The organism is Maricaulis sp. (assembly GCF_017643475.1).
Classification (GTDB): domain Bacteria; phylum Pseudomonadota; class Alphaproteobacteria; order Caulobacterales; family Maricaulaceae; genus Maricaulis.
Genome location: NZ_JAEPNI010000002.1, coordinates 1 through 57671, shown reverse-complemented (window position 1 = coordinate 57671; position 57671 = coordinate 1). Strand labels below are relative to the sequence as shown.

The 57671-nt window shown below is 59.7% G+C and carries 49 protein-coding genes and 4 tRNA genes (1 of these 53 running past the window's edge); 35 read left to right on the top strand and 18 right to left on the bottom strand.

Translation table 11 applies throughout. The features are described 5' to 3' along the window. Positions 1 to 1467, top strand: the 3' portion of a protein-coding gene (locus JJ889_RS07440; RefSeq protein WP_291893306.1) for a carboxylesterase family protein. Its footprint begins 216 nt before the window's first position; the window shows 1467 of its 1683 coding nt (coding positions 217–1683); its start codon lies off the left edge, out of view; it ends in the stop codon at positions 1465 to 1467. On the opposite strand, the gene JJ889_RS07435 is transcribed toward JJ889_RS07440, so the two are convergent. The 3 genes from JJ889_RS07435 to JJ889_RS07425 form a co-directional block, all read right to left on the bottom strand. Beyond that, positions 1440 to 2480 (bottom strand): M14 family metallopeptidase, encoded by a 1041-nt coding sequence (locus JJ889_RS07435; RefSeq protein ID WP_291893304.1) that lies wholly within the window; start codon positions 2478 to 2480, stop codon positions 1440 to 1442. The genes JJ889_RS07440 and JJ889_RS07435 overlap by 28 nt on opposite strands. Then, positions 2468 to 2722, bottom strand: coding sequence for a hypothetical protein (locus JJ889_RS07430; protein ID WP_291893302.1), 255 nt, complete (start codon positions 2720 to 2722; stop codon positions 2468 to 2470). Before JJ889_RS07430 ends, JJ889_RS07435 begins: the two co-directional genes overlap by 13 nt. 63 nt (positions 2723 to 2785) lie before the next feature. Next, positions 2786 to 3895 carry a glutamate-cysteine ligase family protein gene (locus JJ889_RS07425; protein ID WP_291893301.1) on the bottom strand — a complete coding sequence of 370 codons (1110 nt, stop codon included), beginning with the start codon at positions 3893 to 3895 and terminating at the stop codon, positions 2786 to 2788. Between the two features lie 140 nt (positions 3896 to 4035). On the opposite strand from JJ889_RS07425, the gene JJ889_RS07420 reads away from it, so the two are divergent. From JJ889_RS07420 to JJ889_RS07375, 10 genes are all read left to right on the top strand, one after another. Next, complete coding sequence (locus tag JJ889_RS07420; RefSeq protein ID WP_291893299.1) at positions 4036 to 5907, top strand: cation:proton antiporter; 1872 nt, start codon at positions 4036 to 4038, stop codon at positions 5905 to 5907. Positions 5908 to 5990: 83 nt separating this feature from the next. Further along, positions 5991 to 7586, top strand: coding sequence for a L,D-transpeptidase family protein (locus tag JJ889_RS07415; RefSeq protein WP_291893297.1), 1596 nt, complete (start codon positions 5991 to 5993; stop codon positions 7584 to 7586). A gap of 250 nt (positions 7587 to 7836) precedes the next feature. After that, the gene (locus JJ889_RS07410) at positions 7837 to 8913 is read left to right on the top strand and encodes an OmpA family protein (protein WP_291893295.1); all 1077 of its coding nucleotides are present in this window, start codon (positions 7837 to 7839) and stop codon (positions 8911 to 8913) included. Between the two features lie 204 nt (positions 8914 to 9117). Further along, positions 9118 to 10404 carry a cystathionine gamma-synthase family protein gene (locus tag JJ889_RS07405; RefSeq protein WP_291893293.1) on the top strand — a complete coding sequence of 429 codons (1287 nt, stop codon included), beginning with the start codon at positions 9118 to 9120 and terminating at the stop codon, positions 10402 to 10404. Between the two features lie 74 nt (positions 10405 to 10478). Further along, positions 10479 to 11747: a hydrolase gene (locus JJ889_RS07400; protein ID WP_291893291.1), complete on the top strand. Its 1269-nt coding sequence runs from the start codon at positions 10479 to 10481 to the stop codon at positions 11745 to 11747. 13 nt (positions 11748 to 11760) lie between these two features. Then, positions 11761 to 12777, top strand: coding sequence for an arginine N-succinyltransferase (locus tag JJ889_RS07395; RefSeq protein ID WP_291893289.1), 1017 nt, complete (start codon positions 11761 to 11763; stop codon positions 12775 to 12777). A gap of 4 nt (positions 12778 to 12781) precedes the next feature. Further along, positions 12782 to 14227 carry a succinylglutamate-semialdehyde dehydrogenase gene (gene astD, locus JJ889_RS07390; RefSeq protein WP_291893286.1) on the top strand — a complete coding sequence of 482 codons (1446 nt, stop codon included), beginning with the start codon at positions 12782 to 12784 and terminating at the stop codon, positions 14225 to 14227. Between the two features lie 2 nt (positions 14228 to 14229). Then, positions 14230 to 15573, top strand: coding sequence for an N-succinylarginine dihydrolase (gene astB, locus JJ889_RS07385; RefSeq protein WP_291893284.1), 1344 nt, complete (start codon positions 14230 to 14232; stop codon positions 15571 to 15573). A 78-nt stretch (positions 15574 to 15651) separates the two neighbouring features. After that, entirely contained in the window at positions 15652 to 16077 is a 426-nt protein-coding gene (locus tag JJ889_RS07380; protein WP_291893282.1) for a response regulator, read from the top strand. Positions 16078 to 16168: 91 nt separating this feature from the next. Further along, a complete protein-coding gene (locus JJ889_RS07375; protein ID WP_291893280.1) occupies positions 16169 to 16714 on the top strand; it encodes a hypothetical protein in 546 nt (181 codons plus the stop codon). A 19-nt stretch (positions 16715 to 16733) separates the two neighbouring features. Here JJ889_RS07375 and phhA read toward each other — a convergent pair whose 3' ends face one another. Together phhA and JJ889_RS07365 are read right to left on the bottom strand one after the other, a co-directional pair. Further along, positions 16734 to 17615, bottom strand: coding sequence for a phenylalanine 4-monooxygenase (gene phhA / locus JJ889_RS07370; RefSeq protein WP_291893278.1), 882 nt, complete (start codon positions 17613 to 17615; stop codon positions 16734 to 16736). A 95-nt stretch (positions 17616 to 17710) separates the two neighbouring features. Continuing rightward, positions 17711 to 19825 carry an AsmA family protein gene (locus JJ889_RS07365; RefSeq protein ID WP_291893277.1) on the bottom strand — a complete coding sequence of 705 codons (2115 nt, stop codon included), beginning with the start codon at positions 19823 to 19825 and terminating at the stop codon, positions 17711 to 17713. A 125-nt stretch (positions 19826 to 19950) separates the two neighbouring features. On the opposite strand from JJ889_RS07365, the gene JJ889_RS07360 reads away from it, so the two are divergent. Both JJ889_RS07360 and JJ889_RS07355 read left to right on the top strand, forming a co-directional pair. Continuing rightward, positions 19951 to 20748: a M48 family metallopeptidase gene (locus tag JJ889_RS07360; protein ID WP_291893276.1), complete on the top strand. Its 798-nt coding sequence runs from the start codon at positions 19951 to 19953 to the stop codon at positions 20746 to 20748. Positions 20749 to 20869: 121 nt separating this feature from the next. After that, a tRNA-His gene (locus tag JJ889_RS07355) sits at positions 20870 to 20946 on the top strand. Between the two features lie 145 nt (positions 20947 to 21091). Here JJ889_RS07355 and JJ889_RS07350 read toward each other — a convergent pair. After that, a complete protein-coding gene (locus tag JJ889_RS07350) occupies positions 21092 to 22648 on the bottom strand; it encodes a hypothetical protein (protein WP_291893275.1) in 1557 nt (518 codons plus the stop codon). Between the two features lie 383 nt (positions 22649 to 23031). Next, the gene (locus JJ889_RS07345) at positions 23032 to 24078 is read right to left on the bottom strand and encodes a S66 peptidase family protein (RefSeq protein ID WP_291893274.1); all 1047 of its coding nucleotides are present in this window, start codon (positions 24076 to 24078) and stop codon (positions 23032 to 23034) included. A gap of 215 nt (positions 24079 to 24293) precedes the next feature. Here JJ889_RS07345 and JJ889_RS07340 point away from each other — a divergent pair, with 215 nt between their 5' ends. Continuing rightward, positions 24294 to 26270, top strand: coding sequence for a TonB-dependent receptor (locus JJ889_RS07340; protein ID WP_291893273.1), 1977 nt, complete (start codon positions 24294 to 24296; stop codon positions 26268 to 26270). An 11-nt stretch (positions 26271 to 26281) separates the two neighbouring features. Here the strand turns inward: JJ889_RS07340 and JJ889_RS07335 are convergent, their stop codons facing one another. Both JJ889_RS07335 and JJ889_RS07330 read right to left on the bottom strand, forming a co-directional pair. Then, the gene (locus tag JJ889_RS07335) at positions 26282 to 26923 is read right to left on the bottom strand and encodes a response regulator transcription factor (RefSeq protein ID WP_291893272.1); all 642 of its coding nucleotides are present in this window, start codon (positions 26921 to 26923) and stop codon (positions 26282 to 26284) included. Next, positions 26920 to 28815 carry an ATP-binding protein gene (locus tag JJ889_RS07330; RefSeq protein WP_291893270.1) on the bottom strand — a complete coding sequence of 632 codons (1896 nt, stop codon included), beginning with the start codon at positions 28813 to 28815 and terminating at the stop codon, positions 26920 to 26922. Before JJ889_RS07330 ends, JJ889_RS07335 begins: the two co-directional genes overlap by 4 nt. A gap of 165 nt (positions 28816 to 28980) precedes the next feature. On the opposite strand from JJ889_RS07330, the gene JJ889_RS07325 reads away from it, so the two are divergent. Together JJ889_RS07325 and JJ889_RS07320 are read left to right on the top strand one after the other, a co-directional pair. Further along, positions 28981 to 29352 (top strand): hypothetical protein, encoded by a 372-nt coding sequence (locus tag JJ889_RS07325; protein WP_291893267.1) that lies wholly within the window; start codon positions 28981 to 28983, stop codon positions 29350 to 29352. Position 29353: 1 nt separating this feature from the next. Further along, positions 29354 to 29707 carry a hypothetical protein gene (locus JJ889_RS07320; RefSeq protein ID WP_291893264.1) on the top strand — a complete coding sequence of 118 codons (354 nt, stop codon included), beginning with the start codon at positions 29354 to 29356 and terminating at the stop codon, positions 29705 to 29707. Between the two features lie 73 nt (positions 29708 to 29780). Here the strand turns inward: JJ889_RS07320 and JJ889_RS07315 are convergent, their stop codons facing one another. The 3 genes from JJ889_RS07315 to prs are packed head-to-tail and all read right to left on the bottom strand — an operon-like array spanning position 29781 to position 32874. After that, entirely contained in the window at positions 29781 to 30518 is a 738-nt protein-coding gene (locus tag JJ889_RS07315) for an NUDIX domain-containing protein (protein WP_291893262.1), read from the bottom strand. 8 nt (positions 30519 to 30526) lie between these two features. Then, positions 30527 to 32020, bottom strand: coding sequence for a nicotinate phosphoribosyltransferase (locus tag JJ889_RS07310; protein ID WP_366940082.1), 1494 nt, complete (start codon positions 32018 to 32020; stop codon positions 30527 to 30529). An 8-nt stretch (positions 32021 to 32028) separates the two neighbouring features. Then, complete coding sequence (gene prs / locus JJ889_RS07305; RefSeq protein ID WP_291893256.1) at positions 32029 to 32874, bottom strand: ribose-phosphate diphosphokinase; 846 nt, start codon at positions 32872 to 32874, stop codon at positions 32029 to 32031. A gap of 289 nt (positions 32875 to 33163) precedes the next feature. Between prs and JJ889_RS07300 the strand changes: the two genes are divergently transcribed. The 7 genes from JJ889_RS07300 (at position 33164) to JJ889_RS07270 (ending at position 42977) form a co-directional block, all read left to right on the top strand. Continuing rightward, positions 33164 to 34279 (top strand): serine hydrolase, encoded by a 1116-nt coding sequence (locus tag JJ889_RS07300; RefSeq protein ID WP_291893253.1) that lies wholly within the window; start codon positions 33164 to 33166, stop codon positions 34277 to 34279. Between the two features lie 210 nt (positions 34280 to 34489). Next, positions 34490 to 35689: a site-specific integrase gene (locus JJ889_RS07295; RefSeq protein WP_291893250.1), complete on the top strand. Its 1200-nt coding sequence runs from the start codon at positions 34490 to 34492 to the stop codon at positions 35687 to 35689. Beyond that, on the top strand, positions 35686 to 36366 hold the full coding sequence (locus tag JJ889_RS07290) for a hypothetical protein (RefSeq protein WP_291893248.1): 681 nt from the start codon (positions 35686 to 35688) through the stop codon (positions 36364 to 36366). Before JJ889_RS07295 ends, JJ889_RS07290 begins: the two co-directional genes overlap by 4 nt. A gap of 120 nt (positions 36367 to 36486) precedes the next feature. Beyond that, positions 36487 to 36714, top strand: coding sequence for a helix-turn-helix domain-containing protein (locus JJ889_RS07285; RefSeq protein ID WP_291893245.1), 228 nt, complete (start codon positions 36487 to 36489; stop codon positions 36712 to 36714). Between the two features lie 177 nt (positions 36715 to 36891). After that, positions 36892 to 37248 (top strand): DUF736 family protein, encoded by a 357-nt coding sequence (locus JJ889_RS07280; protein WP_291893242.1) that lies wholly within the window; start codon positions 36892 to 36894, stop codon positions 37246 to 37248. A 63-nt stretch (positions 37249 to 37311) separates the two neighbouring features. Then, on the top strand, positions 37312 to 38454 hold the full coding sequence (locus JJ889_RS07275) for a hypothetical protein (protein ID WP_291893241.1): 1143 nt from the start codon (positions 37312 to 37314) through the stop codon (positions 38452 to 38454). Between the two features lie 149 nt (positions 38455 to 38603). After that, the gene (locus JJ889_RS07270; protein WP_291893238.1) at positions 38604 to 42977 is read left to right on the top strand and encodes a hypothetical protein; all 4374 of its coding nucleotides are present in this window, start codon (positions 38604 to 38606) and stop codon (positions 42975 to 42977) included. Positions 42978 to 43305: 328 nt separating this feature from the next. Here the strand turns inward: JJ889_RS07270 and JJ889_RS07265 are convergent. Next, positions 43306 to 43381 (bottom strand) — tRNA-Thr (locus tag JJ889_RS07265). Between the two features lie 115 nt (positions 43382 to 43496). Beyond that, positions 43497 to 43931, bottom strand: coding sequence for a DUF1761 domain-containing protein (locus tag JJ889_RS07260; protein WP_291893235.1), 435 nt, complete (start codon positions 43929 to 43931; stop codon positions 43497 to 43499). A gap of 118 nt (positions 43932 to 44049) precedes the next feature. Here JJ889_RS07260 and metG point away from each other — a divergent pair, with 118 nt between their 5' ends. Then, positions 44050 to 45759, top strand: coding sequence for a methionine--tRNA ligase (metG, locus tag JJ889_RS07255; protein WP_366940081.1), 1710 nt, complete (start codon positions 44050 to 44052; stop codon positions 45757 to 45759). A gap of 75 nt (positions 45760 to 45834) precedes the next feature. Next, entirely contained in the window at positions 45835 to 46257 is a 423-nt protein-coding gene (locus JJ889_RS07250) for a hypothetical protein (RefSeq protein WP_291893229.1), read from the top strand. Positions 46258 to 46305: 48 nt separating this feature from the next. Here JJ889_RS07250 and JJ889_RS07245 read toward each other — a convergent pair whose 3' ends face one another. Further along, complete coding sequence (locus JJ889_RS07245; RefSeq protein ID WP_291893225.1) at positions 46306 to 47274, bottom strand: beta/gamma crystallin-related protein; 969 nt, start codon at positions 47272 to 47274, stop codon at positions 46306 to 46308. Between the two features lie 159 nt (positions 47275 to 47433). Here JJ889_RS07245 and JJ889_RS07240 point away from each other — a divergent pair, with 159 nt between their 5' ends. Next, positions 47434 to 48357 (top strand): peptidylprolyl isomerase, encoded by a 924-nt coding sequence (locus JJ889_RS07240; RefSeq protein ID WP_291893220.1) that lies wholly within the window; start codon positions 47434 to 47436, stop codon positions 48355 to 48357. Here the strand turns inward: JJ889_RS07240 and JJ889_RS07235 are convergent. Both JJ889_RS07235 and JJ889_RS07230 read right to left on the bottom strand, forming a co-directional pair. Then, positions 48354 to 49079, bottom strand: coding sequence for an ABC transporter permease (locus tag JJ889_RS07235; protein ID WP_291893216.1), 726 nt, complete (start codon positions 49077 to 49079; stop codon positions 48354 to 48356). The genes JJ889_RS07240 and JJ889_RS07235 overlap by 4 nt on opposite strands. After that, on the bottom strand, positions 49076 to 50020 hold the full coding sequence (locus JJ889_RS07230) for an ATP-binding cassette domain-containing protein (protein ID WP_291893214.1): 945 nt from the start codon (positions 50018 to 50020) through the stop codon (positions 49076 to 49078). Before JJ889_RS07230 ends, JJ889_RS07235 begins: the two co-directional genes overlap by 4 nt. Positions 50021 to 50178: 158 nt before the next feature. Between JJ889_RS07230 and JJ889_RS07225 the strand changes: the two genes are divergently transcribed. From JJ889_RS07225 to JJ889_RS07205, 5 genes are all read left to right on the top strand, one after another. Beyond that, complete coding sequence (locus tag JJ889_RS07225; protein WP_291893212.1) at positions 50179 to 51606, top strand: amidohydrolase; 1428 nt, start codon at positions 50179 to 50181, stop codon at positions 51604 to 51606. Then, on the top strand, positions 51596 to 51991 hold the full coding sequence (locus tag JJ889_RS07220; RefSeq protein ID WP_291893211.1) for a RidA family protein: 396 nt from the start codon (positions 51596 to 51598) through the stop codon (positions 51989 to 51991). Before JJ889_RS07225 ends, JJ889_RS07220 begins: the two co-directional genes overlap by 11 nt. 2 nt (positions 51992 to 51993) lie before the next feature. Then, entirely contained in the window at positions 51994 to 52605 is a 612-nt protein-coding gene (locus tag JJ889_RS07215; protein WP_291893208.1) for a glutathione S-transferase family protein, read from the top strand. A gap of 20 nt (positions 52606 to 52625) precedes the next feature. Next, positions 52626 to 53771 (top strand): DUF819 family protein, encoded by a 1146-nt coding sequence (locus tag JJ889_RS07210; protein ID WP_291893205.1) that lies wholly within the window; start codon positions 52626 to 52628, stop codon positions 53769 to 53771. Between the two features lie 182 nt (positions 53772 to 53953). Then, entirely contained in the window at positions 53954 to 54970 is a 1017-nt protein-coding gene (locus JJ889_RS07205; RefSeq protein WP_291893202.1) for a DUF2807 domain-containing protein, read from the top strand. Here JJ889_RS07205 and JJ889_RS07200 read toward each other — a convergent pair. After that, positions 54967 to 55785 (bottom strand): RNA methyltransferase, encoded by an 819-nt coding sequence (locus tag JJ889_RS07200; RefSeq protein ID WP_291893197.1) that lies wholly within the window; start codon positions 55783 to 55785, stop codon positions 54967 to 54969. The two genes, JJ889_RS07205 and JJ889_RS07200, sit on opposite strands and share 4 nt — an antisense overlap. Positions 55786 to 55913: 128 nt before the next feature. Between JJ889_RS07200 and JJ889_RS07195 the strand changes: the two genes are divergently transcribed. The 4 genes from JJ889_RS07195 to JJ889_RS07185 all read left to right on the top strand — a co-directional run. Beyond that, positions 55914 to 55999: transfer RNA gene (locus tag JJ889_RS07195), tRNA-Tyr, on the top strand. A 119-nt stretch (positions 56000 to 56118) separates the two neighbouring features. After that, positions 56119 to 56286, top strand: coding sequence for a GIY-YIG nuclease family protein (locus JJ889_RS15905; protein ID WP_366940080.1), 168 nt, complete (start codon positions 56119 to 56121; stop codon positions 56284 to 56286). A gap of 806 nt (positions 56287 to 57092) precedes the next feature. After that, a tRNA-Gly gene (locus JJ889_RS07190) sits at positions 57093 to 57166 on the top strand. A gap of 166 nt (positions 57167 to 57332) precedes the next feature. Then, the coding region (locus JJ889_RS07185; protein WP_291893194.1) for a GTP-binding protein at positions 57333 to 57671 on the top strand (339 nt) is incomplete at its 3' end.

Here is a 57671-nt window from a genome sequence, read left to right as displayed (position 1 = left end):
CGTGCGCCGCGGCCGGCTGCCGGGTTTGACGGGCCGTTCGAGGCTCTGAGCCATGGCGTGCGCTGTCCCCAGCTGACCAATGGTCTGGATGAGGCAGAAGGTCTGGAGTCGGGCCTGATCGTGGGTAGCGAAGATTGCCTGACCCTGGACATCTATGCGCCGCCCAATGCCGAAAACCTGCCGGTCATGGTGTGGATCCATGGCGGCGGCAATGTGTGGGGGCGTTCGGGCGCCTATAACGGCTCCCAGTTGGCGCTCGACCAGGATGTGGTGGTGATCGCGATCCAGTATCGCCTTGGCCCGCTGGGCTGGATGGCGCATCCGACCTTGCGTGCTGACGCCGAGACAGAAGCCGATGCAGCGGCCAGCTTCGCCCTGCTCGACATGATCGCGGCGCTGGAATGGGTGCAGGCGAATGCCGCGGCGTTTGGCGGTGACACCGACCGTGTGACGATATTCGGCGAAAGTGCCGGCGGGCATAATGTCGCCGGCCTGATGGCAAGCCCGCGGGCGCGTGGTCTCTTCCACGCAGGCATTATCCAGAGCGGTATTGTCTGGTCTCGTCCGCTGGACGTGGCGGAACACGGTTCGGACTGGGAGCAGCATGGCGCGGTTCCGACCATCGCGGGACTGGTAGGGAGCGAGGCCAGCGCTGCGGATATCCGCGCGATCGGTCTGGAAGCGCTGTTTGCGGCCTATGAGGATGAAGGCATCACCGACATGCCGCGCATGATCGAGGATGGTGTCGTACTGGGCGAGGGCGGCATTCTGGCCGCGGCCTCGACGCCGGGCGGTTTCAATGACCTGCCGGTGATTACCGGCACCAATCTGGAGGAAATGAAGCTCTACAAGGCGCTGGACCCGGACCTGGTGCGCCGTTTCGGCATGCTTTTATGGCCGCGCGATGCGGGCGCCTATGAGGCCGTAGCGGAATATCCCAGCCGTTTCTGGCGAGCGCTGGCCGTGGACGAACTGGCCAATCGCCTGCGGGCCAGCGGACATGAGAATGTCTGGGCCTATCGTTTTGACTGGAATGATGGTGGTTCCTTCCTGGTCACGGATAGCGGGCAATTGTTCGGTGCGGCGCACTCGATGGAGATCCCCTTCGTCTTCAACCATTTTGAATTCTATGGCGCGCTGGACGGCCTGTTGTTCACCGATGGCAATGCCGAGGGCCGCGAGGCCATTGCGGCGGCCATGGGCGCGCACTGGGGCCGGTTTGCCCATGAGGGTGTTCCGGGCAGTGACTGGGATCGCTGGCAGGCGGGTGGGGCGCTGATGCGTTTCGACACGCCGTTGGAAGGTGGCCAGCAGATGATGGTGGGCGAGGAGAGCCTTGCCGGAATTCTCGAGGGCTTGGCGCAGGACGATCGTCTGGATGATCGCCAGCGCTGCGTGGTGGCCGAGGAACTGACGGGCTGGAACCCGAGCGATGCGGATCAGATTTCGGCGGCCATAACCTGCTGATTGTCCAGATCAACCGCTTCCATGAGATAGCCGAAACAATCGTCATGGATGATGGTTGTGTCGAGCGTGATCATGGACGGTGTTGCGTCGCGAACCAGGATCAGACCGTCCGCCTGACGTTCGAAAAAGTGTTCGGTAATATCCTGGCGCGCTGCATTGAACACGCGCAGCGGCATGCCGGACTGTGACACCCGCGCCCAGTGCGTACCGGCCTGTCTGGGCGAGAAATTCCACTCATCCATTCCGGAGGGAAAGAGAAGCGGGGCGTCCGAGGATGGCGTGAAGCCGATGCGCCACCCCGGTTCGATCTCCATCCGGCCCACCGTATGATAGACGGTCAGATCACGGTCCCGCCCCGTTTGTCGAAAGGCACTGAGGTGCAGGGTGTCGTGCACAAGATCAAAGGCGCGCTCGACACCGGCCGGTTCGCCCGGTCGACCTGCCTCAACAGTAACGGCGGGGCACAGGCGTGAGAGCGCCATGGAGATGACACTCGCCGGATTGCGGAAATAGACCACGGTCGGGCTGAACATCGAGGCCAGGTGCAGGAAGTCGGGTGCCAGACTGTTGATACAGCCATAGAGCGGATTGCGTCCTGTATTGTTGTGGATGTCGATGGCGGCAAACAGATTGCGACCCGCAAGCTTGTCCAGCACCCGGTTCGCCAGTGCATGTTCGGCGCTGTCGCCGCCATTCCAGATTCGGTTGTAGTCCGGCTGGCCCGCAATATGGCGCAGACCGGCCTCGGCGGCCCGTACATTGCCAATGAAGACGAGCACGGTGCGGGGCAGGGGATGGCTGCGCATCCAGCGCGCCAGGCGTTGCAACACGCTAAACCCAGTTGTCTCATTGCCGTGCAGGAGAACAGATAAGAACACGGTTTCTTCCGACCGCCCCTTCAGCTCGACCAGGCAGGGATTGGGAAACAGCTTGCGGATCTCACGCGCATTGATACGCAAGAGTTCAGCGGGCAGGTCGTGACGCTCATCGAGCGTGAGATCTAGTGTGTCCATCGATGAACCGGTTGGCCTTTTTCCTGGCGGTCCAGATAGCCTTGAACCATCATCTGATGATCATTGCCATGGCAGTTGGCGTGGGCACGCTGCCAGGCTGCGCCAGTCTGGCCATTGCGGGCTCGGGCCCGGATGATGCCCATATAGTGGCTCGCATCCAGCGCGCTGATCCCGGCATCGATCAGTGCCTGTTCAGCAAGGTCGGCCAGCGCGTTGCAGATCAGGCTCTGGATATCGTGCACCTGCCCGTCCAGCCAGACGACCGAAGCGCCGAGACCACGCTTGGCGCAGGCATAGAGATTCCGTCAGGCCAGCTCGAAAGGCAGGCGTTCCTCCAGTCCGTCTTCCTGTGCCAGGTGCAAGGTCAGACCGATGGCAAAGGCGGTGTTTGCGACGACATCGACAACCGTTGGACCCGCCGCCATGACCCGGTTTTCGATACGCAGGTGTGGAGCCTCGCCTGGCGAGGCGTGAAAAATTGGCCGGTTCCAGCGCCAGATCGTGCCGTGCTGGAGCTTGAGATGGACCAGCTCCTCGCGCTCGCTTTGCGAAACCATCGGCAGGAAGGGGATGTAGGTGTCCAGATTCTCGATGAACAATTCCATCAGGGATGACCTGAGATAACGCTCGCCAAACGTCACCCGGCTGGCATGTCGACCATCCACGCCGCGCGGTCCTGGCAGGTTCACCGCGGATTCAAACGCAGGGATGCGCGTCTCCTCCCACAGACGGCGGCCGTAGAGGAATGGCGAGTTCGCGGATACGGCCACGATCGCTGCGGAGGCGACCTGCATTGCGTTGTAGTTACGGACCGCGTTCTCCTCTGAGGTCATCAGGTGAACCTGCAGCGATGTACAGGCGGCCTCGGTCATCAGGTGGTCCTGTATGAGCGAGAGCTGGTCACGCCCTTCGATATCGACGCAAAGCGGTTTGCCGCCGCGCAGCTGGAAAAGACGTTCATTGAGCAGGCGGTAGCGCTCCGACGGGGTGATGGTGTCGAGTGAGAGATGGCCTTCGCGAAGGGTGGGCGGGATGCCGATCATCATCGGGCGCAGTCCGATCTCCTGCGCGGTCGTCCTGGCCTGTTTCCAATGCGTGTTGAGCTCATCCTCAAAGTCGCTGAAACAGCGACAGGAGAGGGCGCGCGGTTCGGAGTTGAACTCGAAATTGAACGCGGCCAGCTCTGGCACCATGGCCGGATCATTCAGCCGTTCGAGGAATTCCAGATTTCGTTCGGCGGGAAAGCAATCGACGTCAATCAGCCAGGCCTCAAGCTCCAGGCCGCTGAAGGCGGGTGAGGCGGGGTTGAAGGCGCCTTCCCGGAACCATTGCATCACGAGGCTCGTTTCAGAGCGCAGCCGGTGCTGGAAAGTATCCTCACACAAGACTTCCTGGCTGGAAATTTCACGTCCCATAATAGTCTCTCTTTATTTAAGGGTATTTCAGCTTCGCCGGGCAACACGATGCGACCAATTGGCCCGGGCGCTTTCTGGCTGTGGCGCTGGCAGGGCGAATGGGGCTACACGGGTTTGCATAAGGACAGGTCCGCAAATCGATGAATGAATTCCTGCTACAGGCCGCCATCTATCTGGGCGCCGGCGCGGTCGCCGTGCCGCTGGCACACCGGCTGGGGCTGGGCTCTGTGCTGGGCTATTTGGTTGCGGGCATTCTCATTGCTCCGCTGCTGGAACAGGTCGGGTCGGATCATGAGACCGTGCAGCATTTCGCCGAGTTTGGCGTTGTAATGATGCTGTTCCTGATCGGGCTGGAATTGCAGCCGGGTCTGCTCTGGTCGATGCGTTCGCGCCTGTTCGGTCTGGGCGGGGCACAGGTTCTGGTGACAGCCAGCGTAATCGCCGGCGGTCTCTACCTGTTTGGGCAACCGGTCGCCACCGCGTCGGCACTGGGCCTGATCCTGGCGCTCTCCTCGACAGCAATTGTCCTGCAGACGCTTGGCGAGAAGAAGTGGCTTCGCAGTGAGGGCGGGCAGTCGGCCTTTGGCGTGCTCCTGTTCCAGGACATCGCGGTTATCCCGATCCTGGCGCTCCTGCCTTTCCTGGCCATTGGCGGTGCCGGGGAAAGCGCGTCAGGCAGTGGTCATGCAACCGCCAGCCTGATTGCGGACTATCCCGCCTGGGCACAGGCCGTACTGACATTGTCTGCGGTGGCCGTGGTCATTCTGGTTGGTCGTTATCTGACGCGTCCGGCCTTTCGGATCATCGCCCGAACCGGCCTGCGAGAACTTTTTCTGGGCTCCGCGCTCTTGCTCGTCATCCTCATCGCCATGTTGATGAGCTATGTAGGCCTGTCACCCGCGCTCGGGACTTTCCTGGCCGGCGTGGTCCTGGCTGACAGTGAATACCGGCACGAGCTGGAAAGTGACCTTGCCTCGTTCAAGGGGCTGCTGCTCGGCGTGTTCTTCATCACGGTTGGAGCCGGGATTGATTTTGATTTGCTGGCAGCCCAGCCCGTGCAGATTGTTTCAGGCGCGGTGGCGCTCATACTGCTCAAGGGCATAGTCTTGTGGCTGCTGGGGACCGGTTTCGGGCTGCGCAAGCGGGAGCGCTGGCTGTTTTCCATGTCGCTGGCCCAGGCTGGCGAGTTCGCCTTTGTCCTGCTGACTTTCGCCGTCAGCTCCCACGTCCTGCCAGCAGAGATCGCTGCCTTCACCTCACTGGTTGTTGCGTTGTCCATGCTGGCGACCCCGGCTCTGCTCTTGTCCTATGAACACCTTGTCGCGCCCCGGGTGCGTCTGGGTGAGGGGACGGATCGCTCACATGACAAAATCGAGGAGACGGGGAGTGTGATTATCGCCGGCATGGGCCGGTTTGGGCAGATCGTGCAGCGCATGCTGGTGATGACCGGCCATCGGCCCGTCGTCCTTGATTCTTCCGCCGAGCACATCGATTCGCTACGCAAGTTCGGAATTGATGTCTATTACGGTGACGCGGTGCGTCCGGACATGCTGGTTGCAGCCGGTATCGCCAATGCAAAACTCTTCATCGTCGCGATTGACGGCCGTGATCGCGCGGTTGAACTGGTTGACTTTGTGCGCCGTCGTTATCCGCAGGTTCGCATCCTGGCACGCGCGGCAGATCGCGATCATGTCTGTCGCCTGTGTGCAGCCGGGGCGGATACCGCCTTTCGCGAGATGTTCGGCTCCTCAGTGGCAATGGCCAAATCCGCGCTGATTGAGCTCGGGCACAGTGAAGATGATGCCGATCGCAAGGCGAGGGCGTTTGACGAGCATGACACCGCGGGGCTGCGCCACCTGATGGAAGTCTGGGATGCAGAGCTAGACGTATTTTCCAACCCGACTTACATCGCCCGCGCCAAGAGCCGCGCTGACGAGTTTGCCGAGTTGATGGCGCAGGATGAGGAAGAGCGGGAACGTTCGGATAATCAAGAACCTGCGCCGAAAGAATAAACTATCTCAACTTGTGAGTGAAAACCGCTTCACCTGACTGGCCGGAGTGGTTAATCTCCCGGTAACTTGTACGGAGTCGTGTGGTGAAGCATTTGCTGGGGATAGCGCTTTCCATCGCTCTGGGTGCGGGCGCTTTTGCGCAGGACCCAGAGGAGGATCCTGATTCCATTGGTGTGCTTCAATCCGACGGTGTCGTCGAAGAAGCCGAGCCCGAAGTGCCGCTTCTGCCTCAGCCCGCGCTTGAGCTGTGGGATGCGGCCGATCTTGATTCGATCGTCACAACGCTGTTCGAGGCCCCCAGTCACGGCCTGCCCTCGCTGGACCACCTCGCTTTTCGTATCGCCAATCCGCAGGAAGCGCTGGAGAGCCGACAGGCGTTGGCGCAGCACGCATTCCTGCAATATGGCGGTTGGTTGCGTTTCGGGCTGATCGACCAAGAAACACATGCTGTTCGTGACCTTTCCAACGAGGAGCGCAACACGATTATTGCCGCTCTGAGTGAGGCCCTGGCCAACGGAGATGTCGCCGCGGCCCTGGATGGGTTTGCGCCGCGGGTCCGGGATTATGAAATCCTGCGTCGGGAAATGTTGCGCATGATGGCGCTGCAGCCGATCTGGCCGGAAATCGAGTTCGAGGGCGGGGCACTGGAGCCCGGGGCGACGGGGCCGCGTGTCGAGCAATTGCGCGCGCGCCTGGCAGCGGAAGGCCTTTATCGGTCCGACTGGGAGGATGGTGCCCCCTACGGGCCACGACTGGAGACCGCTGTTCGGCGTTTCCAGGGACGGGTCAATCTGGCGCCGAGCGGCCGAATGGATCGCAATACGCTGCGCCAACTCAATATCAGTCCTCTTGATCGCCTGTCGCAACTGCGCGCCAATCTGGAACAGCGGCGTTGGCGCGAGCGCGATCTGGGACGCAAGCATATCTGGGTGAATATCGCCGACTATCGTCTGGAGGCGTGGGAAGACGGCGAACTCGTGCGTACGCATGAGGTAATGGTTGGGCGCACGGCCAGTTCAACGCCGGAATTCTCCGACGAAATGGAATACCTGGTCTTCAATCCCTGGTGGGGCGTGCCAACCGGGTCTGCTCGCTCGCGCTTCCGTTCGATTCGTCGCAATCCGAATGTCGTCGACTATTACGGGTTTCGCATTTTCGATTCCGCGGGCAGCGCGATACAACCTTGGGAAATAGACTGGTCGCAATGGGGGCGATCCTGGCCCTATCGTCTGTCGCAAGCCCCTGGTCCGACCAATCCCATGGGAGAGGTCAAGTTCATCTTCCCCAATCGCCACAATGTCTACATCCATGACACGACCGAGCGGGACCAGTTTGTGCGGACCCGTCGGGATTTCTCCGCCGGGTGTATTCGCGTGGATGATCCGCTGGAGCTTGCGCGCTGGATATTGGCTGGACAGGATGGCTATGATGAGGAGCGTATTTCCCAGGTAGTGCAGGGCAATACGCCCACCGTCGTCTGGCTCGACGAACGCATTCGTGTTCATATCGCCTATTGGACAGTTGTCGGGGACGAGAACGGCGATGTGCGGTATCTCAACGACCTTTACGGGCGCGACACGCGTCTGGTCACGGCGTATCAGGCGGCGTTGGACGGCTATCAGCCGACCCGATCCGAACTGGTGGAGTTGCAGGAAAATCTCGCGATAGCGCTCGAATAGGTCTTGCGGAACAAATACACCTAAACATCAAAGCTCTGGCGGTGGTCAGCGTGTGTAAGTGTCACTCTGGAGCAACGGACCGATTTTTTTGCACCAAATACGTGTTTTGACGCGATGAGCTATGGCCTCAACCCGGTATTTGATGTAGTGAATTTTTAGGAATTGTCCGCAGGGGACGATTCTGCGTAATTCGATATGGATCGAATTTGGTCAGTCACACCAAGGAGGCAGAGCCTCCGGAGGGGGAATGATGAAAACACGGCTTTTCACGGCGGCCGCCGTCGGAGCCATCCTCGCAGCGGCTCCTGCGTTCGCTGACGAAGGCTGGTATGTCCGCGGTGCTGTCGGTTATGGCGGCCCGGGCGACACCGACGTCTCTGGCAGCCTCAATGGCGTAATCAACGGTAGAAGCGATCTGCGTGAAGCAGCAGCTCTCGGTTATTCGTGGGCTGACGGCCTGCGTTTCGAGGCTGAGCTGGCTCACCGTTACAATGACACGGGTGCTATTGGCTCGTTCGAGAACAGCACGTCTGATTTCCAGATGTGGTCGGCAATGGCGAACGCCATTTTCGACTTCAATCCGGAAGGTCTCTACCATCCGTACGTTGGTATCGGTATCGGTCTGACGGACGTTTCCGGCTACCTTGCTGGTTTCACCGCTGGCACGACGCCGCCGATCCCGGTGGCATCTGACTATGTGATTGCACGCGACAGCGACACTGCATTCACGTGGCAGGTTCTGGCTGGTATCGGTTGGGATCTGACCGATCGACTGACCCTCGACACCGAGTACCGCTACTTCTCCGTAGCTGGCACCGACTTCGAGCCGGGCGTCAGTGTTGACTCGATGTCCGGTCACGAGGCTTGGTTCGGTCTGCGTTATTCTTTCGCAGCTCCGCCGCCTCCGCCGCCTCCGCCGCCGCCTCCGCCGCCTCCGCCGCCGCCGCCGCCGCCGCCGCCGCCGCCGCCGCCTCCGCCGCCGGAGTGTGAAGATGTGGACTTCCGTGTCTACTTCGAGTGGGATCGCTCTGACCTGACCGCTCAGGCGCGTTCGATCATCGCTCAGGCTGCGAACGAAGCTGCTAATTGTGATGTGGTTCGTGTGAACGTTGCGGGTTATACCGACCGTTCTGGCGCTGCATCCTACAACGTACGCCTCTCCGAGCGCCGCGCTTCTGCGGTACGTGACGAGCTGGTTCGTCTCGGCATCGCTGCAAGCACCATCTCGATGGAAGCTAATGGTGAGACCCAGAACGCACGTCCGACGGCTGATGGCGTTCGTGAGCCGCTGAACCGTCGTACGGAAGTGGTTATCACGCTCGACTAATCGTCGAACGCGAATTCAAGAGAACGGCTCGGCATTTCGCCGGGCCGTTCTTTTTTGGAATAAACGTGCTCAAATCGACCGGTTTTCGGGTCGATCAAGTTACATTTTTCGCGCTGCTGAGTATGGCCTTGACCGCTGGATTTGAGCGGTTCAAATCCTCTCCACGGTCTTTTCAGAAGGCCGACAGAACCTGGAGGAGAGGCTGTGAGCAAGCCGGACAAACCATACCGCAAGAAGGACGTTGCTGGGCACGTCCTGTCCCCTGAAACCCAGATGATGAGCTATGGATTTGATCCGAAGCTCTCCGAGATGTCGATCAAGCCGCCGGTCTTCCTGACCTCGACCTTTGCCTTTGCGACGGCTGAGGAGGGCGCAGCCTTCTTCCGTGTCACCCTGGGCCAGGCCGAGGAAGGTGATCCGGATGCCGCGGGTCTGATGTATTCGCGTTTCAATAACCCGAACATGGAAGTCCTGGAGGACCGTCTCGCCATCTTTGATGGTGCCGATGATGCCTGTGTCTTCTCTTCGGGCATGGCCGCGATCTCCACCACGCTGATGGCACTGGCGCATGCCGGTTCCGTGATCCTGCAATCCACACCGCTTTATGGTGGTACGGAAAGCCTGATCCGTAAGTTCCTGCCGAATTACGGCATCAAGTCCGTCGACTTTGATTCTGGCGCCGAGGAAGACGCGATCCGCGCAGCCGCCGACGAAGCCATGAGTTTGGGCGAGGTTTCGGTCATATATTGCGAGACGCCAACCAACCCGACCAATGACCTGGTCGATCTTGGCGCATTGGGCCGCGTCGCCGACATGATCGGTGAAGCCCAGGGCACACGCCCCAAAATCGTGGTCGACAACACGTTCCTTGGGCCGGTCAACAAGTCCCCGCTGACGCTGGGTGCTGATGTTCTGGTCTATTCCCTCACCAAATATGTCGGCGGTCACAGTGACCTGATTGCCGGTGCTGCCCTTGGTGAGCCGGAAGCCATGGCCAAGGTGCGTGGTCTGCGTGGTTATCTGGGCACCAATCTGGATGCTCACACCTGCTGGATGCTGCTGCGTTCCCTGGAAACCGTGAAAATCCGCATGGAAGCGGCGGCTGCCGGTGCTCGCAAGGTTGCGGAATTCCTGCGTGAGCATCCCAAGGTCGATCGTGTCCGCTATCTGGGCTTCCAGGAAGAGGGCAGCCGCGAGGCACGGGTCTATGCCGAACAGTGCGACTTTGCCGGTTCCACCTTTGCTTTCGACCTGCCTGACGAAGCGGCGGCGTTCCGCATGCTCAACGCTCTCCAGGTGATGAAGCTGGCTGTCAGCCTCGGCGGAACCGAGACTCTGATCTGTCACCCGGGCTCGACGACTCACCGGGGTGTTGACCCTGAGCTGCGCCGTCGCCAGGGCTTCTCAGACGGCCTGGTCCGTATCTCTGTCGGTATCGAGAATCCGGATGATCTGATCGCCGATCTCAAACAGGCCCTCGAGCACGCGTAGTCTTATGCAGTTAATCCCCGCGGCTTGGCGGCCGCGGGGGTAGACGTCCGCGTTTAAACGGCTATCACAGCTAGATGCTGAAAAACGTCGAACTCAATGCAGAAGAGCGCGCGGTCCTCGATTGGATCGACAGCCGCGCAGACCACATGATCGAGACCGTCAAGGACTGGGCGTCGATCAATTCCGGCAGCAAGAACCCGGAGGGCCTTGAACTGATGCGAGGCAAGCTGGGCGAAGCGTTTGCCGAGCTGGGTGGAGAGATCTCCGCCGTTGAACTCCCGCCTTCCAAGGCCGTGCTGCCAGATGGCCAGGTGGTCGAGCAGGAATACACCCCGTCCTTCCATTGCCGCATCCGCCCCCAGGCGCCGATCCGCATTGTCATGACGGGACACCACGATACGGTTTTCCCCAAGGACAGTCATTTCCAGACCTGTACCTACTGGGATGACGACACGCTCAACGGACCCGGCGTCGCCGACATGAAGGGCGGCATCCTGGTGATGCTGCACGGACTTCTGGCACTCGAGCGCAGCCCCTGGAAGGACGAGATCGGCGTGGATGTGCTGATCTCACCAGACGAGGAGATCGGGTCGCTGGGTTCTGCACCGATCCTGGCGGACCTGGCCACGGGTGCCGATATCGGCATGACCTATGAGCCGGCCCTGGCTGATGGTTCGCTGGCGGGCGCTCGCAAGGGATCCGGCAACTGGTCGCTGAAGGTTTCCGGCAAGGCGGCTCACGCTGGCCGTGAGCACCATCTGGGTCGAAATGCGCTGGTCGCAGCCTGTCAGTTCGGGCTGGGCCTGGACGAGCTCAATGGCCGCCGTGAGGGCGTGACGTTCAACATGGCCAAGATTGATGGCGGTGGCCCGCCCAATGTCGTGCCGGACAATGCCGTGGCCCGGTTCAACATCCGTGTTGGCCAGGAAAACGACCGCATCTGGGTCGAGGCCGAGCTTGAACGCCTGCTCGACGAGATCCGCGTGCGCGATGGTATCGAAGCCGAGCTGCATGGGGGGTTCACACGCCCGCCCAAGCCGATGTCCCCAGCGAATGCCAAGATGTTCGAATGGACCAAGGCCGCTGGCGGCGCGCTGGGCCTGGACATTCGCTGGCAGGACACGGGCGGTGTCTGTGAAGGCAATAATCTGTGGGCTGCAGGCTGTCCCAATGTGGATACGCTGGGCGTGCGCGGTGCCGATATCCATTCCGATCGCGAGATCGTCAAACTGTCGAGCTTTGCCGAGCGGGCGAAACTGTCAGCCGTTTTGCTGATGAAATTCGCGCGCGGCGAGTTCGACGCCAAACAAGCAAGAGCACTGGCGAAAACAAGCCAGGCCTGACACAGGGGAAGACATGCTGATCGTACGCGCGGGCAAACGCTCCGACATCGATGCGCTGATCAAGCTGGCTGCTGAGGCCGGTACCGGTTTCACGAGCCTGGCTCTGCCGCCGGAAGCGCTGGAAGAAAAACTGATCAAGTCGGAAAAGGCCTTCGGTCTGCCTGGCACGGAGCAGACCGAGGATGTCTATCAGCTGATGCTGGAGGACACCGAGAGTGGCCAGATCGTTGGCTGTTCCGCGGTCAAGGCGATGATCGGCGTGTCCAAACCCTATTGGGATTTCAAGATCATCACGCTTGCCCAACACTCCAGTGAGGCGGACCGCCGTTTCGACATGGATGCACTCCTGCTGGTCAATGACTTTGCCGGCGCGACCGAGGTCGGCACCCTGTTTGTCTCGGAGGCCGGGCGCGGCTCAGGGGCAGGGCGCCTGGTCGCCCAGTCTCGCTACCTGTTGATCGCCGCTGGCCGGCCCCGGTTTGGCGAGAAAGTCGTCGCGGAGCTGCGCGGCGTCGTCGAGGCGGATGGATCCTCACCCTTCTTCGACCACGTCTCCCGACCCTTTTTCCGCATGGATTTCGACGAGGCCGATGCGCTCAGCGCGGCCACGGATAACCAGTTCATCCTGGATCTGGGGCCGCAACACCTTCTCTATGTCGACCTGCTGCCGAAAAGCGCGCGTGACGTCATCGGCCAGACCCACCGCGATGGTGGTGGTGCGCGCAGGTTGTTGGAGTGGGAAGGCTTCCACTATGATCGCTATATCGACATTTTCGACGGCGGTCCGCTGGTCTCGGCCTGGACCGAGAATATCCGCACCCTGAATGAAAGCCGGGAAGTCACTGTCCGAGCGGCCACCACGGCTGGCGGTGTGCCGGGCATTGTCTCTACCGATCGTTTCGACGACTTCCGCACCTGCCAGGCACATGTCGTGGTGGATGGCGACGTGATTGGTCTGTCTCACGACGTCATGGAAGCGCTCAACCTGACTGACGGCGACCGCGCCCGTTTCTGGCGCAAGCAAGGATAAAATCATGCTCTTCATCAACGGCGAGTGGCGCGAAGGCGCTGGCGAACTGTTTCAGTCCCATTGTCCCGCAGACGACACCCTGGTCTGGGAGGGGCGCTCCGCGGCCCCGGCCGATGTTGATGCAGCCTTTACGGCGGCCCGCGCAGCCTTTCCGGAATGGGGACGTCGCCTCTATCCGGAACGTGTCGCCATGGTCGATGCCTACAAGGCCTATCTGGACGCGCACAAGGAAGAGCTTGGCGACCTGATTGCGAGGGAGACCGGCAAGCCGCGCTGGGAAAGCGTCACCGAAGTCGGTGCCATGATCGGCAAGGTCGATATTTCCAAGGCAGCCTACAAGGAACGTACAGGCGAGTTTTCCAACGACACGGCGTTTGGATATGCCGCAATGGCGCACAAGCCGCTGGGCGTGATGTTCGTGCTCGGGCCGTACAACTTCCCGGGGCACCTGCCCAATGGTCATATCATCCCGGCTTTGCTGGCTGGCAATACGATCGTCTTCAAACCATCCGAGGTCACGCCGGCTGTCGGAGAATTCATGGTCAAGGCCTGGGAAGCTGCCGGTTTGCCGGCTGGCGTTCTCAACCTGGTCCAGGGCGCACGTGAAACCGGTGCAGCCTCGCTGGACAATGCCGAGCTTGATGGTGTCCTGTTCACCGGCTCCTGGGGTACGGGCAAGTTCATCCACGAGAAATTTGCCGGTCGCACCGGTGTCCAGCTGGCACTGGAAATGGGCGGCAATAACCCGCTTGTTGTCTGGGGTGCCAAGGATGCGGAAGCTGCGGCGCGCATCGCCGTCAATTCTTCCTACATCACCGCTGGGCAACGCTGTTCCTGCGCCCGTCGCCTGATCATTCCGGACAATGAGTTCGGTCAGGCCGTGGTTGATCATATCGCCGACTTTGCCGGTCGCCTGACGATCGGCAAGTGGGATGACGCGGACCAGCCCTTCATCGGCCCGCTCGTGTCCGCCCAGGCCGCTCGCAATGTGCTCAAGGCGCAGGACGAGCTGCTGGAAGCCGGTGCCACCGCGATCCGCGCAGCTGAGCCGATGGATCTCGGTGAGGCCTTTATCCGCCCGGGCATTATCGATGTCACGGGAGTGCAGGTGGAGGACGAGGAGATCTTTGGTCCCGTCATCCAGGTCATTCGCGTCTCCAGTTTTGATGACGCCATCGCTGCGGCCAATGACACGGCCTATGGCCTGTCCTCTGGCCTTGTCTCCGATGATGAGAGCCTTTGGGAGCGTTTCTGGGTCGAGAGCCGTGCCGGCATCGTCAACTGGAACCGTCCGACCTGTGGTGCGGCTTCGAACATGCCGTTCGGCGGGCCAGGCCAGTCGGGCAATCTGCGTCCGAGCGCTTACTACGCTGCTGACTATTGTGCCTACCCGGTCGCCACACAGGCTGCGCGCGAACCGGAGCGCATGGCGATCAAGGGGATCGACTAATCGTGAGCGACGCGCTGGAAGCCAATTTTGATGGTCTGGTAGGGCCCACCCATAATTATGGGGGGCTCTCGCCGGGCAATTTGGCCAGTGCGCGCAATGAGGGCAGTGTGTCCTCGCCCAGAAACGCCGTGCTGGAAGGCCTGGCGAAAATGCGCGAACTGGCGCGCCTGGGCATTCCTCAAGGGGTCTTGCCGCCCCAGGAACGGCCCTTCATCCCCGCCCTCAGGGCGATTGGCTATGGCGGTCGGGACAGCGAAATTCTCGCCAAGGTGACCTGGGAAGAGCCTTACTATCTGAAGATACTGTCCTCGGCTTCCTCGATGTGGGCTGCCAATGCGGCGACGGTCTCGCCGTCCGCCGACACCGGCGACGGCCGGGTGCATTTCACGCCGGCCAATCTGCACACCACAGCGCACCGCGCGATCGAGGGCCCTCAGACCCAGAGTGCGCTGGAGCGGGTTTTCTCCGACCGCGAACGTTTCAAGGTCCATGTCCCGTTGCCCGGTCACGCCCTGTTCGCTGACGAGGGCGCCGCCAATCATGTGCGTCTTGCGCGCAATCATGGTGAGCCCGGTGTGGAATTGCTTGTCTGGGGCCGCGACGGCCTCGTCGCCGATGACGGCAAGTTTCCCGCGCGCCAGACGCGCCAGGCCTGCGAGGCGATCCGGCGCGGACATGGTCTGGACGGTCGCCGTACCGTGTTGGCGCAACAATCCCGTGAAGCCATCGATGCAGGCGCTTTCCACAATGATGTCGTTTGCGTCGGGACGCTCAACACGCTGTTTTTCCATGAGCAGGCCTTCGAGGACCGCCGGCAATTGGAAGAGGATCTCCAGCGCGCCGCGCGGGGGCGTTTTGATCTTGACCTGATCGAGGTACCCGCAGACGAAGTTTCGCTGGAGGACGCGGTTTCTTCCTACCTGTTCAATTCCCAATTGCTGCAGGTGCCAGGAGAGGAGCGTCTGGTCTTGCTCGCGCCGGAGGAGACACGTGAAAACAAGGCGACCGCAGCCTATTGCGAGCGCCTCGTCGCGGGCAATTCGGCCATTGGTGCCGTGCAATTTGCCGGCGTTCGCGAGTCCATGCGCAATGGCGGTGGACCTGCGTGCTTGCGGTTGCGTGTCGTGTTGAACGAGGCTGAGCGACAAGCCGTCAATCCAGCGGTCTGGTTGACGGACGATCTTTATGACCGACTGGTCGACTGGGCCGAGCGACATTACCGGGACCGGTTGGCACCTGCAGACCTTGCAGATCCGCAATTGCTTGGCGAAAGCCAGCGGGCGCTAGACGAGCTGACCTCTATTCTTGAACTGGGTTCGGATTTTTACGACTTCCAGCGCTCCTGATCCCCTCCTTGTTTGAGATTGAAGTCGCACGAATCGCGTCATAGTCTTCGCCGCACGAAGTTTTGGGGCTGCGAGGACTTGGGAATTTCAGTCGATATTGTACTGGTCGACGATGATCCGGATGAACACCTTCTTTTCCACGAGGATTTGAAGGACGCTGGCGTATTGTTTGAATTCTCGGCCTTCACCAAGGCTGACCTCGCGCTGGAACACCTCCAGGAGCGTAGTAACAATCCGGTCCTTCTGCTCACCGATCTCAGCCTGGCCGATGATGCGGCGCTGCGCCTGATCGAGGCCTGCCAGCCCTATCTCAATGGCGGTGCGGTTGGTGTCTATTCCGGCACGAGGAACCCGGAAATGGAGCTACGTTGCCGCGATCTCGGCGCTCTCTTTTACATCGTCAAGCCGGTAACGCGCGACAAGCTGGTTGGTGCGGTGGAGGGGTTGGCCGGTGTGAGCCTCAAATCCGATCCGGATGGCAAGCTGTCTATTCTGGTGTCCTGACCAGAAGTTTCCAATTCTGAGCTTTATTTAACTCGCTTTCTGACGATCGGCTTTTCTATCTTCCCTGTTTTTCGGGGAAAGGTAGGAAATCATGTCTCCTCAGAAACGACTCGGCCAGTGGGCCTTGGCGGCATGCCTTGTTTCCAGCGCACTTCACACCGGTGCCCTGGCCCAGAGCAATAACAGCTTCGTGCTCCCGCAGGAGGTCCGCGACCAGTTCGAATTTGTCATTGGTGAGTGGGATGTCGAGGTCACTCTGGCCAATGGCAATGTCTATCAGGCCGAGTGGCAGAACAGCTGGCTGGCCGATGGTGTCGCGCTGGTCCAGGAATGGCGCGGCCCCTACACCAAGGGCATCGAGCTGCGTTACTACAACGCTGTCGACGGTGGCTGGCAGGGTTATAACGTCTATACGATGAATGGTGGCCAGGCGCGCAGGATGACCTCGGCGCGTGACGGCGCAAACATGGTGGTCACCATCAAGGAGACCAACCGCCAGGGCCAGGAATTCCTCAATCGCGAGACCTATTCCGACATCACCGCGCTCGGTTGGAGCATGCGCTCCGAGCTCTCCTATGACGACGGAGAAACCTGGCAGCCAGGCCAGTATTCGCTTGTGGAAAGGCGGAGGGAGTAGGGCAGATGCCGGTGCGGTCTCAGACCGCTTCGGCGTGACCGACCAGGCCGCCATTCATGGCGTACTCCTGGGAGCCTCGGGAATAGACCTTGTCGCCCTCTGCCACGTCTGACGGCTTGTATTCCGAGAGGTCGGGCAGGCGTTCATAGAGCGGGGCGAAGTCCTGGTAGGTGGCTTCCATCAGCTCGTCATAGCTGTCGATGACGAAATAGGTCTGCTGGAAGTCATCATACCGGTAATCGGTGCGCATGACGCGCTCCAGGTCGAAATGCATGCGGTTCGGCGACTTGGCTTCCAGGCTGAAGATCGACTCGGCCTTGGACGAGACGATGCCAGCGCCATATATGCGGCGACCTTCCGGCGTGTTGATGAGGCCGAATTCGACGGTGTACCAGTAAAGGCGCGCCATATTGGTGATGGTGTTGAACTCCAGCGAACGCAGCCCGCCCTTGCCATAGGCCTGCATATAGTCGGCAAAGACTGGTTGGGTTAGCAGCGGCACGTGTCCGAAGACATCGTGGAAAATGTCCGGCTCGGGCAGATAGTCCAGCTTGTCGCCATCGCGAATGAAACGGCCGGAGACAAAGCGGCGATTGGCGAGATGGTCGTAGAACTCCTTCTCGCCAATGAGGCCCGGCACGGTGACGACCGTCCAGCCGGTGAGTTTTTCCAGCTTCTCGTTGACGCGGCGGAAATCGGGAATGCCACCCTCATTGAGGTTCAGCAGTTCCAGCCCACTGAAGTGCTCGTCCGCGGCACGGCCCTTGAGCACTTCCATCTGGCGCTTGTAGAGCGTCGTCCAGATCGCGTGTTCTTCCGTGGAATAACGTTCCCATTTCTGGTCGATCGTCATGTCTTCTGCCGGTGTTTGTTCGGCAACAACGGGATCGTGGACAGGCATGGGACGTCTCCGCCTAACTAGTTTCAAGTGAAACTAGTTATAGCGCCGAATCTGCCCGGACCCAAGTCGCTTGCTGTGACTTGCGCCAATTCGCCTCAGTTATTGTCGTCGCCGCTCTCGTCCTCGTCACGGCGCCCCCGGTTGAACAGGCCCTGGAGCAATTGCTGGGCGGGATCGGCCTCCGGCTGTTCTTCTTCGCCATCTTGTTGTTGGGCGTCATTGCCGCCCAGGCCGATGGCGTCAAGCAGGCTGTCGCGCAACACATCTTCCGGGCGGGTCGCGTCGCTATTGCCGCCCAGAGCGCTGCTGAGCGCGCCGGAGATCAGCGCCTGGCCCACAGCGGAGGTGTCGACACCGATGCTGATATCGTTGAAACCGCCGCGAATACGCACCGGGATCTCGACACCGCGCAGGTCAGCCGCGCCGCCCTGGCCTTCGATCGAGGCGACAAGGCGCGGGCGCATGCGATAATCCAGCGATTGCGAGGGCAGATCGACAAAGCCGGAGCCCCCCACACGCAGCAGCGGGCTGAGCATGGCGAAGTCGGTATTGTCAGCGCGGCCGCCATTGATCGTGAAACTGCCCGAGAGCGAGGAAAAGTCGGTCTGGGTCTGATCCCCAGCCTCGACCTGTTCGCTGTCATCACTGCTGGTTTCCGCCTCCTGCGGAGAGGATTGGGCGCCAAAGAAGCTGTTCACATTGCGGATCGTCTCGGCCAGGTTGATGCCGACAATCGCGCCATCCTCGAAGCCGAAATTCCCGTTACCGGCCAGCGAGCGCATGATCGCCGCCTGGCTGGCACCGGAGGCTTGCAGGTCCAGCGCGATGCCGCCTGTTCCTGTCAGGCGTTCAAACCCGGCCGCCGCCTGCAGGAAGGGCAGGGCGTTGAGGTCGGAGAGCTGGGCGTTGACGCTGTAGGACGGTGTCGCGGTGCGATTATTGGCCACGACCCGGACGGAACCCGTACCGTCATAAAGCTGGAAATCCGAGAGATTGGCGACCAGGCGGCCACGATCCAGGGTCACGTCGAGGCGGACATTCTCGATATCTATATCGCCATATTCGAACAGGCCGACATTCAGATCCAGGTCGGCATCCACCAGGTTGAGCCCGGCCAGATCGATCTCGTCCTCGCTCCAGGGCGGGATACCGGCATTGGAATTCTCGGCGTCACTGCCGGAGGTCTGTTCGGGCAGATAGGGTGTCACATCCAGATTGGGCAGGTCCAGCGCACCGGTGATGTTCGGGCGCGCGCCGGAGGTGGCGATGTTCAGGCGCCCGGAGCCGCTGATGTCGTCGAAACGGATATTGGACGCGACGAGGCGGACATTGCCCGGCGCAACATCGATTGACCCCTGCGCCGCGAACGCCTGCAGGCGATCACCCGGTGGCAATTCCGCGCCGGCAAAGGTAGCCAGGTTACGCAGGGACGGGATGTTGGCGTCGATCTCGCCATCCAGCTCAAACGCTTCCGACGCCGCCAGGCGGCCATCAAAACTGGCCGAGACCAGATTGCCGCCGAATTCCATGGTGACTTGTGTTTCCGCGCCCTCGAACACGCCGCGGATCGAGCCCACGGCGCCGTCAAAGCTCAGCCGTTCGCCATCGGCTGTCAGCTGACCGGAAATCGCGGCTTCCTCGTCCAGTGAGGGCAGGGACACTTGCAGGGTAAGGCCGGTAATGTCGCGTTGTTGCTGGCCGTCCTCGAAATGGATGCTGGCATTCTCGATGCGCACATCGCCAAAAGACGCTTCGAAGGGCAGGGCGCCCGGGCGGCGCACAAAACCCTCGCCGGAACTCGCCATCTCCGTCGTCGGCGCGTCGGGCGAACGGAAGGTCCAGTTATTGCCGGAGCGGTTCTGCTGCAGCCGGATCACCGGGTCGATCAGCACAAATTCGGTGATCTGTACGTCGGAGGACAGGAGCGGGATGAGTTTCACGCCCACGCGCATTTCCGCCATTTCCGCCATCGGTGTCTCGCCGAACCCGTCCGCATTGGCCAGGCTCACATCGCGCGCAGTGATTTGCAGGCTGGGCAGGATCTGAAGGCTCAGATCGCCGGCCAGGACCACATCCCGGTGCAGGGTGCGGGAGGCTTCCTCGGCAATTCGCTCGCGATAGGAGTTCACGGGAATCAGGAATGGCAGGGCCAGCGCGATGATGACCAGGCCGACAAGACCGAGGAGGGCATAACGAATAATGCGAGACATGATTGGGATTCCCGTATGGCGAGCACGAAAACTAACGCTGTCACGTGACCGTTTCTTGGCGAACGGTGAGGACATGTTTAAGTTAATCGACCAGAGGCAGCCGCACAATCGAAGGGGGAAGGTGCATGTCGTCATCCAATAAAACGAGCCTGATGCAGCGTCGCGAAGTCATTATGGGCCTCGCCGCCGGCTCCATCGTGCCGTTTGTATCCGGTTGCGCGGATAATGCGTCGCTGGGTCGCTCCCAGCTGATGCTGGTCTCCGACGGCCAGTTGGCCCAGCTCTCTGACCAGGCCTGGCGTGATAGTCTTGGCCGTGAACGTGTGCTGCGCGATCCGGGATATACCCGCCGTCTCAACCGTGTTGGCCAGCGTGTCGTCGATGCGTCTGGCCAGGGTCATCTGGACTGGGAATTTGTCGTGTTCGACAGCGATACGGTCAATGCCTGGGTCCTGCCCAATGGCAAGGTCGGTTTCTACAAGGGTATTCTCGACCTGATGGAGACCGATGATCATCTCGCCACCGTGATGGGCCACGAGGTTGGCCATGTCGCCGGCCGCCACTCTGCCGAGCGTGCCAGCCAGCAGATCGCCGCCCAGGTTGGCGTATCGCTGCTGACCTCGGCCCTCGGGGCCAACCAGAATACGGTCGAGTATTCCGATGATATCGGCGCCGCGCTCGGCATGGGTGTCACGCTGGGCGTGATCCTGCCCTATAGCCGCCAGCACGAATACGAGGCCGACCGTCTCGGCGTCGATTACATGGCCCGCTCATCCTATGATCCGCGCCAGGCCATCGACTTCTGGGTCGCCATGTCGACTCTGCACCGGGGCAGTACCGCGGAATTCATGTCGACCCACCCGTCCGACGAGAACCGCATCGCCGCCATGCGCTCCCATATGACCGCGCGTGGCTATACCTAGACCCCTGTTTCCAGGCACCTGCACAAGCATGTGCAAATCGCCTGACTGGGGTGTTGCCAGAGGGGGGCGGGAAGGCTAGTTTCCCGCGCCTCACGGCAAAGCATTCCCGTGAGTACAGCGTGCCGCCTTAGCTCAGTTGGTTAGAGCGCTAGATTGTGGATCTAGAGGTCCCCCGTTCGAACCGGGGAGGCGGTACCATTTTTTCTCTATGAAATCATTGTGTTGTTTTGCCTTAGGTTGCACCAGAAACCGTGATTTGGTCGATTGTGCCCCCTAAATGTGCCCCTTTTCGCGAAAGGTATTGCGGGCTTCACGTCGGCAATGGTGCTCGATGTCTCGCTTGCTAAAGGTTATCGAACCAAGGCAGGACTTCCTGTAGGTCATCGATGAAGGCGTAAGGGCGATCGGTCTTGTTATCTGGATTCAATCGGCGCCATACGTGCTGTAGGTCCCAACCTTCGAAATCCTTTGAATAACGCTTAATGCTCTCCACTAGAGAGTCTGTGTCCGCGCAGGATGTGAGCCTTTCCAGAGTTTCTACACATACAAAGCAGGTAGGAATACGATCCGCATCGATTAGTTCGACACCTTTGTCGATCGCCTTTTGATTGGCCATGTCATTAATCGTTTCCCGAAAATCTCGCAGTGTTGTCGACCAATCCTCGAACGTAACGACGAGACCAGCGCCGTTGCTGACGGAATTGAAAAGCTCGGGTTTCTTGAATTTCCCGGTTCGCACATCATGTGCAAACTTCCAGATTTGATACTGACCATAAGCCAATTCTGATATGAACTCTCCGAGTTTCTCTTGAGCTCGGATATCCGCCTTGAAACGAAACGGCACCCGCTTGGCTTTGCATTCGACGATGAGGGCAGCATCGCCATCTTTGATGCCGAGAATATCAGGCGTTAGCTGTGGGCGATTCTTCGTGCCATAGTGGATTTCGCCGCTCCAATCGCTGTCATCCAACGACGCGCAAAGCAGTTTCAGACAATAAGCTTCGAACCGTTCAGCATAGATATTCTGGCATTCATCAGACCCAACAACACAATCGTAGAACAAGTTCCCCGTGAATCGGTTGAAAAGCAATTCAACCATCGGGACAAACACCTGTGTCGGCGGTCCTGGTAGTAGCAAAACCGGACGCTCTCGGAGCAAGCTGGGCTTGTACGCAACCTCGCCGTCTTCGTCTCGAATACGAGACGCTTCGTTTGTGGCGCTCTGCCAATCGTAACCGATTTTCGAGATGACTTTTCTTTTGTCGTCGAGGGTGACGCCAATGCGCTCGAGACTGGCGGTGAGATAGTTGGAAGGTCTCGACATGGAGAGAGCCCAAAGACCGAATGAACAGCGAACAAAAAGGTCCAGCGAAACCCCCATTTCCTTTTCGAAGTTCGCGTGAATTTCAGGCGCGTTCAGCAGGTAATGGCTTCTGTACAAGGAGGAGAATACGACTAGGCCGCTTTGCCAATGGAATTGGCGGTATTTAATTCTGACGATCTCCCTGAGTACGTCGTCCAAGGCGCCAAATATCGCTGTCTCCGCCTCCTCTAAGTTCTTCAATGAATTCACTAGTTCAGCGAGATAGTCCCAACTCAGCTTGCTAGGATCAGTTGCACCCCTGTCTAACCGACGGTCCGCGTTTGAGACCAGGTACTCATTCGCCAGCGTTTCTAGTAGCCAAGGGTGAGCGTAATATCGGCTTGTAACATCGGCGTTAATTGCCTCAGGCGGCACGTTTCTGAATTGGTTCTCATGAACGGCCTCGGAGCCAGTTTGCAAGCCACGCACTGCCCAGATTAGCCTGAAAAAATCATACGGATTTGAGCTTCTTAAGAGTTCCCGTGTTTTCACGCGTGCCCGGTCTCTTCGGTTTTTGTCGAGAATGTGCTGTTTCATCGGGAAGTCAGAGAGGACATCGGCATTAATCGGGAGGAACTCATTTGAAGTGAGGCGCGAGCAGCACTGTGTTGCCCATAGTTGGTCTTTACGACCTTGCAACTTTAGCGGATTCTGATTTTGCGCAAAGCGATCTCGTCAATCCGTTTGGTATTGTGCCCCTTTTTGTGCCCCCTCTATGGGCCGTTTTGGCCTTATTCGTCCCCTGACGGCGTATTTCCGATGTTTCGATTTTCTTCTTATGTGCATGAAAATATTGAGTTTAATCCATGTCTTGGGGTGCGTTGTGGGGTGCCAGCGCTAGATTGTGGATCTAGAGGTCTCCCGTTCGAACCGGGAAGGCGGTACCATTTTTCTCACAGACCGGGTGTGATCGTGGAGTGTTAGTCCAGCACCTGTTCCACTCCCCCCGTTTCCCCGTCCAGCCACACCCGGGCCCGTGCGCCATTGATCAGCGTCAGATTGGGCGGGCGGTGGCCGATATCCAGATCGAAGAGCACCGGGAAGGGCGCGTCGGCAAGGGCGGTATTCAGCGCATCAAGATCGCTGAAACCGGCATGATCCTTCGCCGGGCCGGCATTGCGGCCCATCAGAAGGCCGGCGATGTCCGTAAACACGCCGCGATGTTTCAATCCCATCAGCGTGCGAGCCAGCTGGGTCGGGGTGAGCTCGACATTCTCCAGATAGAGAAGGCAGGGCAGATCGCCATGCGTTCGGGCAAAGCCCGCCGGGTCGATGCCGTCCTGTCCGAGGAGATGAGCCAGCGTGTCCAGGCATCCGCCCAGAAGGCGCCCCTCGATGCTGATCTTGCCATTGTCACTAGACGCGGCGGTCGGCAGGTATTGCCAGCGTGTGGCATGGGTCGGTTCCAGCGCGGCATGCGGATCCGTCTCGATGGCCGGGAAACCCTTCTGGAAATGGCTGGATGCGTCCTGTGTGAACCGGGCTCCGGCGGGCAGGGCGAGCCAGTCCAGCGTACGTGCGGTCAGCGAGTCTGTCTGGCTGTCCACGAGATCCATCAGATTGGCGCTGTGCACCGTCGCCCAGCCGCACCGCGCCGTCAGTTTGGCCGTGAGCGTGCTGACATCGGAAAAGCCGAACACCCATTTCGGTCGGGCTCTGGCCAGCGCGTCATAGTCCAGCAGCGGCAGCAATTCCATCGCCAGCTCCCCGCCCCAGGGCGGCGCGATGACGGCGATGGTGTCATCCAGCGCAAAACGCATGAACTCGGCCGCACGTTCGCTGACGGGGGCGCTGACATGGCCGACGCTCGCGCGCAGGCAGGCGCCTTCCACGATCTCGAACCCGCGCTGCTTTAGTTGCCGGATCACCAGGTCGAGACGCGCATGGGCGCTCTCGCGAACACCGTCTGAAAAGGCGGTAAGGGCGATGCGCCTGCCGGGGGCGAGGGACGCTGGGTATCTGATCACGGGCGGGCTCCATTGATGCAATATTCTTCCGTGCTCACTCATCGGCGGCAAGCGCGCTTTCAGTCGCTCGATGCAGGCCGTTCCCCGTGCTGTTTGATGGATCCGTGTGCGCAACAGGCCCGGACAACACTTTTCCGCGTTCTCGCATGCAGGCGGCTTGCGTCCGGCGGTGAATGGCCTAAGTCTGCCCCGAACAAGAGGGCAGGAGTAAAAGCGTGATTTCCCTTCTGGCATTGGCCATCCAGGCTGTACCGGCCGAGTCCGGTTCCGAGATCATCTACGTCACCGGCGATCGTGCGGGCGAGGAGCGGACCAGTCTCGCGATCAGCCGCATTGATAGCGATCAGCTGGCACTCACCGGGGCCCAGCATGTGGCCGAGATCATCAATCAGCTGCCGGGCGTCAACCTGCATCGCGGCAATGGCGCGGAACATCTCACCGCGATCCGCTCGCCGGTTCTGACGGGTGGAGCAGGCGCTGGATCTTTCCTCTATCTGGAGGATGGTATCGCCTTGCGGGCAGCGGGATTTGGCAATGTGAACGGGTTGTTCGAGAACCTGAACCAGCTGGCCGGTGGCGTTGAACTTGTTCGCGGTCCGGGACCAGCGCTTTACGGGTCGAACGCGCTGCATGGCCTGGTCAATACGCTGACCCCGCGGACGGGAGAGCGCGGTGAGTTGGAGGCCGAACTTGGCTCGTTCGGCCGCTATCGCGGCCGTCTTGTTTCCGGATGGGGTGAGAATGCCGTGATCGGGCTCGCGGGCCAGCATGAAGATGGCTGGCGCGATGATGCCGGGCTTGATCGGGTTGAAGGTTTCGCTCGGTTTGACGGGCAATGGGGCGAGGTGAGCTGGTCCTGGCGTACGGCGGCGGTGTCGCTCAACCAGGAAACAGCGGGTTTTGTTCGCGGGCCGCTGGCGTATGAGGATCTGGCCCTGGCACGCAGCAATGCCGATCCGGAGGCCTATCGTGATGCCTGGGCGGTTCGTTCGGCGCTCTTCCTGACCGGCGATCTGGACGCTGACTGGTCCTGGAGACTGACGCCGTACCTGCGCGCCAACCGCATGGATTTCCTGATGCATTTCGTGCCTTCTGAAGCGCTGGAAGAGAGCGGGCATGACAGTCTGGGCCTGCAGGCCTCGCTGAGCCGTGATGATGCGGCGGGCGGACGACTGACGCTTGGTCTTGATGTCGAGCGCACGGCGGGGGCGCTGAGCGAGGTGCAGGAACGGCCGACCATTTTCTCTTTCGTCCAGGGCACGCATTATGACTATGAGGTCGATGCCGATGTGCTGGCGCTTTATGCCCAGCGCCGCTGGACGCTGTCTGAGCAGCTTGCCGTGTTTGCCGGCCTGCGCTGGGAGGCGACCCGGTTCGACTATGACAATCAAACCGCCACTGGCGTGACCGGGCGGTTCCAGCGTCTTGCGGACCGCGAGGACAGTTTCGACGTGCTGACACCGAGTATCGGAGCGATCTGGAGCGAGGGTGATCATCAGTTTTCCGCGCGTCTGGCGCGCGGGGCCCGGGCTCCGCAAACAGCCGAGCTCTACCGGCTGCAGGCGGGCCAGGTGATTGACGCGATCGAGCCGGAGACGCTGGACAGTCTGGAAGCGGGATATCGCCGGGATCTGGCCGGTGGCGGATATGTCGATCTCACCGGCTTTCTCATGCAGAAACGCAATGTGTTTTTCCGCGATGCCGACGGCATCAATGTGACTGATGGCAAGACGGCACATCATGGCGTGGAACTGGCGCTTTTCCTGCCGCTGGGCGAGCGCGTCTCTGCGCAACTGGCAGGCAGTTGGGCGCGGCATGAATATGATTTCGACCGGCCTGTGGGCAATGCCAGCGAGGCGATCCGCGCCGGTGACCTGATCGACACTGCGCCGGAATGGATGTGGACCGCCGGGCTGAACTGGCAGGTCAGCGAGCGTGTGGCCACACAGCTGGAATGGCGTCATGTCGGCGAATACGCAATGAACGCCGCCAATACGCATGTTTATGAGGGCCATGACCTGGTCAATCTGCGGGCACAGGCGGATCTGGCCGAGGGCGTCGAGGTGTTTGCGGCCGTGCGAAACCTGTTCGATACGCGTTATGCCGAACGTGCGGATTTCGCCTTTGGGTCAGAGCGCTATTTCCCCGGCGAGGAACGGGCGTTCAGCCTGGGTGTGCGACTGCGCCGTTAGCGCAGTGAAAGTCACGGCGTGGTTGAAAGCCCCATCCGGGCCGCATGCCATGCAGCTTCCGCGCGGGAGGATATGCCCAGCTTGCGATAGATCGACTTGATATGGCTCGCGACCGTGCTCTCTGCCAGTTCCAGGTCCTTCGCAACATCGGCATTTCTCAATCCGCGCCCGATCAGGCCCAGTACCTCTCGCTCACGCGGTGACAGCTCGTCTTCCGGGCTGGCGGCCGGGCCGGTGAAACGGAAATGTTCCATGATGCGCCGCGCAATCGAGGGCGAGAGCGCTGGCGTGCCATCTGCGAGCTGTTTCAGCTGCCGTTCAAACAGATCCTCCGGCGTGTCCTTGAGGAGGTAGCCATCCGCACCTGCGGACAGGGCGGCGACGATGTGGGCGTCATCACCCATCACCGTGGTGACGATGCAGATCGCCTCCGAGCACACCAGTTTCAGATTGCGCAGAACCTCCAGCCCCGACCCGTCCGGCAGGCCGAGATCGATCAGCGCCAGGTCGAAATCCTTACTGTTCACAGCAGCGAGCCCTGCGCGCATGGAGCCGGCCTCGGTGATCTGCGGCTCAGAGAAGGCCCGGCCGGCGATATCGCTCAGCCAGAGCCGGGTTTCCTTGACGTCTTCAACAACAAGAACGCGGGTCATGATGTCTGCTCCGGTGTTTGAAGTGGAAAGCTGCCACGGGTTTCAACGCCGTCTGTGGAGGGCGTAGTCGTCAGTTCGCCGCCCAGGGCGGAAATGCGGTTTTCCAGGTTGTCCAGCCCGTTGCCCGGGGTGATCGTCGCCGGATCAAACCCCTGTCCATTGTCGCGGCAGGTGAACTCGAGGCGGTCGCTCGCAGTGGCGATCGAGATGTCCAGCATGCTCGCAGCGGCGTGTTTGATCGTATTGGACACAATCTCCCGGATCACCGAGCGAAGTGCGTGAGATGCGGCCGGGGCAAGGGCGATATTGTCCGTGCCGGACAGCGTCCAGCCCAGCTCGAGATCCTGAGCTGCACAGCGTTCCGCCGTCTCCGCCCGCAGATCGGACAGCACTTCTTCAAGCGAGAGATCGGAGGCGGAATTGTCATTGATGATGTCGCGCAGGTCAGACAGGGATTCGCGGATCATCATGTCCTTGCGGCCCTGGTCAGAACTGTGCAGGGCGCTGAGCAATTGCGCACCGATATTGTCGTGCATGTCGCGGGCGATGCGCTGGCGCTCGGACGCCACGCCGCGGTCATAAGCCTGGCGGCCCGCCTCCACATGGCTCAGCAATTGCGCCAGGCGGGCAGCGGTGCGCTGGTGAGGCGGACCGAACAGGCCGCGCCCGTTCCAGGGGTAACGCAAGCGAATGGCGGGCAACTGGCTGATCGCGGGTATGTAGAGCTCAACGCCATCAATGCCGGTGACCGCTTCGGTGCCGCTGAAACTGCAGGCCTCCACCTCGATGGGTTTGAACAGGCGTTGCATCAGGCCCTGCCAGAGCCGGGTCCGGCGGACGGTGTCCGGTTCCAGGGCGACATCGACGATGGACTGGAAGACCTGGTCATCGGACAGGTCGGGGCGTGGCAACAGCATGCGGGCAAACACGTCGCGCAAGGGCAGATAGACCAGCGCCACGATGATCAGCGCCGCACCAAAGGCCATGCCCGGACCGATGGGCAGCAGGATGACCAGGGTGATGTCGACCAGCACCAGCAGGGCGCTGCCCACCACATAGAAGAAGACGCGATAGGCCCATTCTCCCAGCTCGAACAGGCGGAAACGGCGCAATCCCGCAGCGATGCCGATATAGATCAGCAGGAAGAATCCGAAGGAATAGACGGCCGGGATCAGTGGCGCACCGTTGAACACGGAGGGCGCTGCCGTGGTGACAATGAAACCGCCCGCGCCAAACAGGATGGCCAGTCCGAGCCACAAGGCGATGGCACGCTGGGTGGGGTCCCGGCGTGAATGCAGCAGCTGGCCGACGACTGCGATGACAATGCAGACCATCTCCACCGACGTGATCAGATGCACACCGAACGCGCGCGGCAGGATTTCCAGAAGGGCGCCGAGAGTGGCCAGGCCGAAAACACCGACATTCAGCGTCATCCAGATCCTCAGCCCCGGCAATCGCGCCGGATAGACAAGGCAGAGCGCGATCATGGCGATGCCAAAGGCGGACGCACCTATGGAGTTGGTCAGGGACAGTGCGAGGGAGACCGTCTCGGGCAGCTCCAGTCGGGTTGAATAGGTAATGGCCGGCGCGAAAGTGAATGCGAGCGTGGCGACACCGCTAAGCGCGAACAGGCGCGTGGCCAGATCGGCCGGTCGCAGGGACCAGACCCAGCCCGCGATCAGGAAGGAGCCGAACCCTGTGCTCATGGGGATCCAGAAAATGGCGGGCAGTGCAAAGGGGGAGCGCCAGCTCTGAGCGCTGTCGAACGGTGCCAGAGCCAGGAAGAAAGCCAGTACAGTCAGGCTCAGCAGGATCGTCATCACACCACCGAGGCGTACGCTCGGAGAGATGGGCGAAGGCGTGTCGCCGATATGCGAGGTCACCGGTGTCATGATTATTCCCTTTACCCCCAAGCTAGCGCGCTAGAGCGCGCTTGAACGTCCCCGGAACAGGGGATGGTTATGGGGGATTAGACTGGCTTAACTTGCCGAAATCCAGAGGAAAACGTGCGGTTGCTTCCCGTGAGGTGCCGCCATCCAGACAGGGAGAGTGCAGACATGAACACACTAGTTAGATCGGCGATTATTGGCGCGCTGGCCTGGTCGATGACCGCCTGTGCGACCCTGACCGGCGGTCCGCTGGTCGAGCCGGGCACACCAACCAGTGTGATCGAGGTCGTCAATCGCTCCAATATCGCCATCACCCAGATCCTCATCTCGCGCTGCAGCGCGATGAGTTATGGCCTCAACCGGCTGCCGGCCGGCGTCGTCGTCCCGCCGGGACGCTCCTATCGTTTTACCGTGTCCTCTGGTTGCTGGGATGTCGGTGCAGGTGGTCCCAATGGCCAGATGTCCGGGACGGGCGAAGCCTATCAGCGCTTCAATGTCGGTGCGGGTCGCGGTGTTCGCTGGACGGTAACAGGAGGCTGACATGGCCCGGAAAACAGATATCTCCCGTCGCTCCTTCCTGGGACAGGTCACCGGCGGTGTTGCCCTGACGGGCGCTGGCGCCCTGGTCACGGGCTGCGCCACGACCGGCCAGCCCCGGACAGGCTATACGGACCGCGATGGCGGGCGCTGGGCGGATCGGGCCGGCCATGGCCGTGGCCCGAATGCGCCGCGTGCGCCCCAGCCAACCCAGCAACAGGGCGGAACGACGGATCTGGACCCGGGTGACGCGCCCGGTCGCGGTCGCGGCGGCAGCCGGGGCAGCTGCACGGACAGCGACACCCAGGCCACCAATTACCGCACAGACCCGGCCGGACGCGGCCAGCGTTGTCGCTAGACCTTCCCCGCGGAAGCCGACCCGGACCGGTTCACCCCAACGGTGCACGCACCGTGAACTGGTCCGGCAGGGGCTAGAGCAGGGCAGGCTTGGTGTGGATGAGGCCGGGGAAGGCGAAGTCTTCCTCGATTTCGCGGGTTAGCCGATAGAGCTGTGCCGGTCGCCGGGCCGAGGGGCGGGTTTGCCCGGTCTCCTCGACGATATCGGCAGCCAGGATGCGGCGGCGGAAGGATTTCTTTTCCAGCCGGGCGCCCAGCAGGATCTCGAATACGCGCTGGGTCTCCACCAGGGTGAATTCAGCGGGTAACAGCCGCAGGGGCAGGGCGGAATAGCGCGCCTTGTAAGCCAGCCTGCGCGCCGCTCGGGTCAGGAGCTCGCGGTGATCGAATGCCAATTCGCGTTCCAGCGCCTCATGCACCTCAACCCATTCGGCTTCCTCGACATTTTCGTTGGCGGGACTGAGCGCCGCGTGATCGATCAGAGCGAAATAGAGCACGGTCAGCGCCCAGCCTCTTGGATCGCGATCTGCTCCTCCAACAGTTACCACCTGTTCCAGATAGGGCGTTTTGACACCGGTCTTTTCCGACAGTTTGCGCAGGGCGGTAGCGTGGGTGTCGGCATCGCGGCTTGTGTCGACAAATCCGCCCGGCAGGGCCCAGCGACCCTTGTCGGGATGATTGCCACGCTTGATGAGCAGGACGTGGAGCGCATCCTCCCGGATGCAGAAGATCGCCATGTCGACCGTCGCCAGCGGGCCGGCAAACGCGGAGGCGTCATAGGCGTCCAGGAATTTGCGCTCTTCGTCCGTCATTTTCCCCCTCAGGCGGCCATCAGCCGGCCGCGAATATCCTGCAGCGTGGTTTCGCGGACCAGCCTACCATCCTCGAACACGGTGGCCAGCGCCCCACCTGCTTCCTGTTCAGCGCTTTGCTGGTCAAGCAGACGGAAACCGTCTTCGGTTTTGTCCACGCGCAACAGGCCCTTGGCAGAGCGTTTGGCGCCGTTGTCGGTGACGGGATCCTTGAAGATCTCCCGCGGCTGACCATCCACCTGTCCCCAGGTCGCCTTCATGGCAAAGCCGAAGCTGTCTCGGGTCAGGTATTGATAGGTATAGCTGCCCACACCGAAGACGATGTTGTTGGAGGCAAAGCCCTTGGCAGCCAGCCCTTCCAGGATGTCACGCGCCCGTTCCAGCGTGATGCTGTCGCCATAGATCAGGCCGACATGTTCATCCAGGCATTTGAAGCCCTTATGGGTCTTGGTACCGCCGAAAATCTCCCACAGGCATTCAACAGCGCCCTTGTGCCGGGGCGTTCCTGCGGGCGCATCCGGGTCACCGCAGATAATCTTCACCGGGTCGCCGCTGTCCGGGCGGAACACGGTTTTCGCGAGACCGTTTGTATCCCTCTGGCGATCACGGATTTCGTCTTTCAGCTCCGCTGCGAATTCGGTGATGACCTGCCAGAAATCCCAGGTGTCAGAAACGATGCTGACCACGCCTGTGGGATAGAGTTCGCAGATCAGGCGGCGAAACGTATTGATCTCGTCCTCCTTGGTACCCATGCACATCACGCTGTGCTCGGTCGCGGGGACAGACACCCCGATCACTCCTTCGGCACCGTAATAGGTTTCGACATAGTCGATCGCGGCGACGGTGTCGGTGCCGATGAAGCTGGTCAGATGACCCGCGCCGGCCTGGGCCGCGTCATAGATGCCGCTCATGCCGCGGCAGCTGAAATCATGGGCCTGGATCGCCGTGAAATCCGCCGGGGCGCCTGTCTTTTCGGCGTAACGACAGATCAGGCGGCGATACTCGTTTGCCAGCGTCGCCGTCGCGCAGCTCTTCCACAATTCGGCGCTCATGCAGGTTTCCAGGTAATTGGTCAGCCAGAAAAAGCGTTTGTCCGTGTTGATAATGGTCAGCATGGGCACACGGGCATTCACCCGGCTGCCTTCCTCCAGCGCCTTGATGCGGATGGGCAGATAGCCCAGATCGTGCAGCGCCTCGATATGGTCGACCGGGATGGCGCCCTCGCCGAGGGCGGCGTCCATGCGGCGGCGATATTGTTCGATGACATCGTGTTTCGGGCGTTCGAAGAAGTTCCGGTTCCACGTGTCGATCAGGAAGTGTTTGACGAAGCCCTGGAGGCCGAAAAACACCACGCTGTCGTCGAAATCATCCAGCACCGGCGCCAGCTTACAGCTGCGCGGAGTGAAGTTGGAATAGACGAATTCCGTGCCTTTTGGATACTGGCGGCGATGGTCGGCCTTGTAAAAGTCGATCGCGTTGAGGGGATTGATATACATCTCGATCTCCAGCGTCAGAATGCGTGGCGATAGCTGATCGTCTTGACCCGGGCATCGTCGGTCCGGGCAAAACTGTCAGTGGTGAAAAACTTGTCGATGAGGCCGTCGAAGGCATCGAGGCCGCGGCTGAAAATCCCGTGTGTCACATACAGGACCACGCGGTCTGCGCCCGCTTCGCGCAAGGCCCTGGCCAGCTCCAGGAAAGTGAAACCGCCATCGCAGATATCGTCGACGATGACGGCCGTCCGGCCGGCGAGTGGCGTGTCGTCGATCTCGGTGCGTTCAATGCGACCGGTGATGGGATTGCGGACCTTGCTGGCAAAGGCGATTTCGGTCTCTCCCAGCGCCTCGGCGATCTTGCGCGTGCGCTCGATCGCACCCTTGTCCGGGCAGACCAGGACACTTGTTTTCGCCTGGATCAGGGTGGTCAGCTCATCGTCCCGACGGATCAGAATCTCGGGCGAGATATTGCGGGCACCGGTTAGCTCGATGCCTACGGGGCTGTGGCAGTCCCAGGTGATGATCTCGCCGAGATTGGGCAGGGCCTTGAGCAGGTTGGCAAACAGCTCGAGCGAAAAAGCCTGTCCCGGAGCGCAGACCCGGTCCTGCCGCGCATAGGGCAGGTAGGGCAGTTCCAGATCGAAACGCGCTTTCGGAACCAGCCGTGTGATTGCGTCCAGCGTCAGCATCAGATCAAGGATTTCATCACTCGTGGTGAGACGGGCGCGGACGGTGAGCTGCGGGGCGGGGGCAAGCGCCTTGAAGGCCTCCACATCCAGCTGCACATGACGTTCACCCCCCGCAAATCCAAGCGTCTCGGCGTGCAGTTCTGCAGTGTTGTGTCGGATCTCGATCGGCATGGCGACCTCCCTGTCGAGACAATAAGTGACATAAGGCCACCCAGTAGACAAGTGGCAAAATGACATTTAATTAGAATATCTCATAGGTGATTGTTTTTATGTGGCTATTTCGGGCGGGAGGTGAGGGTCGTGGGCGCGGGTCTGCGCCATCATGGCCAGAGCGTAACCCTGCTGTTGGCTTCCCGACATCTGTCGTCAGGCGAAATCCCCATGGCTGTTTCGCGCGAAAGGAATGTCGCGCGCAAACAAAAGGGGCCCGAGCAAAGGGGCCCGAGCAAAGGGGATAGACATGCTTGAACACATGCGATGCGGCCTGCTGGCCACACTGGCCGGTATTGCCATCAGCGCGCCCGCCTGGTCACAGGATGAGGTGGTTTTCGAAACGCTTGAAACGCGCATTGACCAATGGATGCAGGAGGCTGACGTGCCCGGCCTCTCGATCGCTGTCATGCACGGGCAGGACATGGCGTGGTCACGCACTTTCGGTGTCGCGTCGCTGGAGAGCCAGGCGCCGGTCGAGCGCGACACGGTGTTCGAGGCCGCGTCCATCGGCAAGGTCGTGCTGGGACTGATCACGCTGCGGCTTGCGGACCAGGGCGTTCTGGATCTCGACGAGCCCATCGCGGACACATTTGATTATCGCCTGCTCGATCATGACCCGCGTTATCAGATGCTGACGCCGCGCCTGCTGCTCACCCACAGGGGCGGATTGCCCAATTGGGGTGGCTGGGCGCTCAATCCGGATCGCGATCCGGTCGATTTCATTGCCCGGCCGGGCGAGGGGTATGGTTATTCCGGTGAGGGGTATACGGCCCTGCAGGCCTTCATCGAACACCGCACCGGCCAGAGTTTCGAAGCCCTCTTCCATGAGCTGGCGCTGGAGGCCGGCCTGCGCCATTCCAGCTTCATCAGTCACAATGGCGGGGAAGAACATTACGCACGCGCCGTCGGTCCGGACGGGACCGAGCGCGACATCATCGAATTCCCGCGCGGCATGGCCGCCTTCTCGCTGATCTCGACCGCGGAAGACCTGGCACGCTTCTCCGCCTTCTATTTTTCCGGAGGCGGTCTGAGCGAAAGGATGTTCGAGCAGTCCCTGAGTTCCCATGTCGAGGTATCACCGGAACACTGGGGTTTTTCGATCCCGGACGGAGCCGAGATCAGCTGGACCCTGGCCTGGGCCGCCCAGCAATCCGGCGAGGACCGGATCTATCTCCACGCCGGCAATAACGGCCAGTTCCGCGCCTTCCTGGCCTATTCGCCGGCAACCGACACCAGTGTCGCGGTGATGACAAACGGCTATTCCGGTCTCAGCTTCATCAGCGAGCTGCTGGAACCCCTGGTCGGAAACGCCCGGCCGGCGAGCGTGTGGTGGGGGTATGAAGCGGATGTTGCGGTGGAGTAGTGGTGCCGGCTGAGGGACTCGAACCCCCGACCCTCTGATTACAAATTCATTTCGGGCCATTTCCCGGGTTGTCTCTCGATGGCTCCACAGCGCCATTTCTTTAATGAATTCAATTATTTTTGTTGACCTGTTAGACTCGCGTTGTCACCTTGCATACCCGCTGAAGCGCTCCCTGCTGCTTCCAATATGCTTCCAAATCGGTGATGGCTCATGGCTAAGATCACGAAACGTTCCGTCGACGCATTGGCTCCCAAGGCGACCGACTACTTTGAATGGGACAGTCTCATTCCCGGCTTCGGCGTGCGCGTCTCGCCGAAAGGACGCAAGACCTACACGGTCCAATATCGTGTTGGTGGTCGCACCAAACGGGTGAGCCTGGGTGTTCACGGCGCAATCACGCCGGACGAGGCCAGGGCTCTGGCACGCCAGACCATGGGAGAGGTTGCCCGAGGGGAAGATCCCGCCGGGCAGATTGAGCGAGATCGACGCGCACCGACAGTTTCGAGTTTGTGCGACCGTTTTCTCGACGAATACGTGGCCTCTCGCTGTAAGGCGACCACAGCCCGTGATTACCGGGCGGTTTGCAAGAATTACATCCGCCCGAAGCTTGGCATGATGCGTGTCCAAGATGTGGTTCGAACCGATATCGCGGACATGCACCACAAACTTCGCGATAAACCATACCAAGCGAACCGTGTCTTGGCGGTGATTTCGAAGATGTTTAGCCAGGCTGAGGTGTGGGGACTTAGGCCTGATGGCTCAAATCCGACCCGACACGTGCGGAAGTATGCTGAGCGCAAACGAGAGCGCTTCCTTTCACATGAAGAGATCAAGACCCTCTGGAATACGCTGGACCACGTGGTTTCACTTGGGGAGGTGACGGAACATGTCGCGGCGGCCTATCGCCTGCTTTTGCTCACCGGTTGCCGTCTTTCCGAGATCCAAACTCTGAAATGGTCATATGTGCGGGGCGAAGTGATTTGGCTGCCGGATGCCAAAACAGGACCGCGCCGTGTGATGCTGGCCGAGTTGGCACGAAAGGTCTTGTCTGATCTTCCGCGTGTTGAAGGAAACCCATATGTCATTGTTGGAGAAGTGGAAGGGCAGCACGCGATAAACCTTCAAAAACCATGGCGACGCATCCGTAAGGAAGCCAAGCTTGAGGATGTGCGCATCCACGACCTTCGGCACACCTACGCATCTTTCGCCGCGATGGCCGGGCACTCACTCCACATGATCGGAAATCTACTCGGTCACACCCAGGCGCAGACCACGGCGCGCTATGCACACCTGGCCGACGCCGTGACGCGCCGCGCTTCGGATGATGTGGGTGCGTTGATTGGTGGGTTTCTAGCAGACGATGGATCGAGTGAAGACGATGCCATCGTCGAATTCCGGAGGGGTTCATGACCGATTTTGTCCAAGGGCCGTTCGTTTCGCCTGGACCGGTCCAAATCCACCGGAGAAAGGCTCAAAGGATCGCTAGGCTATTCGAGATTCCGAATCCGGATGCTTTGCATCGTTCAATGCAAGTATGGGCTGACGTCTATTACGACACGAATAGCAGGGACTTGGTGTCCCCCATGAAGGATCATGCTCGGAATGCCAACAAGGTTTTCCTCTCCTTACGGAAAACCCTGAGCTACTTGCGTGATCCTGATTCACTAGCGGGTCGAAATATCCTTTCTAGGCTCGACCATCTCGCGAGGTTACGAGACGTAAAAGCTCTATCGGATTTGGACGATGTTGATGTAGCCGTGGGCCTGCGCGGTCATGAAGTGTTGGAGTTGTTGGAAGAAGCGGCTGACCAGATCGAGGCTCAGCTTGATTTTTCGCCTCGTCCCAGGATTCCCGAGTGGCCCAAAAATCCCGGTCTGCGGCTCATGCTGGCAAATATTGGGAACTACTGGATCGAACGGTCTGACGCGCCTGGCGCTGAAGCTTTTGCTCCATATTGGAATGAAGGGGCGGGAGCCCCGGGGAACAAAGCAACGCAGTTCACCTGCTTCGTGTGCCGGATTGTCGATCCGATGCTGGACAGGTCGAGTGTCTTTTCTCAAATGAAAAAAATAACAATGAAACAATAGGATCGCTTCGGTTCGTGGGCGGGCAAAAAAAGTCCCCGCCGCGACCCGTGAGCATCGGGTCATCGCCCTTTAGCTTGGTGTCATCTGGCGCAGACGGCGCCGCAGCTAGAGGGGGCCGACATGGCTGTACTCGACGGGAAAGATCCCCGCGCATTGGTCGATGAAAAGTCGGCCGCTGATTTCCTCGCTCTTTCTGAGCGCACCTTGCGCAATTGGCGCACTCGCGGCAGCGGCCCGAAATTCGTGAAGATTTCGGCGCGCTGCATCCGCTATCGCATGAGCGATCTGCTGGACTGGGCCGAACGGCGGACACGCCGATCGACCTCTGATCTCGGCATCCTCCGCTAACCCGTTTTTGCCCTGGCGAAGCTGATCCCGACGCCAGGGATTTTTGGAGAGCAACAGCTCCCGAAAGGGGCCGGAGCGAAGCTCCGGCCTCAACGGGAGAGGTGCGTCTGCTTTCCAAAAACAAAAGGGATCTCTGCGCGAAGCGCGCATTTCATTCTCAAATTTGGGAGACTTCAAATGTCTAAGATAGGCACACTCAAACAAACTGGTCCCGGCGATTTCTGGTCGGACCTTCGCGGAGAAATCCGCACACTATCCTTCAAGGGCGAAATTCGTATCGCCATTATTGTGGGCACACCGATATCCCCGGGCGCACCTACCCACCGTGTGTTCATGCGAGATGCCGAAGGCGATCACATGGAGCTGGGTAGCGCCTGGACAAAGACGCTCAATCGCGGGCCGAACGCTGGCGAGACTTTTCTCTCCGTCACGCTCGACGACCCAAGCTTTTCGCACCCACTCAATTTCGCCGTCTTCAAGGATGGCGAAACCGCAAACGCAACCTGGCGCCGCCGCCAGGAACAAGCCGCTTAACGCCAGACGACCCAGAGAGGGGTCCATGTATCACCCCTCTCTGGGCATACAGGAGATAATCTCATGAATGATCCAATCCTACTTCATGCGGGCTTTGACAATTTCGACCTCGCTTACAACACGCAGATTGGCGCCGACCTTCAAAAGGTCCTGGCTGTTGCCAAAGTGGCGGCGATGGAGGAGAGGAGAGCGCAGCCGGTTACATTTGGCGGCCACACCTTCATGGTCGAGGGGCATGGTGGTCGAGGCGGTTATGCTTACTCGGTCGATACAGGCGAGCTCGGTGCGAATTGGTGGTTCAAGGAGCCGCGCACGGCCCGTGATCCCTGGGGCGTTCGCGCTTCTTCCAGAGCGCTGCCATTGGCGGTTCATGGCATCGAACATGTCAAACAAGCGATGGACCAGTTTCTGACCGACCTGGGCATGACGTTCGAAGAGGTGGACAGGCGCATATCCCGCCTCGACTACGCTTTGGACTTCCTGCTGCCGGGATTCTCAATTGAACCCGAAAACTTTGTGAGCCACGCGCGGCGCACCAAGTCGATCTCAGGCGAGTTCTCGCAAAAACAGAGAGGCACCGTCACGAATGGCATCCTGATCGGCAAAATGCCCAATGCTGAAATCTGCATCTACGACAAGCGGCGCGAGGTGATCGACAAGCGTAGACCTTATTGGTGGGAGATCTGGGAGAAGCGCGCGAGCGAAGCCGGTGTTGCTCTGTCGAAAGACTCAGAAATTTGGAGGTTCGAATTCCGGGCAGGCCGTAAGGCGATTGACGCGCTCCTCAGGCGGCGAACCTGGGAAGCGTTCACGAGAAACCCCGCCCATATCTTTCGGAAGCTCGCCTTCCAGACGCGTTTGGCCGAACCGAGTTCGGACACGAATAGAGCGCGCTGGCCAAACGCTCGTATTTGGGATGTTTGCCAGCGTGAATTGGAGCGAATTTCGCTCGATCACGATAGCGATGTTGACGTGTCGCGGATCATCGCGGAGCTGAAAGCTGCGAATTTGCGGACGCTTGAAGCGCAAACAGTCGGATTGGTGCTCGCGCAAGCGGCGGCTTATGGGCTCAACGAGGGTGATTTGCCGACAGTTCTCAAGCAGGTGGGATTAGACGTCGAAGCGGCGTTGGCTGGAAAAGTTGAGGGAGCGGGCGCGTTCCTGGTTCGGCGGGGCGGTGAGTTTGAAGCTCGGTATGGCTGTTAGGCGTCGAATGAGGGTTTGTCAGGTGTTGGATTTTGCCCCCATTATCAATCACGCTGAACCTTGTTGAAAACGATGGTTTCCCTACCACTCCAGGTGGTGCGCATGTAATCCCCCTGATACCCTTCGTCAGATTGTATCAGGGGGTCTCTGTGAAAAACGGCCAGTACGTTTCTTTGTCACGACGCTTCGTCGATATCCAATTTGCAGACTTTGGTGCTGAACAGGATAGTATCTGGGCTACTCTTTCGAACCGCGAAACCGGAAATTCTTGGGACGAAATTCTCAAGCACGATGTCTCTGTTCTCCTTGGCACTGCAGGCTCGGGCAAAACAACCGAGGTTCGTGAGCAGGTGCGGCGTCTCACAGAGGCGGGACAAGATGCATTCCTGATGCGCTTGGAAGAGCTGCAAGGTGGCACTGTGAGCGACTCGTTCGATTTCGCGTTGGAAAATCAAGCGGAGGATTTCGCGAAGTGGAACCGCTCAAGAAAAGGCGGATTTCTATTTTTTGATGCACTCGATGAAGCGCGGCTACCGTCTTCCCGAAATGAAAGCGCGTTGGAGAAAGCGCTCGACGTAGTCGCGCGAGAGATTGGGCGCCGACAGGGACCGCTACATGTTTTGGTCACTAGTCGCCCGAGCGAATGGCTGGGAGATGGTGACTTAGCGCGTTTGGCTAGTTTCATAAGGAAGACAAGGGGCGCCAAACAGGATCCGACTCAAGGAGAACCGACCCAGAAGATCTATCGCCTCGCGCCGTTGACGGCTCCAGACATTGAAAAACTCGCAACATCTCGCGGTGTGGAACCTTCAGCTTTCATCTCAGCCGTAAACACCCATCTATCAACCGGTCTAATCCAGCAGCCGCTGGACGCGCACATGTTCTTTGATGTCTGGAAAAAGGCCTTAGACGGAGGCCGTGCTCCGGAAGAGATTTTCAAATCGAGACTTCAAGTCATCGATGACTTGGTAGAGTGGCGTTTGTCGGGGCGCTCCGAAAGCAAGGATCAGTTGAACATTGATGTTAACCGTGCACGCAAGGCTGTAGCAAAATTGGCGGCCTTCGCGGTTGTGTCAGGCCAGCAGGATTTTTCGGTCCATCCACTAGCGGCAGCCGAAGCCGCGAATGCAGCGCGCATCCTCTCAACAGATGTGGATGCTTGGACTGCGTCAGAGGTTCGCCAACTGCTCGCTTGCGGGTTGTTTCAGCCGTCGATAGGGGGGCGCATCAGGTTCACGCATCGGGAAATTCGGGACTTTCTGGCAGCAAAGCATTTCGATGAAAGCTTGAGGGCTAGGGCGCATTCGCAAGAAACGATCGCACCGCTAATTGCCGAAGGGTTGGGAGGGCGATCCATCCCTCAATCGACAGAGCGTGTCATGGGCTGGTTGGCTGCTTTGAACGGCTCGGCAAAAGCGGTCGTTGCGGAAATCAGGCCAGCTCTCCTGATCGAAACGGGTGATCCGAAATCACTATCCGTTGGAGACAAGGAGATCATACTACGCAACCAAGCGCGGCTCTACGACTCCCTGCGATATAGAGGCGAGTGGTTCCGCAACGAAGACGTCGAGCGCTTCGCTCACTCTGAGTTGTCGACAGTCGTTGATGAACTCTTGGACAAATCACACTCTCCCGAGTTGACCGACTTCTTGATCAAGGTCGCTGGCTTCGGTCACATGGTTCCGCTTGCGCACAAGCTGGCCGGCTATGTGGAAGATCCGGCAATTAGCAATCATAGCAAAGCGGAGGCGTGTGCCGCCCTTGAAGAGATAGGAGATCGATCTTTTCAAGTTGGTGTACTGTCAAAAGCCCTGTTGGCCACACTTCCCGAACCTGAGGATGCCGATTCTGCGCCGAACTGGAACATGTTCCAGCTGAAGGCATTGAAGTACAGCCTCGACCAAGCAACGATACTCGACAGGATAGCATTTCTCGCGAGAATCCGACGAGAACGTTCAAACTACTCATCTGCGACATCGCAGTATTTGATAGAAATACTTGAAGGCCAGCCCAGGCCACAAAAGCAAATCTGGCTTTCAATACTGCTGCGCTTTGCACTTACTGGCCGATCCGAGAACCAGGACCGAATGCCCATTGTGTCGGCTCGGTATAGAAGGTTTGTGCCTGCCATTATCTATCTAGCATCGGAGTTGTTGATTGATGAGGAAGTGCGTCCTGACGACGAAGATTTGCTGAATGCCGTTGAGCTGGCGATGGTCAAGAACGACCGGATTGACATCTTTGTTCGCGGAGAACCTACTAAGCAACTGGCGAGCCGCCTCCAGGCTAGAGCGGCTGTCAAACACGCTCTTATTCAGCGACGAATAGCTCTTTTTGCGGACGAAGCTCAGCGACACCGTGTCCCATTCAGGGTGATCGACCCCATAAAGTTCGATGATACGGAGAATTGTGGAGACGTTTTTGACGAATTCGATGTGTCTCACTATTGCGAGCACGCATCAATCACTCTCGATCAAAGCGAGCGAGCGTTCCTACTTGATCTGGCAAGACGCATTCTAAACCGACTCCCTAGAGGCGAGCGCGGTAACGCGTCGGATGTGTTCAACCGATGTCTGAAGAAATATGGAGACGTCGAGCAGCGGCGGCAATTCGGTGTTAGCGCTTGGTTTTTACAAGCAAGGTCACGCGTCCAGTACCGATACTTCTATGCCGCAAAAACGTGGCTTCGGCGCAGGAAAGAAGCCGTTCAATCTTGGATGGCTGCCCAAAAAAACCGAAAATTCTTCACGAATAACCGCAAGGGTATCGCTTCCGGGGAGTTCGACAACGGCAATGCGCGTTGGCTTTTCGAGATGGCTCCAAATGATCTTGGGCCTGGAACGGTCCGCGCCATAGGGGAGGCATACGACGCTGAAATTGCACAGCTATTTAGCGACGGCCTGCGGAAATTCTGGACGGTCCATGATACGAGCTACACAGATAGGCAAACATATCTTGGCCACATCGGCTTAGCGGGCGTCAATTTGGATCACGCACTTGGAGAGTTGCCGAATGACGCTGAGTTGGCAAAAAAAGCCTTCCGATACGCATTTCACGAATTGAGCGGCTTTCCAGATTGGGTTGAGGGCTTAGCAAGAAGTTTCCCAAGCCAATTTTGCTCGGAGATAAAGATTGCCCTACTAGCAGACTTTGACACCGAGCGAGGTGAGGATGACCATCATGCGTCGGATTGCGTAAGCAAAATAGCGTACTCTGGTCCAGTAATCAGAAACCTGGTGGCGCCGATGCTTTTACGTATGCTCATGCGTCATACTCCTAGAAACCGTCGCGATAGGGCGCTTTGCCTCGACATCGTCGCTCGCGCTTCGACTGTTGAACGAAATCAGATTTCTAGGTTTTTGGCCTCGGGCTACCGCGCGGCAAGGACTTGTTTCGATTTCCGCGAGGCTTGGGCATGGCTGGATGGGTTGATGCACGCTAACTCCAGCGCAGCAAAAAACGTTCTCGCTGCAACGTTTGGCGAGTTAGATCAAAGATGGCAGAAGGGGCTCTTCTTCGAATACCTGGCACGGGAAGAAAATAGACCGATTTTCCAGAGTGAAACAGGAGATATCCGCAAGGAATTCGAGCGTGATGAAGACTTGCTGGAGTGGTTGATCCGTGCGTCATTCTTGGCATGGCCGCCCGAGTATGATGTCAGACACGAAGATGTTTATTCGCCAGGAAAAGAGGACCACGCCGAGTCTAACCGGCGCAGTTACACCAATCTCTTGGCGGCTTGTCTAACGCCTGATGGCGTCAGTGCCTTCGAAAGATTATCGAATTTAAAGGAACTTTCGAAGCATCGTGATCAGTTTTTGTATCAGATCGAGGTCATGAAGCGAGGGGCCGGAAGAAGGCCTGAGCTCACCCCCGATGAGTGTACCAAATTTTTAAACGAGCACTCCAAGCCGCCCGCAACTACAGCGGAGTTCAGAAAACTGTGCCAAGCGCACTTGGAGACGCTTCTCGAAAAGCTGCACACGTCGGATGACGATGAAAGCGCATTTTTCCGCCGTGGCGAAGCGATGGAAGGCGATTTACGAAATTGGTTGGCTGGGCGCCTCAGAGAAGTAGGAGAGCGCTATTATACGGTCATCAGAGAGCAAGAAGTGGCCGGTGAAAAGCGGCCTGACCTGCGGCTGCATTCGAGGGAAGCTGGGTTAGGGAATGTTTCAATAGAAATCAAGCTTGCGGATATGAAGCATTGGAATGGAGATGAATTGGTCAACACTCCTGATGAGCAGCTCTCAAATCAGTATCTATTCGAGAATTCATCTCATACTGGCATATATGTGCTCGTTAACGCGTCGCGCCCCAGGAAGGTAGTGAGGGACAAAAAAACGAATGAGATAAAAAGAAGTGCTTTCCGCAAGGCGGTCGGCGGCAACCGGGTGAACTTCGAAGGCCTCGTCGCATTAGTTGTAGAAAAGTGTGAGGCGGTAAGCGACGGTCTTGCTGACGGTAAGATGGTGGTCGCTGTAACACGCGACATCTCCGAGAAACCGTCTGAAGTGATTTAGGGCGCAACGTCTAGAAGCATGATGAAGTCACTCGGGCTCAATATCGCTTATCAGTTGCGATATGCCCAAGGTCCTTGCATCCAGGCTGGAACGTTTTCTCGAGCATCTTAAGTTGTTGTGCGCCATAGAAATTTCTGGTGGGGCGGGTTGAACCACCGATGTGAATAGTTCAATTGGCAGAGCTCTTTTTTCGCCAAAGCGCATTTCGGGGGTGGGTTTTGGGTCTAACAGATCTGTTCCTATTGCTTCCAATATGCTTCCAAATCCAAAGTCCACGAAAACAACGAATGGCATTCGCTGTATATCTCATTGAAATGTTATAGAAAAATGGTGCCGGCTGAGGGACTCGAACCCCCGACCCTCTGATTACAAATCAGATGCTCTACCAGCTGAGCTAAGCCGGCACTCTGGGTTGCGCTGTTGGGCGCGGAGGGGACTGATAGTCGCCTCCGCGCCTGTGCACAAGCGTTTGCTGCGGTTGGCGCTGTCGTCGCGTCTGCCAGCGCCGGTTTTTGTGGCTCAGTCCTTGACCATCACATTGGCCATCAGCGTGTGGATCGCCGCCATCAGCGGGAAGCCGATGACCTGGTAGCCGGCATCGATGAAGAAGAGATGCATCGGTTCCAGGGCGTAGACCACGTCATAAAGCTGGGTCAGGGCGACAAAGCCGAAACACAGGACCAGCGACATCTTGATCGTGTCGACAAGCTCGGTCGCGCCGATCTTGCGCAGGACAAAGCCGATAAAGCCCGAGGAAATGAGCGCGATCAGAAAACCCAGCCCCATGAGCATGCCCATATTGGCCTCGCCATAGGCTTCCTGTTCGGGGGTGAAATTCTGCATTGCTGTCCACGGATCCAGGAACAGATTCCCGTACCAGAGATAACCCAGCATCCAGAATGCGAGGCCGGCGACCAGGCTCGCGATGATATTGAGTCCGAAAAGGCGTGGCATTAGGTGTTTCCTCCCCATGCGCAGACGGCTAAGAGTGCCGGTCTGTCCTGTCCCTTGTGACGACTCGCGTCACAGGTGAGTAAGCATGAACATATTCGCCCGAGAAGAAGATCCGCAAATGGCCCGTATCCTGATCACCAGCGCCCTGCCGTACATCAACGGTGTGAAACACCTTGGCAATCTGGCCGGATCGATGTTGCCGGCGGATGTCTATGCGCGTTTCCAGCGCCTGTCCGGGCATGATGTTCTCTATATCTGCGCCACCGATGAACACGGTACGCCGGCCGAGCTGGCCGCGGCGGCCGAGGACAAGGATGTGCGCACCTATTGTGACGAGCAACACGATATCCAGCGCCAGGCCGGTGCGGGTTACGGGCTGAGTTATGACTATTTCGGCCGCACGTCGAACACACCGAATATCGAGCTGACCCAGCATTTTGCCGCCGTGCTGGAAGACAAAGGCCTGATCGAGGAGCGCGTCGAGCACCAGGTCTTCTCGATCGATGATGACCGTTTCCTGCCCGATCGTTATGTCGAGGGCACGTGCCCGCATTGCGGATTTGAACGTGCGCGCGGCGACCAGTGTGACAATTGCGGACGCCTGCTCGAGCCGACGGATCTCAAGGAGCCGTATTCCAAGATTTCCGGTTCCAAGAATCTCGAAGTGCGCGAGACAGCGCACCTGCACCTGTTGCAGACCAAGATGGAAGACAAGATCCGCGCCTGGGTTGATGCCTCCGATGGCTGGCCGTCCCTGGCCAAGTCGATCGCCTATAAATGGCTGGATGAAGGCCTGCGCGACCGGTCCATCACCCGCGATCTGAAATGGGGTGTGCCGGTGGCCAAGGACGGGACGCCGCGCGAGGGTTTCGAGAGCAAGGTCTTTTACGTCTGGTTCGACGCCCCGATCGGCTATGTCGGCGCGACGCGGGAATGGGCCGATGCAACCGGCAATGACTGGGAAAGCTGGTGGCGCACCGACAAGGGCGCCGAGGACGTCACCTATGTCCAGTTCATGGGCAAGGATAATGTCGCCTTCCACACGGTGTCCTTCCCGGCCACGATCCTGGGGTCCGAAGAGCCGTGGAAAACGGTGGACAAGCTCAAGGCGTTCAACTGGCTGACCTGGTATGGCGGCAAGTTCTCGACCTCGGAAAAGCGCGGTGTCTTCATGGACCAGGCGCTGGACCTCTTGCCGGGCGATTACTGGCGCTGGTATCTGACGGCGAACGCGCCGGAAGGTTCTGACAGTGCGTTTACCTGGGAACATTTCCAGAGCCTGATCAATACCGACCTGGCCAATGTGCTGGGCAATTACGTCAACCGCATCCTGCGCTTCAACAAGTCGCGCTTTGACGGTGTGGTGCCGGAAGGCGGCGAATGGGGCGCGGACGAAGACTGGCTGGCTTCAGAGCTGGAGGCGCGTCTCAAGGACGCTGCCACCCATTTCGAGGCGATGGAATTCCGCAAGGCTGCGGGCGAGGTCCGGGCGATCTGGGCGCTGGGCAATGAATACCTGACCCGTGCCGAGCCGTGGACCAAGTTCAAGGCGGATCCGAGCGCAGCGGCGATCGGCGTGCGTACGGCGCTGAACTACATGACGGTGATGGCGAAAATCGCCCAGCCTATCATCCCCGACGCGGCGAAGACGATTCTCGACGCGCTGGGCGTGGCAGACGACGAGCGGACCTGGCCCGCGTGCGATGTGCGCGAGATGCTGACCGCGCTGCCGCTGGGCCAGGCTGTCGAGCCTCCGGAAGTCCTGTTCAAGAAGATCGAGGACACCGATGTCGAGGCCTGGTCGGAACGCTTTGGCGGTGCAGAATAGCTGACATCGAAGCCTTCCATGCGCCCTCCGCTTTTTGTATGAATATTTTTATTCATTCAGCGGTAAGGGCAGCAGATGGCAATCGGGCTTGAAATCGATGAATCCAGATCCTTGATGATCTGGACCTATTTCCCCGGCCGGCAGACGGCTGAGGAATTCAGAGATCATTTCGCTGCCTTGATCGAGATCGGCGAGGTTGCGCGCGCCTGCCGCTATTTGATGATCGTCTACAGCCGAGGGGTGGATGTCTCCGACATGGATGCCGAAGCGATGGACAGGATGCAGGCCCGGCTTGTCCGGGACCGTGCCGCCCTGTTCGGAGAAGACGGTATTGAGCAGACTGTATTTGTCTGCCCGGATCCGCTGAACAAGCTGGCCATAGAGCACTTTATCCACCGGTCTGATGAGCGGCCGCTGGGCGAATACAGTATCTTTGCAACTCGTCAGGAGGCCGAGACCTGGCTGTTTGTGGACGAGCGGTCTGCACAGAATGGGTAAGTGAAAAGGGAGACCCCGCGGGGCCGCCCTTGCGGAACGAAGCTCGCCTTACCAGCGACTGTATCCGTCCACCCGTCTTAGAGAGGAAATCCGGTTCTGGAAGCCGTAACGCGCCAGGTCGGAAATGCTTTCGCTGTCGACAATTTCACAGCGACCGCGATAGCGCGCATGTTCGCAGATTTCCCAGGTTTCACCACGCGCGACCACGATGCTGTCCGCGAGGTCATTGAAGCCGAGGTCGTTGATATTGGGGACGTCGTTGACCGTTTCGAATCGGCGGCCAACGAATTCTCTACCATCATACAGCCAGACACCTTCACGAGGGCGCGTGCCGCGGCGATTGGAATTGCTGTCTGGACGCGCCGAGGAGATCACACCGGCCATGCCGCCTTGTAGATAGGCAATATCATCATTGACCTGCATGCAGGCGCCTTCGAAATGGGCATGCTGGCAAACGACCCAACCACCACGGCCTTCGACGCGGATCGAGCGTGCACGGTCATTGAAACGGTAATTGTGCAGATTGTCGGCGGTGCTGCCGAGCGTAATCGACTGACCGGTAAAATTGGGGCCGGAATACAGCGTGATCTCGGAGCGGCCGCGCCGGCGATCCCGGCGACGGTCGCCGCGGTCATCCCAGCGATCATCGCGCCGGTCATCCCAGCCAGAATCACGATCGCGAGGCCTGCCTCTGTGCCCGCGCCCGGCGCTGATCAGGCGCGCCGATGAAATACGGTTATCCAGGCCATAGATGCTGGCCTGGTCCGCGCTGGCGACAAAACAATCGCCGCGATAACGCGCGTGTTTGCAGAATTCCCAGGTGCCGGAAATGATTCGGATGGAGCTGGCGCGGTCGTTGTAACCGAGATCATTTAAATTGGGCGCATCGCTGGACAGGCGAAGGCTGCGACCTTGATAATTCTGGCCGTCATACAGCACGACTTCCTGTGCCAAGGCTGGAGTGGACTGGGCTGCCACCAGGGCAAGACCGCCGACCAAGAAACGCACGAGACTCATCTCAATTCCCTCTCTGAAGTTCGAGACACACCATCTAACACCCAGGCTGAACGCTGTCAGACCCTTGCCTTCATCCTGCGTTCAGCTTGTCCTCTGGTCGAGGGGATTGCGTCGGTTGCCGCGCTGGATAGAGTCGGAGGGCAAGCGGGGGACGAGATCATGCGCTTTTTATTGGCCTCACTGGCCCTGGGTGTCGCGGCTTGCCAGGCGCCGGATGAACCGGAATGTGGAGCAGGCTGCAGTGATGCGCCTGCGATGGATGGCGGCGTGATTGGCGGACTGGATTTCACGGATATCCCTGATTGGCGTGCGGTTGACCCGGAGGATGTCCTGGTGATCGAGACCCGCACGGGTGTGGTCTATGTGGAGCTGGCTGACCAGTTTGCACCCAATCACGCTGCGCGCATGCGCCAGGCGGCGCGGGACGGATTTTACGATGGTCGCGAATTCTATCGCGTCATTGATGGCTTTGTCGTTCAGGGCGGCCGGGGCGAGGAGGAAAATTCCGAAGTCCTGCCGCAATACCCGGCGCTTGCCGCAGAGCTAGCTGTGGCGGCTGACAGCGTAACCTTCACCGCGATGCAGGATCGCGACCTCTATGCGCCGGAAGTCGGGCATGTGGATGGGTTCGCGGTTGGCCGTGACGGTGATCAGACCTGGATGCTGCATTGCCTGGGCACGATGGCCATGGCCCGCGACAATGATGCCGACAGCGCAGATGTGGAATTCTTCATCGTGATCGGACACGCCCCGCGTTATCTCGATCGCAATACGACCGTGTTTGGCCGTGTGCTGGAGGGGATGGATCACATCCAGGCCATCCGCCGTGGTGATGCGGCAGTAAACTCCGGCGTGATTGCTGACCCTGCCGGGCGGGACCCCATAGTGTCGATGCGCGTCGCAGCGGACCTTCCGGTGGACGAACAGCCTCGTTTCGAGGTCATGGATACGCGCGGCGAAGCGTTTTTCAATGCCAAGGCCGCCTCCCGGAATCGCACCCACGAATGGTTCATTAACACCCCGCCGCCGGTCATCGAGGCCTGTCGGATGCCGGCACCGGTTCGGCGTGCGAGCGGGGACTAGCCCCAGTCGCGGCGCGCCAGCCAGATAATGCCGATCAGGTAGATCACAACACCGCCGGTCAGGCCGTAGGTCATGGCCAGGTTGGCGCTTTCCGGCTCACTGGCAAGGATGTTCACCGGCATCAGCCAGGGGAAGTAGAGCCCCCATTTCGAGCTGGTTGCCGCGACGGCCACAAACGTGCCGCCGATACCGACCGAGACAGCGACCGCGAAACTTCGAAAACGGGTCGCGATTAGCCATTGCAGGGCCGTTACGAAAAGCGCCGCGACATACATGCGGCTGTAGAGTGAGACGGCCTGGCTCCAGTTGATGTCATCTGTCATGGCGCCGTGTTCCGAGAAGGGCAGGCCAAGCATGGTGCTCGAGATGCCGGCCAGCATCACCAGCACGCTGACAATGGCGAGAATGAGCTGGGCCCAGATCGCCTTGGCCAGGAAAACCTGCCATTTGGGACGGGGCAGAGCGAGCGTGTGTGACCAGGTATTGGGGGCGTGTTCCAGCTGGGCCTGCAGGGCGGTGAGGCCGATGGCGCTCATTGGCAACAGGAAAAATCCCCAGATGGCTGATCCGCTCATGATCTGGATTTGCCAATTGTCGGGACCGTTGTCGGATATCGTTACCAGGAAGCCGAGCGCGAAGACCATCAGGGCCGGGGTGGCGGCGACCAACAGAACAAGGGAACGGCGCAGTTTCAGCGCTTCCGCGCGCAGGAGCGATATCATTGCACCTCTCCTTTTTTGGCAGGGGTCTCGTCATGCGCCATCTTGAGGAAAATTTCCTCGAGGCCGGATTTGGCCAGGCGCAGTTCGTGGACGGCAATGTCAGCGGCGATGAGCGTGCGGTTGAGTTCGGCGATCGTGTCCAACGTGATGTCCTCGTCACGGGTGAGCACAAGCGTGTCGTCTTCTTTTGCGGTCGAGAAACCGGCATTGCTGGCGATCTGCTCGGCACCGGAGGCGGGATCGGCCTTGAGGCGGATGGTGGTTGGCTGCAATGCAGCCAGCTCGTCAAGGGAACCCGAGAAGAGTGTCGAACCGGCTCGCATCAGCGAGACGTGGGTTGCGGTTTGCTCGACTTCTGACAGCAAGTGACTGGACATGAAGACGGTGGTGTTCTCGCGCTCCGGCAGCGCCTTGATCAGGCTGCGCATGTCGCGAATGCCGGCCGGGTCGAGGCCGTTGGAGGGTTCATCCAGGACAAGCAGGCGTGGGCGGCCCAGAAGGGCGCGGGCGATACCTACACGCTGGCGCATGCCGAGCGAGTACTGGCCGACACGGCGCTCCGCAGCATGGCTCATCTCGGTGACGTCCAGAACGCGATCAATCTCGGCCTTTTCGTGACCGAGCACACGGGCGGTCAAGGCGAGGTTTTCGCGACCGGTCAGATTGGGGAAGAGGGCGGGCGTTTCCACTACCGCACCGACACTGGCGAGGGCCTTGGTGCGTTTCCTGCGCAGATCGTGACCGGCGATTCGAACCTCGCCGCCATTCGCCTGGATCAGGCCCAGCATGCAGCGGATCGCGGTGGTTTTGCCCGCACCGTTCGGGCCAAGGAAAGCGTAGATACTGCCTTCTGGCACATTCAGCGTGACGTCACGTAGCGCTTGCACCGCGCCAAAGCGCCGTGAAAGTCCCTTTATTTCAAGGGGGAGGGGAGAAGACATGTGAGCACCTGTACTAGGTGGCCAATGCTGCCAGCCTGGGCAAGCGCGGCAAGGGGATTGTGCGCCATCTGCGTCCCCCCTTTGCGGTTTTGATTGACCCGCTTGGCCGGAACGGTCGAATATCGCGCGATCAAGGGAAGGGAAATCGAGGGATCACCATGAAGCTGCGCCTGCTGAGTGCTGTCGCCGTCCTAGCGCTGGCCGCCTGTTCGCCTGCGGATAACGCCGCGCAAACCGAGGAAGCCGCCGTGTCGGGTGACGTCCCGATGGATGGTCTGGCTGAAACCGTCAGCGCACCGGGCGATGACGCCCTGCGCGAGGCGATCCGCGCCGATTACACCACCCATATCGGTCCGCTCTACGAGCATTTCCACGCCAATCCGGAACTCTCCTTCATGGAGATCGAGACGGCGGCGCGCATGGCCGAGGAAATGCGGGCGCTGGGGTTCGAGGTCACTGAAGGTGTCGGCCGCACCGGCGTCGTCGGTGTATTGCGCAATGGCGAGGGGGCAACCGTAACCCTGCGGGCGGATATGGACGCGCTGCCGATGCAGGAGAACACGGATGTATCCTATGCCTCGACCGTGGTCGGCCAGGACCGGATCGGCAATGAATTCCCGGTCATGCACGCCTGTGCCCATGACACACACATGGCAGCGCTGATCGGCGCCGCGCGCCAGTTGTCCGAACGCACGGATGAATGGTCCGGCACGCTGGTCCTGATTGCCCAGCCGGCAGAGGAGCTGGGGCTGGGCGCCGTGGCGATGCTGGATGACGGGCTCTACGAGCGGTTCCCGCTGCCGGACTACAATCTGTCCTTCCACACATTTGCCTCCACGGCCGTCGGCGACATCACCTATCACCCGGGTTATGCGATGGCGAATGTCGACTCGGTCGACATCTATGTGCAGGGGCGCGGCGGTCATGGGGCCTATCCACACACCACGAAAGACCCGATCTATCTCGCCTCGCAGATTGTTGTGGCGCTGCAGGGACTGGTGTCCCGCGAGCTCAACCCGCTGGAACCGGGCGTGGTCACGGTGGGCGCCTTCCATGCCGGAACCAAGCACAACATTATCGGTCCGGAGGCGCATCTGCAGCTGACCGTGCGCTCCTATTCCGATGATGTGCGCGCGCAATTGCTGGAAGGCATCCAGCGCATCGCCGCCTCGCAGGCGGCCTCCTACGGGCTCGAGCCGGACGAGTATCCGCGCGTCGAGATCGAGGAGACCTATACGCCGTCCCTGTTCAATGACCCGGTGCTGGCGGCGCGGGCTGTTTCGGTAATGCGGTCGCGATTTGGCAGCGACCATGTGCGCGAGGTTCCGCCGATCATGGGCGGTGAGGATTATTCCCAGTACCACCGCACCGAACACGAGGTTCCTACCTTCATGTTCTGGGTCGGCGGCACGACGCAGGCCCGGCTGGAGGATTACGATGCGCGCGGCATGTCCCGCCCGTCCAATCACACACCGGAATTTGCCCCGGATGATCCGATGACGACGATCACCCAGGCGACCGAGGCGATGACGGCGGTGACGCTGGACCTGCTCGCTCCGGTCGATGGAGCCGCGGGTGGAAACTAGACGCGCTTTCTCCGGCGCCCGCTGGGAAAAGGATGTCGGGTATTGCCGCGCCATCCGTCGTGGCGATCATGTCTGGGTGACCGGGACTGTTTCGGTCGATGCGGAAGGCAATCCGCATGCTATCGGTGATCCGGGCGGACAGGCCGAACGCTGTTTCGACATCATCGAAGCGGCACTGGAACAGGTGGGGGCGAAATTCACCGACATCATGCGCACCCGCATGTTCGTGACCGATATCTCCATGTCCGATGCCTTTGGCGCCGTGCATGGCCGCCGTTTCCGGGACAATGAACCTGCCACGACAATGGTCGAGGTCTCTCGCTTTATCGGGCCGGAATATCTCATCGAGATCGAGGCCGACGCCTTTGTGGCCGGGGAGGGCTGAGGATGAGCGAGTACAAGCTGTATTACTGCCCGCAAACGCGCTGTCGTACGGCACTGTGGATGCTGGAAGAGGTCGGCGCGCCCTACAAGCTGGTGCCGGTCAATGTACGCAACGAGATCGAGAGCGAGGCCTTTGCCGCCGTTTCTCCCATGCGCAAGGTTCCTGCCCTGCAGATCGGTGACGAGCTGATTACGGAGACTGCCGCGATCTGTCTCTACCTGGCCGATGCCCATCCGGATGCGGGCCTGACGCCGGCGATCGGCGAGGCGGGGCGGGCCAGCCTGATGCGCTGGATGTTCTTTGGCTCTGCCGTCATGGAGCCGGCCAGTTTTGACAAGGCCACGGGCCGTGACGCGCCCGCCGGTGCGATCGGTTGGGGCAATTGGGAGCGTGTCCTCGAAACCTTGCGTCAGGGGCTTGAGCGCAAGTCTTACCTGGTCAATGACCGTTTCAGCGCAGCCGATATCGCGCTGGGGTCCACAATGAGCTTTCTTATGAATTTCAACATGATGGAGAAGGACCCGCTATTCGTGTCCTATGTCGAGCGCCTGACCGCTCGCCCCGCCTTCATCAAAGCCAGTGAGATCGACGCCAGCCATGCCGAACCGGCATAGCGGCCCAGAGGAGTTGTTTCATGTCTCTCATCCCAGCTGATAACGCTGTTGCCAGCGTTGCTGCCCTGTTTGTCATTGCGGCAGCAGGCTTCCTCATGGAGAAAACGCGGATCGGTGCGCTGCTGACCGGTGCGGTCTGGGCCATCCTGTTCGCGATCCTGGCGTCGAATATCGGGCTGATCCCGCAAAGCTCTGCCGGTTACAGCTTCGTTTTCACCTATTTCGTTCCGATCCTGATCCCGCTCTTCCTGATGAAGGCGGATCTCAAGAAGATCTTCTTCGAGACGACGCGCATGACGCTGGCCTTTCTGCTAGCGGCGGTCGGCACGGTCGCCGGCGCGATCGTGGCCTTCTCTCTGGTCAATATTGGTGAAAACCAGGCGGCAGCCGCCGGTACTTTCACCGCGACCTACATCGGCGGCTCGGTGAACTATGCAGCGTTGGTTGATCTGACGGGCCTGCGCGAGAACAACCCGGCCTTTGTGTCTGCCGCTACCGCCGTGGACAATCTTTATTCCGGTCTCTTCCTGGGCTTTCTGGCGGTTATGCCGGGTATCACCTGGATCGCCAACAAGTTCGTCAAACGTGACCACAGCGAAGGCGATGTCGTCGTGGAGAAAGAAGGCAAGCCGACGGCTGCCACGCTGACCTATTCCATCACTTTCGCGCTGATCGTGGTTGCGCTTGGTGACTGGATTACTGGTTATCTGCGCGAGACTGTCTCTGACAGCTGGGGCAATTGGCGTTACGCGATCATCACTGTCCTCGCCCTGATCCCGGCGACCCTGTTCCCGAAACGCATGGCGAAGATGCATGGCGGTTACGAGCTGGGTATTGCGCTGAGCTTTGTGTTCTTCGCTGCGATTGCTGCGGGCGCGGACCTGCAGGCAGTTATCAGCGAAGCGCCTCTGCTGCTTCTGATCATTGCCATCCTGCTCGCGGTGCATGGCATTGTGACCTTTGGTCTCGGCGCCATTTTCAAGCTCTCCCTGCCGGAGCTGATCACCGCCTCCAACGCTGCCATTCTCGGGGCGACGACGGCCCCGGCGCTGGCTGCGGCAAAAGGTTGGAAGGACCTGGTCACGCCTGGTGTCCTGGTGGGCGTGTTTGGTTATGCACTGGGCACGATTATAGCCACCGCCGTCTACCAGTTCTGGCCCGGCTAAGGCCTGTTGGCCTGGCGGGACGCCCGCCGGGCCAATCTCTCTATGAAGCCGAATTCGCCCGGCGCATTAAGTGACCGTCATGTTGCGGTCAGCATTTTGTGCGTCTCGATGTGATTATTTGCATCCGGAAGAGGCGTTTCGCGCATCTAGGGGACAACAGGGACATTTTCGAGGGAATAATCATGCCGACCAAAACCACGCTCATCGCGACCTCCGCGCTTGTGATTGCCGGTATCGCCGGTCTTGCCAATGCGGCGACGACCAGCTCCGCCACGGCCTTGCAGGACGGCAGCCGTTATGCCGGTGCCGACGCCTTGCGCATCACCAATTTTGCTGGCCGGATCGAGATCCGCACCGGCGGTTCCGACATCTCTGTCGCTGTTACCAATTCCGGTGGTCATGTCGACACGCCGAGTGTCAATCAAAGCGGCGAGACCGTTATCGTCGACGGTGGTCTGAACATGCGCCGCATGCGCTGTAACAGCCGCAATAACCGCTACCAGGTCTGGGAGCAGGGCGAGAGTCGCGAGTCGCTCGATGAATACCCGATGCTGACGATTACCGCGCCGGCCGATCTGGCACTGGAAATCGAGCGCAGCCTGTTTGTCGGTACGGCGGAAGATATGGCGTCCATGGATATCGGCATGTCCAAGTGTGGCCGTTTCGAAGCGGGCAATGTTGCTGGCGACGCGGATATCGGTATTTCCGGTTCCGGTGATGTGCGCCTGCAAAATGTCGGCGGTACGGCGGATATCGGCATTTCAGGTTCCGGCGATGTCTTCATGGGCACTGTCGGCGGCATGATGGATATCGGTATTTCAGGTTCCGGTGATGTCGAAGCCGGCAGTGTTGATGGCGATGTCGAGATCGGTATTTCCGGTTCTGGCGATGTTGAACTGGGTGACGTTCAGTCCCTGAGTATCCGTATTTCCGGCTCCGGCGACATTGTTGCTGACAGCATGAACGGTGCCTTCAATGCCGGGATTTCCGGCTCCGGTGATATCCGCGTACGCGGTGGCCAGGCGCAGCCGTTCGAAGCCCGCATCAACGGTTCCGGCGATATCGATTTTGGCGGCACGGCCACCAATGTCACCGTCAATGAAAACGGTTCTGGCGATGTCGAGATCAACGAGATCGAGGGATCGATCAACTGGCGCCGTCACGGTCGGACCGTGCTGCGCACCGGGAATTCCCGTTAGGCCACGTCGGCTGGCCGGTTCCTGACCGGCCGCCACTTCGCCGCCTCGTAAAGCGTGATCGCAGCGGCGTTGGAGACATTCAGGCTCTCGATTGTGTCGCTCATCGGGATCCGCGCGAGAACATCACAGGCCTCTGCCACTCGTGGGCGGAGGCCTTTGTCTTCCGAGCCCATGACAATCACCAGGCCAGCGCCGTGCCCCTGTCCATCCGGACCGGCCAGCGCCTCGGCAAGGGATTGTTCGCCTTCACCCGCCAGACCGACGACAAAACGACCCTTCTTGCGCATGTCCAGCAGGGTATCGGCGATATTGGTCACGCGGATATGCGGTACACGCTCCGCTGCACCCACCGCGCTTTTACACACCGTGCCAAACAGGGGCGGGGACTTGCGGTCCTGCATGACCATGGCGCGGATGCCGAAAGCGGCGGCGGAGCGCATGATGGCGCCGACATTGTGCGGGTCGGTGACCTGGTCGAGCACGAGGACCGTTCCGTGAGTCGGATCGAGCACGGCATTGATCGGCTCGGGATCGAGCGCTCGGGCCTCGGCCGCGAATCCCTGGTGCACGGCACTGTCGGGCAGCTGGCGATCAATCTCGTCCGGCTTGGCCAGCGTGTGCGGCGTACCTTCCGGCAGATCACGTGCAGCATTGAGTGTCACCCGCAGGTCGAGAATCTCCCGACGCGGATTTTCGATGGCCGCAAGCACGGCGTGACGCCCCCAGATCCAGCCCGATTGGCTTGCGCCAGAAGGCTTGGAGCGTCGTGTGTAATCCGTGCGTTTGCGAGTGTTGCGGTCTGTTGGCTTCGTCACTATAGTCCGCGCTCCTGTTTCAGGGCGGTGTCTTGATTGGGCGGCTCCATAACATGTCGCAGCAATTACTGAGACCCTTTGTTGCAGGTCCGGTGAGACCCGGCTAAGTCGTGTTTCACACACCCTGTGGAGGGGTGGTCGAGTGGTTAAAGGCACCAGACTGTAAATCTGGCCGCGAGAGCGTACGTTGGTTCGAATCCAACCCCCTCCACCATCCTTCGCCCTCTGGGCTCCGGCTGGCGAGCCACACTCAATAGAATGGGCGAAGAGATGCCCGCCGAAGCCGCAAGGTGCAGGCGGGTTGCGTGACAGGTGTCACGGTCCGCTTTCATCATGCGCTGTAAGGTGCCTCCGTGGGAGGCGCGAATGTACTACGTCTATCTTTTGCGTAGCGATGTAATGCCATCTCATCGATATATCGGTTTCACAAACGATGTCGGGCGAAGACTCGCCGAGCACAATGCCGGCAAATCTAAAGCCACGCGTTTTGCAGCGCCGTGACGAGTGGTGATGGTGCTTTGCTTCGAGTCTCGCGACCGCGCGCTCGCGTTCGAGCGATATCTAAAGTCTGGTTCCGGCAGAGCGTTCGCCAATAAGCGCCTGTGGTGAGGTCGCTGTTTTCTTATCTCACGGCAGTTCGCTTTGCTCACGCCTCCGATGGGGCGACGCCTTTGGCGTCGGGTGACGTCTTGTTCTCATCCTTCTCCCTCGGGGGAGAAGTGCCCTTCGCAGCCTTGGCGAAGAAGGGCGATTAGGGGCAAACACCAAAATCTCCACGATCTCGCGATCTGGAGTGAGAGGCATGCGGAAGGCCGGTGAAACCGGATGTATATTCAAAAGCAGGGGTTAAGGGCCTCCCGCACACGGGTCTGCTGTCTGCCATGCCAGAATTGACCCTCAAGGGTCGGCAGACGCTCCCCGCACATCCACGCCCGAAAAGACTGAGCTCTCGCCTCCCACGACATGGACCACCGGAGAGTATGCCCGAGGTTTGAGCGCTGTGGATATCTTCCCCGCTCGCGAGGAAGTGGGCTCGCCGTAGCCTTGGCGAAGGCGAGGTCGAAGGGGGTGCGAACGCTAGTGAGCACTAAACCTCCGGGCTTCGCCCTCCGGTCCCTCCGTCCCTTCGGGACACCTCCCCGAGGGGAGGATAAACGTGAAATGCCGTCACACGGCTTGCGCAGGGACAAAAGCGCTGCGCTAGACCTCGCGCTGCGACCGCCTTCAACACCTGCTTAAACAACTGCAACAGTGCGCACTTACCCCCTCGACGCCCGGAAACGAAGCGGCTAAACAACTCAGATGGCGCGGGTATAGCACAATGGTAGTGCAGCAGCCTTCCAAGCTGAGGATGCCGGTTCGATCCCGACTACCCGCTCCAATCTTTCTTTCAAGCGACTGAGACTTCGGCTGCATTCGGACTTGCCTAGCAGGGCAATCCTTGTGTATCAGGCCGCACCATAACCGGATGCTACGCATCCATGTCATATCCACTCTAGTCGATCGGCCATTCGTCTCCAGATCGGCATCTAATGAGGTAAAGATCGATGGCGAAGGAAAAGTTTGAGCGCACAAAGCCGCACGCGAACATTGGTACGATTGGTCACGTTGACCACGGCAAGACCACGCTGACGGCTGCTATCACGATGGTTCTGGCTGAGGCTTCCGGTGGTGAAGCGAAGGGCTATGACGAGATCGACAGCGCGCCGGAAGAGAAGGCACGTGGTATCACGATTTCCACGGCACACGTTGAGTACGAGACGGAAAACCGTCACTACGCTCACGTTGATTGCCCGGGCCACGCCGACTACGTGAAGAACATGATCACCGGTGCTGCCCAGATGGACGGCGCTATCCTGGTTGTTAACGCTGCTGACGGCCCGATG

Bases quoted from the DNA above. Each gene is read 5' to 3' on its own strand.
- JJ889_RS07230 (WP_291893214.1), bottom strand. From the start codon at position 50,020: ATGTCTTCTCCCCTCCCCCTTGAAATAAAGGGACTTTCACGGCGCTTT.
- JJ889_RS07360 (WP_291893276.1), top strand. From the start codon at position 19,951: ATGTCGTCATCCAATAAAACGAGCCTGATGCAGCGTCGCGAAGTCATT.
- JJ889_RS07240 (WP_291893220.1), top strand. From the start codon at position 47,434: ATGCGCTTTTTATTGGCCTCACTGGCCCTGGGTGTCGCGGCTTGCCAG.
- JJ889_RS07275 (WP_291893241.1), top strand. From the start codon at position 37,312: ATGAATGATCCAATCCTACTTCATGCGGGCTTTGACAATTTCGACCTC.
- astD (WP_291893286.1), top strand. From the start codon at position 12,782: ATGCTCTTCATCAACGGCGAGTGGCGCGAAGGCGCTGGCGAACTGTTT.
- JJ889_RS07435 (WP_291893304.1), bottom strand. From the start codon at position 2,480: ATGGACACACTAGATCTCACGCTCGATGAGCGTCACGACCTGCCCGCT.
- JJ889_RS07295 (WP_291893250.1), top strand. From the start codon at position 34,490: ATGGCTAAGATCACGAAACGTTCCGTCGACGCATTGGCTCCCAAGGCG.
- phhA (WP_291893278.1), bottom strand. From the start codon at position 17,615: ATGCCTGTCCACGATCCCGTTGTTGCCGAACAAACACCGGCAGAAGAC.
- JJ889_RS07365 (WP_291893277.1), bottom strand. From the start codon at position 19,825: ATGTCTCGCATTATTCGTTATGCCCTCCTCGGTCTTGTCGGCCTGGTC.
- JJ889_RS07400 (WP_291893291.1), top strand. From the start codon at position 10,479: ATGCTGAAAAACGTCGAACTCAATGCAGAAGAGCGCGCGGTCCTCGAT.
- JJ889_RS07375 (WP_291893280.1), top strand. From the start codon at position 16,169: ATGTCTCCTCAGAAACGACTCGGCCAGTGGGCCTTGGCGGCATGCCTT.
- JJ889_RS15905 (WP_366940080.1), top strand. From the start codon at position 56,119: ATGCGCTGTAAGGTGCCTCCGTGGGAGGCGCGAATGTACTACGTCTAT.
- JJ889_RS07250 (WP_291893229.1), top strand. From the start codon at position 45,835: ATGGCAATCGGGCTTGAAATCGATGAATCCAGATCCTTGATGATCTGG.
- JJ889_RS07215 (WP_291893208.1), top strand. From the start codon at position 51,994: ATGAGCGAGTACAAGCTGTATTACTGCCCGCAAACGCGCTGTCGTACG.
- prs (WP_291893256.1), bottom strand. From the start codon at position 32,874: ATGCCGATCGAGATCCGACACAACACTGCAGAACTGCACGCCGAGACG.
- JJ889_RS07280 (WP_291893242.1), top strand. From the start codon at position 36,892: ATGTCTAAGATAGGCACACTCAAACAAACTGGTCCCGGCGATTTCTGG.
- JJ889_RS07260 (WP_291893235.1), bottom strand. From the start codon at position 43,931: ATGCCACGCCTTTTCGGACTCAATATCATCGCGAGCCTGGTCGCCGGC.
- JJ889_RS07245 (WP_291893225.1), bottom strand. From the start codon at position 47,274: ATGAGTCTCGTGCGTTTCTTGGTCGGCGGTCTTGCCCTGGTGGCAGCC.
- JJ889_RS07235 (WP_291893216.1), bottom strand. From the start codon at position 49,079: ATGATATCGCTCCTGCGCGCGGAAGCGCTGAAACTGCGCCGTTCCCTT.
- JJ889_RS07225 (WP_291893212.1), top strand. From the start codon at position 50,179: ATGAAGCTGCGCCTGCTGAGTGCTGTCGCCGTCCTAGCGCTGGCCGCC.
- JJ889_RS07330 (WP_291893270.1), bottom strand. From the start codon at position 28,815: ATGACACCGGTGACCTCGCATATCGGCGACACGCCTTCGCCCATCTCT.
- JJ889_RS07315 (WP_291893262.1), bottom strand. From the start codon at position 30,518: ATGACGGACGAAGAGCGCAAATTCCTGGACGCCTATGACGCCTCCGCG.
- JJ889_RS07420 (WP_291893299.1), top strand. From the start codon at position 4,036: ATGAATGAATTCCTGCTACAGGCCGCCATCTATCTGGGCGCCGGCGCG.
- JJ889_RS07320 (WP_291893264.1), top strand. From the start codon at position 29,354: ATGGCCCGGAAAACAGATATCTCCCGTCGCTCCTTCCTGGGACAGGTC.
- JJ889_RS07285 (WP_291893245.1), top strand. From the start codon at position 36,487: ATGGCTGTACTCGACGGGAAAGATCCCCGCGCATTGGTCGATGAAAAG.
- JJ889_RS07350 (WP_291893275.1), bottom strand. From the start codon at position 22,648: ATGAAACAGCACATTCTCGACAAAAACCGAAGAGACCGGGCACGCGTG.
- JJ889_RS07290 (WP_291893248.1), top strand. From the start codon at position 35,686: ATGACCGATTTTGTCCAAGGGCCGTTCGTTTCGCCTGGACCGGTCCAA.
- JJ889_RS07210 (WP_291893205.1), top strand. From the start codon at position 52,626: ATGTCTCTCATCCCAGCTGATAACGCTGTTGCCAGCGTTGCTGCCCTG.
- metG (WP_366940081.1), top strand. From the start codon at position 44,050: ATGGCCCGTATCCTGATCACCAGCGCCCTGCCGTACATCAACGGTGTG.
- JJ889_RS07395 (WP_291893289.1), top strand. From the start codon at position 11,761: ATGCTGATCGTACGCGCGGGCAAACGCTCCGACATCGATGCGCTGATC.
- JJ889_RS07410 (WP_291893295.1), top strand. From the start codon at position 7,837: ATGAAAACACGGCTTTTCACGGCGGCCGCCGTCGGAGCCATCCTCGCA.
- JJ889_RS07425 (WP_291893301.1), bottom strand. From the start codon at position 3,895: ATGGGACGTGAAATTTCCAGCCAGGAAGTCTTGTGTGAGGATACTTTC.
- JJ889_RS07205 (WP_291893202.1), top strand. From the start codon at position 53,954: ATGCCGACCAAAACCACGCTCATCGCGACCTCCGCGCTTGTGATTGCC.
- JJ889_RS07300 (WP_291893253.1), top strand. From the start codon at position 33,164: ATGCTTGAACACATGCGATGCGGCCTGCTGGCCACACTGGCCGGTATT.
- JJ889_RS07325 (WP_291893267.1), top strand. From the start codon at position 28,981: ATGAACACACTAGTTAGATCGGCGATTATTGGCGCGCTGGCCTGGTCG.
- JJ889_RS07335 (WP_291893272.1), bottom strand. From the start codon at position 26,923: ATGACCCGCGTTCTTGTTGTTGAAGACGTCAAGGAAACCCGGCTCTGG.